This is a genomic window from Vibrio owensii (assembly GCF_002021755.1).
GTDB lineage: Bacteria > Pseudomonadota > Gammaproteobacteria > Enterobacterales > Vibrionaceae > Vibrio > Vibrio owensii.
The window spans coordinates 2191517-2249187 of sequence record NZ_CP019960.1; the positions used below are offsets into that span (position 1 = coordinate 2191517).

The 57671-nt window shown below is 45.9% G+C and carries 58 protein-coding genes (2 of these 58 running past the window's edge); 35 read left to right on the top strand and 23 right to left on the bottom strand.

Going from position 1 to position 57671, the window contains the following annotated elements; genetic code table 11:
* From rodA to A9237_RS26285, 3 genes are all read right to left on the bottom strand, one after another.
* On the bottom strand, window positions 1-85 hold the 5' end (the start) of the coding sequence (rodA, locus tag A9237_RS26270; RefSeq protein ID WP_009706701.1) for a rod shape-determining protein RodA. The gene continues 998 nt to the left of window position 1, outside the view; only the first 85 of its 1083 coding nucleotides appear in the window; its start codon is at window positions 83-85; its stop codon lies beyond the left edge, outside the window.
* A gap of 316 nt (window positions 86-401) precedes the next feature.
* A complete protein-coding gene (locus A9237_RS26280; RefSeq protein ID WP_078610158.1) occupies window positions 402-1412 on the bottom strand; it encodes a DUF2955 domain-containing protein in 1011 nt (336 codons plus the stop codon).
* 10 nt (window positions 1413-1422) lie between these two features.
* The gene (locus tag A9237_RS26285) at window positions 1423-2472 is read right to left on the bottom strand and encodes an HlyD family secretion protein (RefSeq protein ID WP_078610159.1); all 1050 of its coding nucleotides are present in this window, start codon (window positions 2470-2472) and stop codon (window positions 1423-1425) included.
* A gap of 119 nt (window positions 2473-2591) precedes the next feature.
* Between A9237_RS26285 and A9237_RS26290 the strand changes: the two genes are divergently transcribed.
* From A9237_RS26290 to A9237_RS26330, 9 genes are all read left to right on the top strand, one after another.
* Window positions 2592-3512, top strand: a complete 921-nt coding sequence (locus tag A9237_RS26290; RefSeq protein WP_038895037.1) for a LysR family transcriptional regulator — start codon at window positions 2592-2594, stop codon at window positions 3510-3512.
* Between the two features lie 84 nt (window positions 3513-3596).
* On the top strand, window positions 3597-4265 hold the full coding sequence (locus A9237_RS26295; RefSeq protein ID WP_078610160.1) for a hypothetical protein: 669 nt from the start codon (window positions 3597-3599) through the stop codon (window positions 4263-4265).
* 9 nt (window positions 4266-4274) lie between these two features.
* Window positions 4275-4973 carry an ABC transporter ATP-binding protein gene (locus A9237_RS26300; protein WP_078610161.1) on the top strand — a complete coding sequence of 233 codons (699 nt, stop codon included), beginning with the start codon at window positions 4275-4277 and terminating at the stop codon, window positions 4971-4973.
* Window positions 4961-6229: an ABC transporter permease gene (locus tag A9237_RS26305; RefSeq protein ID WP_009696539.1), complete on the top strand. Its 1269-nt coding sequence runs from the start codon at window positions 4961-4963 to the stop codon at window positions 6227-6229. Before A9237_RS26300 ends, A9237_RS26305 begins: the two co-directional genes overlap by 13 nt.
* The gene (locus A9237_RS26310) at window positions 6222-7007 is read left to right on the top strand and encodes an outer membrane lipoprotein-sorting protein (protein WP_078610162.1); all 786 of its coding nucleotides are present in this window, start codon (window positions 6222-6224) and stop codon (window positions 7005-7007) included. Before A9237_RS26305 ends, A9237_RS26310 begins: the two co-directional genes overlap by 8 nt.
* A gap of 45 nt (window positions 7008-7052) precedes the next feature.
* On the top strand, window positions 7053-8381 hold the full coding sequence (locus A9237_RS26315; RefSeq protein ID WP_078610163.1) for a hypothetical protein: 1329 nt from the start codon (window positions 7053-7055) through the stop codon (window positions 8379-8381).
* The gene (locus A9237_RS26320; RefSeq protein WP_078610164.1) at window positions 8382-9404 is read left to right on the top strand and encodes a sensor histidine kinase; all 1023 of its coding nucleotides are present in this window, start codon (window positions 8382-8384) and stop codon (window positions 9402-9404) included. It begins immediately after the preceding gene.
* A gap of 15 nt (window positions 9405-9419) precedes the next feature.
* Window positions 9420-10211 carry a LytR/AlgR family response regulator transcription factor gene (locus tag A9237_RS26325; RefSeq protein WP_041059366.1) on the top strand — a complete coding sequence of 264 codons (792 nt, stop codon included), beginning with the start codon at window positions 9420-9422 and terminating at the stop codon, window positions 10209-10211.
* 68 nt (window positions 10212-10279) lie between these two features.
* Window positions 10280-10915 carry a DUF2268 domain-containing putative Zn-dependent protease gene (locus A9237_RS26330; RefSeq protein ID WP_078610165.1) on the top strand — a complete coding sequence of 212 codons (636 nt, stop codon included), beginning with the start codon at window positions 10280-10282 and terminating at the stop codon, window positions 10913-10915.
* A 117-nt stretch (window positions 10916-11032) separates the two neighbouring features.
* Here the strand turns inward: A9237_RS26330 and A9237_RS26335 are convergent, their stop codons facing one another.
* The 4 genes from A9237_RS26335 to A9237_RS26350 form a co-directional block, all read right to left on the bottom strand.
* Entirely contained in the window at window positions 11033-11527 is a 495-nt protein-coding gene (locus tag A9237_RS26335) for a peptidylprolyl isomerase (RefSeq protein WP_078610166.1), read from the bottom strand.
* 122 nt (window positions 11528-11649) lie between these two features.
* Window positions 11650-13311, bottom strand: coding sequence for a methyl-accepting chemotaxis protein (locus tag A9237_RS26340; RefSeq protein WP_078610167.1), 1662 nt, complete (start codon window positions 13309-13311; stop codon window positions 11650-11652).
* 175 nt (window positions 13312-13486) lie between these two features.
* Complete coding sequence (locus A9237_RS26345; protein WP_078610168.1) at window positions 13487-13873, bottom strand: thiol-disulfide oxidoreductase DCC family protein; 387 nt, start codon at window positions 13871-13873, stop codon at window positions 13487-13489.
* Between the two features lie 41 nt (window positions 13874-13914).
* Window positions 13915-14688: a DUF4344 domain-containing metallopeptidase gene (locus tag A9237_RS26350; RefSeq protein ID WP_153303289.1), complete on the bottom strand. Its 774-nt coding sequence runs from the start codon at window positions 14686-14688 to the stop codon at window positions 13915-13917.
* 198 nt (window positions 14689-14886) lie between these two features.
* Here A9237_RS26350 and A9237_RS26355 point away from each other — a divergent pair, with 198 nt between their 5' ends.
* Complete coding sequence (locus tag A9237_RS26355; RefSeq protein WP_020195061.1) at window positions 14887-15519, top strand: CatB-related O-acetyltransferase; 633 nt, start codon at window positions 14887-14889, stop codon at window positions 15517-15519.
* Between the two features lie 561 nt (window positions 15520-16080).
* Window positions 16081-17316 carry a sodium/glutamate symporter gene (gltS, locus tag A9237_RS26360; protein WP_005443440.1) on the top strand — a complete coding sequence of 412 codons (1236 nt, stop codon included), beginning with the start codon at window positions 16081-16083 and terminating at the stop codon, window positions 17314-17316.
* 90 nt (window positions 17317-17406) lie between these two features.
* On the opposite strand, the gene A9237_RS26365 is transcribed toward gltS (A9237_RS26360), so the two are convergent.
* The 4 genes from A9237_RS26365 to A9237_RS26380 form a co-directional block, all read right to left on the bottom strand.
* The gene (locus A9237_RS26365; protein ID WP_005448887.1) at window positions 17407-17925 is read right to left on the bottom strand and encodes an RNA methyltransferase; all 519 of its coding nucleotides are present in this window, start codon (window positions 17923-17925) and stop codon (window positions 17407-17409) included.
* Between the two features lie 192 nt (window positions 17926-18117).
* On the bottom strand, window positions 18118-18948 hold the full coding sequence (locus A9237_RS26370) for a hypothetical protein (RefSeq protein WP_078610169.1): 831 nt from the start codon (window positions 18946-18948) through the stop codon (window positions 18118-18120).
* Window positions 18948-19805, bottom strand: coding sequence for an ABC transporter ATP-binding protein (locus tag A9237_RS26375; protein ID WP_078610170.1), 858 nt, complete (start codon window positions 19803-19805; stop codon window positions 18948-18950). Before A9237_RS26375 ends, A9237_RS26370 begins: the two co-directional genes overlap by 1 nt.
* Entirely contained in the window at window positions 19802-20173 is a 372-nt protein-coding gene (locus tag A9237_RS26380; protein WP_009706721.1) for a GntR family transcriptional regulator, read from the bottom strand. Before A9237_RS26380 ends, A9237_RS26375 begins: the two co-directional genes overlap by 4 nt.
* A 447-nt stretch (window positions 20174-20620) precedes the next feature.
* Here A9237_RS26380 and gltS (A9237_RS26385) point away from each other — a divergent pair, with 447 nt between their 5' ends.
* The 8 genes from gltS (A9237_RS26385) to A9237_RS26420 all read left to right on the top strand — a co-directional run bounded on the left by gltS (A9237_RS26385) (window position 20621) and on the right by A9237_RS26420 (window position 30610).
* Window positions 20621-21847, top strand: a complete 1227-nt coding sequence (gltS, locus tag A9237_RS26385) for a sodium/glutamate symporter (RefSeq protein WP_020195065.1) — start codon at window positions 20621-20623, stop codon at window positions 21845-21847.
* Between the two features lie 594 nt (window positions 21848-22441).
* Entirely contained in the window at window positions 22442-22999 is a 558-nt protein-coding gene (locus A9237_RS26390; RefSeq protein ID WP_237358447.1) for a fimbrial protein, read from the top strand.
* Between the two features lie 327 nt (window positions 23000-23326).
* Complete coding sequence (locus A9237_RS26395) at window positions 23327-23926, top strand: fimbrial biogenesis chaperone (RefSeq protein WP_237358448.1); 600 nt, start codon at window positions 23327-23329, stop codon at window positions 23924-23926.
* Window positions 23904-26408 carry a fimbria/pilus outer membrane usher protein gene (locus A9237_RS26400; protein WP_167371698.1) on the top strand — a complete coding sequence of 835 codons (2505 nt, stop codon included), beginning with the start codon at window positions 23904-23906 and terminating at the stop codon, window positions 26406-26408. The genes A9237_RS26395 and A9237_RS26400 overlap by 23 nt, the downstream gene beginning before the upstream one ends.
* 40 nt (window positions 26409-26448) lie before the next feature.
* Window positions 26449-27429, top strand: coding sequence for an OmpA family protein (locus A9237_RS26405; protein ID WP_078610173.1), 981 nt, complete (start codon window positions 26449-26451; stop codon window positions 27427-27429).
* The gene (locus A9237_RS26410) at window positions 27416-28411 is read left to right on the top strand and encodes a fimbrial protein (protein ID WP_078610174.1); all 996 of its coding nucleotides are present in this window, start codon (window positions 27416-27418) and stop codon (window positions 28409-28411) included. The genes A9237_RS26405 and A9237_RS26410 overlap by 14 nt, the downstream gene beginning before the upstream one ends.
* Before the next feature lie 220 nt (window positions 28412-28631).
* Window positions 28632-29567 carry a helix-turn-helix domain-containing protein gene (locus A9237_RS26415; RefSeq protein WP_078610175.1) on the top strand — a complete coding sequence of 312 codons (936 nt, stop codon included), beginning with the start codon at window positions 28632-28634 and terminating at the stop codon, window positions 29565-29567.
* 104 nt (window positions 29568-29671) lie between these two features.
* Entirely contained in the window at window positions 29672-30610 is a 939-nt protein-coding gene (locus tag A9237_RS26420) for a helix-turn-helix domain-containing protein (RefSeq protein WP_078610176.1), read from the top strand.
* A 283-nt stretch (window positions 30611-30893) separates the two neighbouring features.
* On the opposite strand, the gene ulaG is transcribed toward A9237_RS26420, so the two are convergent.
* Window positions 30894-31961: an L-ascorbate 6-phosphate lactonase gene (gene ulaG, locus A9237_RS26425; protein WP_005448892.1), complete on the bottom strand. Its 1068-nt coding sequence runs from the start codon at window positions 31959-31961 to the stop codon at window positions 30894-30896.
* 124 nt (window positions 31962-32085) lie between these two features.
* Window positions 32086-32841, bottom strand: a complete 756-nt coding sequence (ulaR, locus tag A9237_RS26430; protein ID WP_005448893.1) for an HTH-type transcriptional regulator UlaR — start codon at window positions 32839-32841, stop codon at window positions 32086-32088.
* Between the two features lie 386 nt (window positions 32842-33227).
* Between ulaR and A9237_RS26435 the strand changes: the two genes are divergently transcribed.
* The 8 genes from A9237_RS26435 (at window position 33228) to A9237_RS26470 (ending at window position 40289) form a co-directional block, all read left to right on the top strand.
* Window positions 33228-34988: a PTS ascorbate-specific subunit IIBC gene (locus A9237_RS26435; RefSeq protein ID WP_005434683.1), complete on the top strand. Its 1761-nt coding sequence runs from the start codon at window positions 33228-33230 to the stop codon at window positions 34986-34988.
* A 123-nt stretch (window positions 34989-35111) separates the two neighbouring features.
* Window positions 35112-35588 (top strand): PTS sugar transporter subunit IIA, encoded by a 477-nt coding sequence (locus tag A9237_RS26440; protein ID WP_009702554.1) that lies wholly within the window; start codon window positions 35112-35114, stop codon window positions 35586-35588.
* 9 nt (window positions 35589-35597) lie between these two features.
* Window positions 35598-36290, top strand: a complete 693-nt coding sequence (locus A9237_RS26445; protein ID WP_054756576.1) for an L-ribulose-5-phosphate 4-epimerase — start codon at window positions 35598-35600, stop codon at window positions 36288-36290.
* A 4-nt stretch (window positions 36291-36294) separates the two neighbouring features.
* Window positions 36295-37116 (top strand): Cof-type HAD-IIB family hydrolase, encoded by an 822-nt coding sequence (locus A9237_RS26450; RefSeq protein WP_005434688.1) that lies wholly within the window; start codon window positions 36295-36297, stop codon window positions 37114-37116.
* A gap of 5 nt (window positions 37117-37121) precedes the next feature.
* A complete protein-coding gene (locus A9237_RS26455; protein WP_005434690.1) occupies window positions 37122-37769 on the top strand; it encodes a 3-keto-L-gulonate-6-phosphate decarboxylase UlaD in 648 nt (215 codons plus the stop codon).
* A gap of 8 nt (window positions 37770-37777) precedes the next feature.
* Window positions 37778-38659 carry an L-ribulose-5-phosphate 3-epimerase gene (locus A9237_RS26460; protein ID WP_005448899.1) on the top strand — a complete coding sequence of 294 codons (882 nt, stop codon included), beginning with the start codon at window positions 37778-37780 and terminating at the stop codon, window positions 38657-38659.
* A 183-nt stretch (window positions 38660-38842) separates the two neighbouring features.
* Window positions 38843-39271 carry a hypothetical protein gene (locus A9237_RS26465; RefSeq protein ID WP_005434695.1) on the top strand — a complete coding sequence of 143 codons (429 nt, stop codon included), beginning with the start codon at window positions 38843-38845 and terminating at the stop codon, window positions 39269-39271.
* A 151-nt stretch (window positions 39272-39422) separates the two neighbouring features.
* On the top strand, window positions 39423-40289 hold the full coding sequence (locus A9237_RS26470; RefSeq protein WP_017818333.1) for a glycerol kinase: 867 nt from the start codon (window positions 39423-39425) through the stop codon (window positions 40287-40289).
* A gap of 126 nt (window positions 40290-40415) precedes the next feature.
* On the opposite strand, the gene nagB is transcribed toward A9237_RS26470, so the two are convergent.
* Window positions 40416-41216 (bottom strand): glucosamine-6-phosphate deaminase, encoded by an 801-nt coding sequence (gene nagB, locus A9237_RS26475; protein WP_005448902.1) that lies wholly within the window; start codon window positions 41214-41216, stop codon window positions 40416-40418.
* A gap of 375 nt (window positions 41217-41591) precedes the next feature.
* Between nagB and A9237_RS26480 the strand changes: the two genes are divergently transcribed.
* Complete coding sequence (locus tag A9237_RS26480; RefSeq protein ID WP_009706732.1) at window positions 41592-41843, top strand: DUF3081 domain-containing protein; 252 nt, start codon at window positions 41592-41594, stop codon at window positions 41841-41843.
* A 146-nt stretch (window positions 41844-41989) separates the two neighbouring features.
* Here A9237_RS26480 and A9237_RS26485 read toward each other — a convergent pair whose 3' ends face one another.
* Complete coding sequence (locus tag A9237_RS26485) at window positions 41990-42343, bottom strand: MaoP family protein (protein ID WP_009696586.1); 354 nt, start codon at window positions 42341-42343, stop codon at window positions 41990-41992.
* Between the two features lie 148 nt (window positions 42344-42491).
* Between A9237_RS26485 and A9237_RS26490 the strand changes: the two genes are divergently transcribed.
* A complete protein-coding gene (locus A9237_RS26490) occupies window positions 42492-43385 on the top strand; it encodes a LysR family transcriptional regulator (RefSeq protein ID WP_009696587.1) in 894 nt (297 codons plus the stop codon).
* A 126-nt stretch (window positions 43386-43511) separates the two neighbouring features.
* On the opposite strand, the gene A9237_RS26495 is transcribed toward A9237_RS26490, so the two are convergent.
* The 3 genes from A9237_RS26495 to A9237_RS26505 form a co-directional block, all read right to left on the bottom strand.
* Window positions 43512-44207: a pirin family protein gene (locus A9237_RS26495; RefSeq protein WP_078610177.1), complete on the bottom strand. Its 696-nt coding sequence runs from the start codon at window positions 44205-44207 to the stop codon at window positions 43512-43514.
* A gap of 24 nt (window positions 44208-44231) precedes the next feature.
* Window positions 44232-44675, bottom strand: a complete 444-nt coding sequence (locus tag A9237_RS26500; RefSeq protein WP_038895002.1) for a DoxX family protein — start codon at window positions 44673-44675, stop codon at window positions 44232-44234.
* Between the two features lie 349 nt (window positions 44676-45024).
* Window positions 45025-45228: a hypothetical protein gene (locus A9237_RS26505; protein WP_020195070.1), complete on the bottom strand. Its 204-nt coding sequence runs from the start codon at window positions 45226-45228 to the stop codon at window positions 45025-45027.
* 202 nt (window positions 45229-45430) lie between these two features.
* Between A9237_RS26505 and A9237_RS26510 the strand changes: the two genes are divergently transcribed.
* The 3 genes from A9237_RS26510 (at window position 45431) to A9237_RS26520 (ending at window position 48207) form a co-directional block, all read left to right on the top strand.
* Entirely contained in the window at window positions 45431-46798 is a 1368-nt protein-coding gene (locus tag A9237_RS26510) for a DNA-3-methyladenine glycosylase 2 family protein (RefSeq protein ID WP_078610178.1), read from the top strand.
* The gene (locus A9237_RS26515) at window positions 46795-47277 is read left to right on the top strand and encodes a methylated-DNA--[protein]-cysteine S-methyltransferase (protein WP_078610179.1); all 483 of its coding nucleotides are present in this window, start codon (window positions 46795-46797) and stop codon (window positions 47275-47277) included. Before A9237_RS26510 ends, A9237_RS26515 begins: the two co-directional genes overlap by 4 nt.
* 108 nt (window positions 47278-47385) lie before the next feature.
* Window positions 47386-48207 carry a hypothetical protein gene (locus A9237_RS26520; protein ID WP_078610180.1) on the top strand — a complete coding sequence of 274 codons (822 nt, stop codon included), beginning with the start codon at window positions 47386-47388 and terminating at the stop codon, window positions 48205-48207.
* Window positions 48208-48289: 82 nt separating this feature from the next.
* Here the strand turns inward: A9237_RS26520 and A9237_RS26525 are convergent, their stop codons facing one another.
* Window positions 48290-48898: a DUF6198 family protein gene (locus tag A9237_RS26525; protein ID WP_039840752.1), complete on the bottom strand. Its 609-nt coding sequence runs from the start codon at window positions 48896-48898 to the stop codon at window positions 48290-48292.
* Between the two features lie 218 nt (window positions 48899-49116).
* Between A9237_RS26525 and A9237_RS26530 the strand changes: the two genes are divergently transcribed.
* On the top strand, window positions 49117-49512 hold the full coding sequence (locus A9237_RS26530; protein WP_020195074.1) for a GFA family protein: 396 nt from the start codon (window positions 49117-49119) through the stop codon (window positions 49510-49512).
* Between the two features lie 26 nt (window positions 49513-49538).
* Here A9237_RS26530 and nhaD read toward each other — a convergent pair whose 3' ends face one another.
* Together nhaD and A9237_RS26540 are read right to left on the bottom strand one after the other, a co-directional pair.
* Window positions 49539-50969 (bottom strand): sodium:proton antiporter NhaD, encoded by a 1431-nt coding sequence (gene nhaD, locus A9237_RS26535; RefSeq protein ID WP_005434712.1) that lies wholly within the window; start codon window positions 50967-50969, stop codon window positions 49539-49541.
* A 420-nt stretch (window positions 50970-51389) separates the two neighbouring features.
* A complete protein-coding gene (locus tag A9237_RS26540; protein ID WP_078610181.1) occupies window positions 51390-52415 on the bottom strand; it encodes an acyltransferase in 1026 nt (341 codons plus the stop codon).
* 255 nt (window positions 52416-52670) lie between these two features.
* On the opposite strand from A9237_RS26540, the gene A9237_RS26545 reads away from it, so the two are divergent.
* Window positions 52671-53261 carry a TetR/AcrR family transcriptional regulator gene (locus A9237_RS26545; RefSeq protein WP_009706743.1) on the top strand — a complete coding sequence of 197 codons (591 nt, stop codon included), beginning with the start codon at window positions 52671-52673 and terminating at the stop codon, window positions 53259-53261.
* 122 nt (window positions 53262-53383) lie between these two features.
* Complete coding sequence (locus A9237_RS26550; RefSeq protein WP_078610182.1) at window positions 53384-54238, top strand: alpha/beta fold hydrolase; 855 nt, start codon at window positions 53384-53386, stop codon at window positions 54236-54238.
* Window positions 54239-54356: 118 nt separating this feature from the next.
* Here A9237_RS26550 and A9237_RS26555 read toward each other — a convergent pair whose 3' ends face one another.
* Window positions 54357-56897: a glycosyl hydrolase family 18 protein gene (locus tag A9237_RS26555; RefSeq protein ID WP_078610183.1), complete on the bottom strand. Its 2541-nt coding sequence runs from the start codon at window positions 56895-56897 to the stop codon at window positions 54357-54359.
* A 404-nt stretch (window positions 56898-57301) separates the two neighbouring features.
* Window positions 57302-57671 carry the 3' portion of a DUF2850 domain-containing protein gene (locus tag A9237_RS26560; RefSeq protein WP_005434722.1) on the bottom strand. The gene runs 134 nt beyond the window's last position, so the window shows 370 of its 504 coding nt (coding positions 135-504); its start codon lies beyond the right edge, outside the window; its stop codon occupies window positions 57302-57304.

Consider the following 57671-nt stretch of genomic DNA (forward strand, 5'->3'; position numbering starts at 1 on the left):
AGAGAGTGAGCGAACTCAATAGCATGATCGGAATGATCGCCATCAAAAGTGGCAAATCAATCCTAGGGAAGAAACGCTTGTTCATCTTCTACAACCTAAAAACGCCCCAACGCGGGGCGAAAACAACCAGAACTCTGCGAGCTCAAACTATTCCGATGCTAAGAATCCAATTTGGAAATAACAGACACCACGCAAAGGTGTGCAAGAGAGGAGTGTGCGACGCCGCCTGTTATGGGTAAGCTGACTTGGAAAGTCGTGGGATGGATAAATACACCAGGCTGAGGTTTTGCGCCACATTTTTTATAAGATTGAAATGGAAATTGGTACAGACTGCGCAATGAAATGAGCAAAATAGGAAAGGGAATCGCCTTAAGTATTGGGTACTTAAGGCGATGGCACGATTAGGCTCGGGCTTTTTCTGGTTTGTGCGTGAAATGGTACAACGCCCACAGCACAAACAAAGTCACGGTAAGCTCCCAAGCTCGGAGGAAGGTGCTTTCCAAGCCTAACTCGTTACTGGTCATGTAGAGTTGAATCGGCAGCATGGTCGCTAATAACGCGTCGGCATGGACGTCTTTGGCCGGGCCTTTCGCTTTTGCCATTGATGCGGTGATCATAAAGGCAAGCAGACCCAATACGATGGTGTAATAACCGAACGTGGATTGATGTCCTGCCATCAGTAAGGTGAACACTACGGCTAATGCACAGCCGCCCACTTGAGTTTGAAAACGGCGGTCAACCACGTCGATAAAGCTTTTGTGTGTGGTTTGCGTTGCTGCGGCAATCACAGGCACCAAACAAAACGTTGCTGAAATGATGTCGACAATCATCAAGAACGCCACACCAAGACCAATCAACGCGAGTGAAATCGCTCGGTTCTCGAACGTAACAGGTTCTTCTTCAAATGCTGGTGGTTTGCCGCCACGTTCAACAGGGAACAGAGGCACCATGGTTTTTGCGACGACCATGGTTATCAGCATTGATAGCAGGATTTCATGAATGCGCATTGGCATGTCCATGGTAGTGTGTTGAGCAAACACCACAATCAGAATCCAGTTGAAGGTTGGCATTAGCATCTGACCTTTCTTCGGCGGCGTGGTCGCTCTACGGCGCATAAAGTCGAAGAAGAACAAGCTAATGGTCCACACCACAAACGGATGCTGTGAAAACACTTCGGTCACTACCAATGCTGCACTTGCTGCTAATAACGTAGGTAGCAAGGTGCGAAGCAGACCAAGCCAAGAATAGTCTTTGTTCTTGGTCATGATGATGGTTGGGTACAGCGCAAGATAAACCGGAGAATCAAGGTTCAGCAGTTTGCCTAGCACCATACAAATTGTCACAGTAAGGGCGACACGCAGTGCTTCATTGCGCTCAGAACGACTTTGAAACAGGCTTTCGAAGGTCCACATGATTCACTCCCTAGTAGATGTAGCGGAACATCGCCACCAAGTGAATCCAAGCCGAGCCAATGACATCCATAACAGGATTGCCGCTTTCAACGATCACACTCGCTCGTGAACCAGAAATCATTGAAGGATCCAACTCGTTAACTGTAATGCGAGTACGCACTTTCTGTTGCTCACGGATCCAACGAGTATCATTGGTCACGCTAGAAAGCTGGCCATTAGCATTGTTGGTATCGTAAATCGCACGCTCTTGGCTGCTGACTTCACCAGTAAATACTTTGCCCGGTAGTGCATCGAAGGACACCAACACTTCGCGGCCATTGGTAAGCTTATCAATGCCTTTTTCGTTGAAGTCAGCACTGATCCACGCATGAGCTTCGTCCACTAGCATCAATGACGCTGTGCCTTGTGTAATATAGCTGCCTGATTGCAGTTGTAAGTTAGTTACCACGCCTTCGGTTTGCGCCACGATTTGGGTATGGCTTAGGTCGAGCTCTGCACTGGCAAGTTTTGCTTCTGCCAATTCAATAGCCGCAGTGCGGTCTTGAGTAGAAAGCTCTGCCTCAATGCGTTTCACTTCCGCGTTCGCCGCTTCCACCGCGCTGCTGGCGACTTGTGTATTGGTGATCGCGTCATCAAGCTCTTGCTCAGTTGCCAACCCTTTATTGCGTAGCTTCTGGTTACGCGCCAGTTTTTGCTTCGCGTTGTGGTATTCGAACTCGCGTTGGCTTTGGGTTTGTTTCGCTGCTGCCAATTGTTGCCATTTCGCGGAATCTGATTCACGTGCTTGGCGCAGTTCGGCTTTCGCTTGTGCCACTTTCAATTGGTAGCTGCTGGCATCGATAGCAAACAGTGGCTGACCTTTTTCAACCAATTCGCCGTTATTCACCATCACATCTGTGATCACGCCAGATACCTCCGGCGCAATGGTTGCGACATTGCGATGCAGTGTCGCTTGGGTGGTGAAAGGGGAAACATTATCTGAGGTGACTAAAAAAGCGGAGAACAAAGCTGCCGCTGAAAAAACAGTGTATATAGCGTATTTATAAAAATTTTGTTTCACGTCTGTACCTAGTATTCATTCGTTATTAAGCGCCGCGTTCACGGCATATTCGGGTCTCTTTTCTACGTGGGCTAGGTTATACTCATCTAAAATTGGAAAAAATAACCAATGGAAGAAGTATGAATTCCATATTTGGAAACGTTGATGATCTGTACCTGTTTTGCTCAGTGGTTGAGCAAGGCTCTCTGCTCGCGGCGGCGAAAAAGCTCGAACTGCCGGTCTCTACTATGTCTCGTCGTTTATCGGCGCTGGAAGCGCGTCTAGGGCTGAGATTACTGGAGAAGAAGGGACGTGAGTTGGTGGCAACCGAGACAGGCTTACAGGCGTTTGATCAGCTCAGCAGTGCGATGGCGCAGATTGAATCCGGCATCTTGCAGCTCAACCAGCAAAGCCAACAAGTCGAAGGACGAATTCGATTGGTCATGCCAAGCCGTTTCTACAATGACTTGGTCGATAAGGTGGTGGAGGACTACATCAAAACCTACCCAAAAGTGACCATTGATCTGCTGCTTAGCCAAGTGAATTCGATTCCAGAAACCGATCGCGATCTGGTGGTGACATTTGAATTGGACGGTTTAGATGACATGATCGCTCGCCCGTTGTTTAAAGCGGAACATGCCTTTTTTGTTAGCCCAGAGTACTTAGCGCAAGCGGGCGGCAGCATTGAAAGCTTAGAGGATTTAGCTAAGCAAGATTGGGTCGCCAGTACGCACACCACACAAGTGCCTATCTACCAACAAGACAAGTTGGTGGACATGCTCAACTGCAAGCCGCGCTTGGTGGTCAATGACATAACAGCAGTGATCAAAGCGGTGGAAAACGGCTTGGGGATCGCCTCGATTCCCATTCGTCATGCGAAACCTGAGCTGAATCTGGTGCAAGTCGCGCAATCCTACAGCCGTGGGGATCGTCAAGCCTATTTGGTTTATCGTCAGCGCAACTACCAGCCTAAGGCTCTCAGCTTAATGATTGAGGCGATATTGCAGGCTGCCGAAACGCAAAACCATTCATCCTCTCTCAATACCATTCACTCCGCATAACTGCCATTGGTCGCATGCAAAAGCAGCGTGCGATCTTCTCCCTTAATCTGAAACCATCAAATCACGTTCAACTAAGGACAGTACATGATGGTTTCTCAATCTCGCTCAATCAAAGCTCTTAAACTGGCAAGTACGCTTATCGCCGCATTTGCGCTCAGCAGCAATCTGGCTCTGGCTAATCCAAGCGAGCGCACACTCAGTCAATTCAACCAAGCAGCGCAAGGTGACTCTGGCTTAGTTGATACCGTTTACGGCGAATTATCCAAACAACTCGAAGAGCAGGGCGCAACGCCAGTGACCTTGGTTTACTTAGGCAGTGCGGAGACGTTGCAAGGTCGTGAGGCGTTTATGCCTTGGAACAAGATGAAGTTCACCGAGCGTGGTCTTGCCACAATCCAAAAAGGCTTGGATTTAATGGCGAATCAGCCAGTACCACTGCAAGAGCAACAACGCTTACAAGGCTTGCCGGAATACCAGCTAGCTACCGCCATGGCAGCTACTACGTTTACCTCTCTGCCAGACATGTTCAATCACTTTGAGCGTGGCTACGAGCTGTACCTTTCTCTGCTCGATGAACCGAGTTTTAGCCAACAACCTTTCGCGGCTACTTCGTGGATTTACCGTTATGCCATTGAAGCGGCACTGCGCGCTGAAGATGTTCAACAAGCCAAAACATGGTTAGCGCAAATGGAGCAATTGGGCGACAGCAATCTAGAAACGCAAACCGCGAAAGCGTTGCTAGCGAAATATTAGGGAGGCGTCATGATTGTTTTTAATCAACTTAGCCGCGATTACGCCCTTGGCAGCCAAACCGTACGTGCATTGCGAGACGTGTCTGGTGAAGTGTTTGCCGGCGAAATGGTGGCATTATGCGGGCCGTCTGGCTCAGGCAAAAGTACCTTACTTAACGTGCTTGGCATGCTGGATACTCAATACCAAGGTCAGGTGACGTTTGCAGGCAGCCCATACCCAACTGGGCAAATGCAGGCGGCGAAAATGCGCCGTGAAAAGCTTGGTTTTGTGTTCCAAAAATTCAATCTTGTCCCCGTGATGACAGCGCTAGAGAACGTGGCTTATCCGCTGCATCTCAACGGCTTTTTAAAAGCAGAACAAACCGAGCTTGCTACACAAATGTTAGAACACGTTGGCTTGGGCGAGTTTATTCATCATATGCCCGATAACCTATCAGGCGGTCAGCAGCAGCGTGTGGCAATTGCTCGTGCGTTAGTACACAAACCAGCATTGGTGATTGCTGATGAGCCAACCGCAAGTCTTGATAGCCAAACTGCCAACAAGGTCATCGACATTATGAAAGGGCTCGGACACGAGCTTGGTACCACTTTTATCGTCGCAACACACGACCCTCGTATGGCATCTCGCTGCGATCGAACCATTGAGTTGGTGGATGGCAAAATCACCCAAACGCACGCGAGTGTGGAGGAGGTTTCATGGGCAAGCTAATTCCTGTTTCGGTTCGCCTTGCTTGGTTGAATCTGCAACGCAATCGCCGCCGCAGTTTATTGTCGATGCTGATCATCGCCATTGCGGTGTTTGCGTTAACCAGTGCGGGCGGTTTTGGTCTGTACACCTACGACAGTTTGAAAGAGTCGACAGCGCGTGACACGGGGCATCTGACGTTAACCACGCCGGGTTATTTCGCCAAAGAAGAAGAGATGCCACTGAGTAACGGTTTAACTCATGCAGACGACATTACCAAGCAATTGATTGGGTTGAATGAAGTGCGAGGCGTGCAGCCACGAGTTGAATTCAGTGGTTTGATTTCCAACGGCAACAAGTCATCGATCTTTATCGGCATTGGCGTGAACGAGCGCGAATTCGATATGAAAGGGCCGTTTTTGGATGTGCGTGAAGGGCAGACGCTGTCAAACATTCATGCATCGCGTTATGACCCTGCAGAGCCAGAAGTGATGCTCGGCGTTGATTTGGCGAACAACCTAAGCGTGCACGTTGGCGATTGGATTACCTTGCTGGCGACCACAACCGACGGTGCATTGAATGCGTATGACTTCAAAGTACGTGGCATCTACTCAACTGGTGTGCCTGAGCTTGATAAACGCCAACTTTACGTACACATCAACAGCGCGCAATCGCTGCTCGGTTCAGACAAAGTCAGCGCGTTATCTGTCTTCCTGTTCGACACCAGTTTAACTAACCAAGTCGAGCAACAAGTGGCTTCGGTTTTGAGTAAGCAAAAGCAGAACTTTGGTGATCAAGATATTGAGATCACGCCTTGGCAAGAACGTGCGTTCTTCTATCTCAAAGTGAAAGATTTGTACGACCGTATCTTCGGCATCATGGGCGCAGTAATGGCACTGGTGGTATTTGTCGCGCTGTTTAACACCATGACCATGTCGGTAACGGAACGCACCCGTGAAATTGGCACCTTGTCAGCACTTGGTAGCTACCCTCGCGAAATTATTGCTGGGTTCTTGCGCGAAGCAGGGTTACTTGCCGTGATTGGCAGCTTAATCGGTGCTTTGTTTACGGCGCTAGTCACCGTCTTACTGATGGTGGTGGATGTGCAAATGCCGCCACCGCCAGGACGCACAGAAGGTTACCCATTAACGATTTACTTCTCTTGGGAGCTGGTGGCCGTCGCAGGATTCGCAGTATTGATGATTTGTTTGGTTGCGGCGTTTTTCTCGGCGCGTAAAGGGGTGAACAAGCCAATTACGGAGGCACTGATTTATGTTTAATTTCAAATCACTATTACCAATTGCATTGCTGACGGCAAGCGGCGTTGTAAGCATGAATGTCAGTGCGAATGAAACAGCGTTAGATGCACAGCAAGTTGCGCAATTGATTGAAAAAGCGGATAGCTACCGCTTGCAAGATGATTCCTCCAAAGTGGTGTCTCTGGTGCGCTTATATCAAGACCAAGAGTTAGATAAAACCCGCCTTTACCACGTGTACACGCGTCCAAATCGTGAATCGCTGGTGGTATTCAAATCGGCGGTTGAAGCAGGGCAAAAGATGTTGATGATGGGCGACAACTATTGGCTACAAATGCCTAAGAGTCGCCGTCCGATTCGCATTACGCCAATGCAAAAGCTGCTTGGTGAAGCGTCTATCGGCGACATCTCAACGCTGACGTGGAGCCAAGATTATCAAGGTGAATGGAAAGCGACAGAAACTGTCTCGGTAAACGGGGAAAGTGTCGCGGCTTATCACCTTGCGTTAACCGCGAAAACCAAAGGGGCGAGCTATCAGAAGATCGACTTGTGGTTGTCTGAGCAAGATGCGTTTCCAATCAAAGCCGATCTCTACTTGCGCTCTGGCAAACTCGCCAAGCAAGCGCAATACGGACGTGCAAGCGACAACGGTGAAGACTACGTCAGTGAGATGACCTTGCTTGATAGCATTCAGCCGAGCAAAAAGACCGTTATCGAGTACCAAGAAATCGTGCCTTGGCAACTGGATAATAAGTTCTACAACCCAAGCTATCTGCCTAAAGCCAATACGACTCAGCTTTAGCCTGAACTCCGTAAATAGAACCATGAAAACGAGCAAGGAAGTTACATGAAACCGCACCAGCCTAACCTTAACAAAAGCACCAGTTTGTTGATTGCTGCCTCATTGTGTGTGGGTGCGTCAGCCCCTGCTTTTGCCAATGACGAACTGAGTTTTGAGTGGGATTGGGCTGTCAGTTACGAAACTGCCAAGCAGCGTGACAGCGCATTTATGCAGGCGCAGGGCAGTTCTCGTGATTCACTTAATGCACTGTTGGATGTGCAAGTGAACTATCAAAACTTCAGTGGCTTGTTCGCTCTGTACAGCCAAGGTTTGTACCTCAATCAACAAGGAGAGAGTGATTGGTGGAGTGAAGCTGATAACCAACTGTTGATTAGAGAGCTGGCTTGGCTAGGGGAGTGGCAAGTCGGTGATACCACTCTTGATGTGAGTTTGGGTAAGTTGCGCGTGGATTGGGGCGTAGGTTATGGCTACCGACCTTTGGATCTGTTTAAGCCTTATCGACAAAACCCTGTTGGCTTAGTCGCAGAAGAGGGGGCGGGTGTGTTTTCACTTTCACACTATGATATGGCAGGCGAGTGGACGGTGATTGCAACGGATTCAAGCTGGGGGCAACAATACCAAAGTGCACTTGATCAAGCCGCAGAGCAACAAGGTGTTGGTATTCGTCGTTATGCGCTGGTGGGTGACACCGAGTATCAACTTATTGGTTATTACGATGATGTGCGCCGAGGTTTGCTTGGCGCCAGTGCCATTGCTGTGTGGGATGAATCCATCGCCATGCACGGTTCCATGCTGTGGCAAAAGCACAGTGTCGGCTATCAGTTTCAGCAGGATGATCTTTACCAACCCGTTTCGGTTGAGGACCAGGGCAGCGCATTCCAAGCCTTAATTGGGTTGAATTGGGCAAACCAAGCCGGACACAACGTGATTGCTGAATATTGGTACGACAGCCGTGCATGGTCTAAAGGCGAATGGCAACAAGCAATAGAGCGTGGCGAATTACTCTCTCAGATCCCCGACCATAATGTATCTCTACTTGCGACAAGCTACGCCCAAGGGTTTCAGCATGCCAATATCGTTCAGCATAACGTAATGCTGCACTGGAGTTGGGATTTGGAAGCGTGGGCTGCATGGAACGGTAAAGCGGATATGGGCTGGCTAAGTGATGTAACCCCTACGTTGGATCTGATGCTGTCGCCACAAGATGGTGGGGTGATTGTCACGCAGTGGCTTAACTACCAATGGATTGATACTGGCGATCAAAGTGTAGAAGTGGAAGTTGCCGCACGCTTTTTAACCGGAGACGACCAGTCTGCTTACGCACAAATCAATGATAAGCATATGATTGTATTTAACATCAAAGGGAAATTCTAAATGTGTTCAGCAAAATCAGTGGTGAAAAGTGGATGGCCGCGTAGCTTATTAGTGACCACGGCATTTTGTCTCTTTATCGCAGCAATGACGCTTTCTGTTTGGGGCGGTCCATTTTACATTCATGTGGCGGTTAGCTTTGGATTTGGCTATTCGGCTATTTTCTTCTCATGGCTTGTCGACCGCCTGTTTCCTACCATTCCTCGTTTGGCGGAAGTGGCTATCTCGCTGACAGCATGCCTATTGTTTGGTGTGGTGAACGCCCAGTTTTGGCTTGGGGAATACTTCGGTATCTCAAGTATGCTGTCGGTTGGTCTAATGGGATTGTTATTCAGTGCCATGTGCTTTTTCTATTTCTACTCACGCGAGCAACATGCAATCGCTCAGCGAGAGTTGGAAGCCATCAAACGCGAGAAAGCAGAGCAAGATCGTGCGCTGTTGCTGAGTCAGCTTAAGCAGATGCAAAGCCAGATTGAACCGCATTTCCTATTCAATACCTTGGCGAATATCAGTGCACTCATGTCGCAAGATGTCGATAAAGCCAAGCTGATGCTAGAACAGTTAACCGCGCTGCTGCGTGCAACGCTCAAAAGCTCACGTGAAGAGCACACCACCATAGACAATGAAACGGCGTTACTTGAGGCTTACTTAGGCATCCAACAAACTCGTTTAGGTGAGCGACTCAGCTACAAGATTGAGGTGGAAGAGGGACTAGGCAGAACCGAGTTACCGCCGATGATGCTCCAACCTTTAATCGAAAACGCCATCATCCATGGTATTGAACCGAAGCGAGAAGGTGGCGAAGTCAGCTTACTCATTAAGAGCGAACAACAGAACTTGAAGATTGAAGTCAGAGACACAGGTGTTGGCTTGAATTACGTTAGTGGGCACATGGGGTCTGGCGTGGGTCTAAGTAATCTCAAGCAGCGAGTTGAAGCTTTGTTCGCAGGTCAAGGAGAGGTTTCTATCAGTGAGTCTGCTCAGGGTGGCGTTTGTGTTCGCCTGAGTTGGCCAATGGAATCGTAACCAAGGAAGAAAGGAATGAATACAGGGTTTACTGCCATTATTGCTGATGATGAACCGCTATTGAGGCGTCATCTTGATAAAAGCCTAGCTGAAGTGTGGCCAGAGCTAGAGGTAATAGCCAAAGTCGCCGATGGTGAACAAGCGTTGCAAGCCATTGAGCAAAGCCAACCTGACATTGCGTTTCTTGATATTCGTATGCCAGTTCTGGATGGCATGACACTAGCGCAAAAACTCAATCAACTCGCCAATCCACCTTTGATTGTTTTTGTCACTGCGTACGATGATTACGCCATCAAAGCCTTTGAACAAAATGCCGCCGATTATTTGCTTAAGCCTATCTCGGATGAGCGCCTCCTGACGACGTGTGAAAGAGTGAAAGCACGCCTTGCTAAGCGAGAGCAAGAAAGCAGTAATGTGCAGATGAGCAGTCTGTTAGAACAGTTGCAGCAATTATCCGCGCCACAAACGCCGCAATATCTTCAGTGGATCAAAGCGACGCAGGGGGAAGATATTCATCTGATCGCCACGTCTGATGTGCTGTATTTCAAAGCGGAAGAAAAATACGTTTCTGTGTATGCCCAACAAGGACAAGGTAAAGTGCAGGAGTATTTGATTCGCACCTCGTTGAAAGAGTTGATAGGGCAGCTTAACCCAGAGCAGTTCTGGCAAGTGCACCGTTCAAGCGTGGTGCAAGTGTGCAAAATTAGCAAAGTAAACAAAGACTTTGCAGGCAGAATGTTTGTTCACGTTGGAGAAACTAAGCTCGCTGTGAGCCGTGCATCTCAAAGTTTGTTCAAAGGGATGTAATCGCTAGAACTGCTCACTCTTTACACTGTAAACTCGCTACTCTTAACCCAAATTATCAAGGAAGATAAATGAGTTATCGCGTAACCCTGTTAAATGCGACGGGAGAGTTGTCTCCAATCTCTGAGTATTTGCATCAGAAACTTGATGATCTGAGCTCACCACTTTCTAGTTACTTTGATTTGAGTAACGTCGACCTGACCGTTAGCCCGTTTGATCGCAATGACGTACCGCAGACGGGGATTGGTGGCTATTGCTTAAGTGCCTATCGTGTAGAGATTCTGCTTGATACTCAACGTACTGATATTAAAAACGTTATTGAGAAAGAACTGGCTGCGGTGTTAGCGCATGAGTTGCATCACCTGTTCCGTATGCGAGCGGGAGAGAATGACGTTGCACTTGGTGATGTGCTGATTATGGAAGGGTTAGCTTGTCATTTCGAACGTAAGATGAATGGCGGCGTCACTCCGAGCTTGTTTGAGCAAATCAAAGATCAAGATTGGCGCCCTTTCTATGCTGAGATGAAAGGCAAGTTGACCAGCTTAGATTACAACTTCGACGCTTGCTTTCTTGGTAGCGATGAAAGCCGCTGGCCGAAATACATGGGGTATTGGGTTGGGTACAACCTTGTTGCTGAATATCTGGCTGATTTTCAAGGCTCTGAACTGGATTTAGTCGGAGCAAAAGCCGAGCTTTTCTATCAATAACTCCGGCACAAGCCAAACTAATCGGCTGAGTCATAAAAACAAAAAGCGCCTAAGTCATCAGACGTTAGGCGCTTTCTTCGTTTTATAGCGACGATTTCTCCGAATAGATGAATGGGTTTATTCGCTGACTGTCACTTTCTCAATAATGATTGGATCGCATGGCACATCATCGTGACCAAGCTTAGAGGTCGTTTTTACTTTCGCGATGCGATTTACGACATCCATACCCGCGGTCACTTTACCAAACACAGCGTAGCCCCAGCCTAGGTTGGTGGTTGCGGTGTGGTCTAGGAAATCATTGTCTTCCAAGTTAATGAAGAACTGTGCCGTTGCAGAGTGCGGTGCATCGGTACGCGCCATTGCGATAGTGCCAACAAGGTTCTTTAGACCACGGTTTGCTTCGTTCGCAATCGGGGCGCGTGTTGGCTTTTCTGCCATGTCTTCTGTATGACCGCCACCTTGGAGCATAAAGCCGTCGATAACGCGGTGGAAAATGGTGCCGTTGTAGAAGCCATCTTCACAGTATTTCTTGAAGTTCTTTGAGCTAACTGGCGCTCGTTCTAGGTTCAGTTCAATCTCGATGTCACCGAAATTGGTGGTCATAATAATCATCTGGTTTTGCCCTTATGGGTGCTAAGTTGGCGGCATTATAGCTAAGTCGTATGAGGATAGCAGAAATAAAAACAGCGACGTTTTGGCGCCGCTGTTTGCATGGTGAATGGGTGAGGAAAGCGTTAAACCGTAAAGCGACCGACCAAGTCGTACAGCTCGTTAGCTTTGTGGTTAAGGTTGCCACTGCCTGCTCGGTTTTGGTTGGCAAGGTGTGCCGATTGGCTGCTTTGTTGAGAGATGACTTCGATGCGTTGTGAAATCTCTTGGCCAACTTGGCTTTGCTCTTCAGTTGCCGTTGCGATAAGCGTGTTCATGTCCATGATGTTAGCAATTGCGGCTTGGATTTCTTGCAGTGCGGCAGAGGCTGCTCGTGCTTCTTCAACCGTTGCTTCACCGCGCGCTTGGCTCGAACCCATGGCTTTCACTGCCGCATCCGAGCCAGACTTCAATTGCTCAATCATTTGGTGAATTTCGCCTGTGCTGTCTTGAGTGCGACTCGCCAGTTTACGAACCTCATCGGCAACGACTGCGAAGCCGCGACCTTGTTCGCCTGCACGGGCTGCTTCAATGGCTGCGTTTAGTGCCAATAGGTTGGTTTGCTCGGCGATGTCTTGAATCACTTCTAGCGAAGAAGAAATGTTTTGTACATCGCTCTCTAAACGAGAAATCACCGTGCTGGCTTCCGACACCTCTAGCGCGAGCGCTTCAACAGAGTTTGCTGCGGAATCAACAATGTGTTTCGCTTGCTGTGAATTTTCGTCGGCGTCCTTGGCGGATTGCGCCGCTTGGTTAGCGTTGCTGGATATCTCGTGCGCTGTTGCTGTCATCTCGGTCATTGCTGCGGCGACTTGTTCGGTTTCTTCACGTTGACCTGAAGCCAATTCATCCACTTGCGATGCTCGCTGTGACATGTCGTTGGTCTCTGAGACCACTTCTTGCCCAACATGGCTAACGCTCTTGATGATGCCTTGCAGGCTTTCAACGAAGATATTGAAGTTACGGCTAAGCTGAGTGAACTCCGGCACGCTTGATTCTTCCATACGCGCGGTTAAGTCTGCATCGCCTTGCGCGAAAGAGTGAATTGAAGCATCAAACTGCTCAATAGGCTTCATGATGCTGCGGTTAACAAACACCGCGAAGACCGCGACGATGGCTGCAATCGAGACACAGAACAGAGCAATTGCCGTCAGTGTGGTGTTGAGGGCCTGATGCGCGGCTTCTTCCATGTTTGCCACAATGGCGTCGATATCGTCAGTGTAGAAGCCCGTACCCAACATCAAATCCCATTCAGGAATAAAGACCGAGTAGCTCAATTTCGGTAGTGCTTCGCTCTGACCGAGTTTCGGGAAGTAATAAGTCGTGAACTCACCTGTTTTGGAATTTTTGATCAAATCCTGAATCAGGTAATTGCCTTTCTTGTCCTGCAAGTTATAGAAGTTCTCTCCGATGCCTTTGGTGTTTTTACCCACCACGACACGCACGCCTTTTGAATCGTAGCCAAAGATGTAGCCGGATTGACCGAACTCCAACTGTTTCAAGATAGGCAATGCTTCTTCAAGTGGGGCATTTTGAGCGAGTAGTGGCTCGACGGCGGAGCGCGCCATTTGGACGTAGTTTTTGAGCTCGGCTTTTTTCATCTCCATCATTTGACTTCGAGTCTGCTCAATCTCGTGTTCGTTGTAGGCTGTGGTTTGTAGATAGGTGAACCACATCATGCCTATTGCCATGGTTAGAATTGGAATTATTGAAAGGATATATAGTCGTTTTCTGATCGTCAGATTCATAGAGACGTCCTTCTCTCGGCGCAGCGTTACAAGTGACAAGCTGAATAAGCTTGCCTGATAAAATTATTAATACTTATTGTTGTAATGCTTAGAGATTAACCGAGTTAATCAATCAGAAGTACTGGAAGTTTATAAATTTAGACTAAGGTCGTAGCATTTTTAAGCAGGATCACAATTAACGTGAACAAGAACCGTTATTGCAGCGAGAAGTGCCCGTTAACCAGTAGGAGACGCGGTAGCGGTTTTTGGCAAATTTGAGGTAAAGCCAATCCGCAACAGGTTTGACAACGCGCCAACGTAGCGGTGCATACAACCAACCGCGACCGACCAGTTGCCATGCTCGATGAGTCACGTCTAACCCAAGCAGAAGTTCTCCCTTATCGTTAAGGGCGTGCAAAATGGTGTTAGCTTGCTCCGGATCGATCTGCGGATAATCGGCGAATGCCTCGCTGTAGATATCGACGGTTTTGATTTGCTGCTTGGCATCGTGTTGTTTTAGCGCCTTCATCTCTTTGGCGCACAAGGGACAAGTGCCATCGTAAAATACAGTCAGTTTGGTCATGATTGAGCTCATTATTGGCGGTTCTTATCCCTTTTACGCGATTATTTTTCTTTTAGTTCATTGTCTTGCAAGTAATGCAGCCAATTATCGCGAATGTTGCCGTAATTGAATTGGCAGAACTCTTTGCGATCGCGTAAGTAATCTTTTTCTACTTCATCGAGTAAGGCTTTGTATTGCTCTGGATCGCTGCCGTAGACCAGACACAGGGTAGAGAAGTAACGCTGTAGATCGAAACTGTGCTCATCAATGTACTCGCCAAAATCGTAGTAGTCCGGTCTGTCGTCGGATTCGAATGCGAACATGTCCGCAGCACTGATCGCCACATCGGCACCGTCATCGACGTAATCAATCAACAAAATGGTCGCGAAGTTGTCGACCGCATCTTCCTCTTTACCCAGTACCGGAATGTTTTGATCGGCAATGTACGCGTGTCCAGCTTCGTGCAATAGCGTGTGCAGCAAAGTATCGAGCGCGCCCGTTTTCGGTGATTTACCGTAACGCTCTTGGTATTTGTTGTTGGTGAAGTAGTTGAATGATTCCAGATAGAAGGTGTAGGGAATATGGACGGTGTGAGTTTCTGGATCGTAAAGCGGACCGTCTTCGCAACCGTAGGTCAGTGTGAGTGGGTTATCAAACGGGAAGTAATCATCAGAAAGCTGGACAAAGATGTCGTTCACTTCACTGCTTTCAATCACTTGCGCAGCAAAGCGATCGTCGGCAGTTTCCGCAGGGCGGTATTCGATTTTAATGTTTTCGCTCGCAGACGCTGTGGCAGCAAACAGCAGCAGAGAGGCAAAGGCAGAGTGACTTTTCATTTTCGGAATCTTGTTATTTGTTTGGTTTGCTTGAAAATTATACATGCTTTTTATAGTGTGCGCGCTGGAGGACACATTCATGAATAATCCATTACTACTGCAACCCCGCATCCAATAGGCGTCGTTGACTGAGAACGCAGCAACAACGCCACGAGAAATCGTTCCGTGGCATACATTTACTCTATTGAGGTCATTGCCATGAAAAAACATTGGTCCAAATTTCAGTACCTGCATCAAGTGGTGCAAAACCAAAACATCCACATCAAAGGCACCCACAGTTATTACAGCGATTGTTGGGATAACGGCTTTGAAGATTCTGTCGTGCGTTATCTGCATGGTGATGAAGTCAGTAAAGCGTGGCAGCCGAGGTGGGAAGTCGATCAGCTCTATATCGGTGATTACGTTTGTATTGCGGCTGAAGCGGTGATTTTGATGGGCGGCAACCACAATCACAGGACGGACTGGTTCTGTCTGTATCCGTTCCTTGATGACATCGAACAATCTTACCAAGGCAAAGGCGATACTGTGATTGGTGATTCGGCTTGGATTGGCATGCGCGCGATGATCATGCCCGGCGTCACCATTGGGGAAGGCGCAGTGATTGCCGCAAACAGCGTCGTGACCAAAGATGTTCCACCTTACACCGTGGTGGCAGGATCTCCGGCAAAGCCCGTTAAGCTTCGCTTCGAGCAAGACATCATTGATAAGCTGCTCGCCCTGCAAATCTACACGTGGGATGAAGCCAAGTTCGAGGCGCTTCGCGCTTTCATCTGCAGTAATGATATTGAACAGTTGATCATTGCAGAAGCAAACTATGAAAGTGGCGAATAGCACTGAAATGAGGAAAATTTTCAGCGATATGTTATAATCTCGCTCCGTTGTAACGAGAACACTTGTTGCAAGCTTGAGAATTTCCCGGGATTCGGCTCGTTCCAAACACCATGAGTCAGAGTTTTTGAACTACGATGGGATACAAGCAAACCCAGATGTTAGAGCGCCACCACGGCGCTCTATTCGTTATAACGGGAAGGAACTTTGCTCGATAGTGATGATCACTTTCTGTTTAAGTAAGGGAGCCCGATAGCGGTTCAGAAAGTGTCACTCGGACAATACTCACAACATTATATCCATCTCCTGCAAGCAGTCATTTCTGGTTGTCTATGAAGAGGATAAGAAGGAGCTTAACAGGCTCCTTTTACATTTTAGGGCTTGCGAATAGCGCGTAAATCAGAACATCGCTTAACGACCGTCCCTTAAACTAGCCTAAGGCGCATTTAACACAACCTTTTGAGTATTTTCGAAAAAATATAGCGAGAAAATTTGCTATTGAGCGAAGGTTAAACTAACACTCAATCATTACGGAGGATGAAGAGAACAATAATAAGAGGCGATATGAATCATTTAATATCTGTAGGTGCACTGGAGTCCTTTTTGGTTGCGATCAGTGTGCTTTTCCTGGGGCATTTTATTAATGCTAAGCTACCGATCTTAAAGAAATTCAACATACCTGAGCCGATTGTGGGAGGCTTAATCGTCGCCTGCATCATTACTGCTCTTCATTTTAACGGTATCGATCTGGAATTCGATTTACCGTTGCAGAACACATTTATGCTGATGTTCTTTGCTACTGTTGGTTTGGCAGCAAACTACACTCAGTTGATGAAAGGGGGCGCGAAGGTATTCATCTTCTTAGCAGTCGCGTCGTTCTACATCATCATACAAAACGGTGTCGGTGTCTCATTAGCGGCGGCATTAGGGTTAGATCCACTGATGGGGCTTATCGCGGGTTCGATTACTCTGTCAGGTGGTCACGGCACGGGGGCGGCGTGGTCACAAACTTTCCAAGACGTTTACGGTTTGAATAACGTATTGGAAATCGCGATGGCGTCAGCAACATTCGGTTTGATCATCGGTGGTATCATCGGTAGTCCGGTTGCTCAGCGATTGATCGAAAAGAACAAGATCGAATCTGAGTATGGTCCTGGTGGCCGAGATGCTAAAACCCACGAAAAATTCCCAGAGTTGGTGACGTACAACGAATACGAAGAAGACAAAGTAACCGCGAAAAAAGTGGTTGAGAAACTGTTCTTCCTATTGATCTGTGTAACAGGTGCTAAGTACGTAGAGCAATGGGTGAGCACTTACGAGATTAAATGGCTGATGATTCCAGACTTCGTTTATGCGTTGTTCATTGGTGTGATCATCACTAACTTCTTGGAAGTGACTAAAGTTCGTAAGCTAGATACAGAAACGGTCGATATGCTAGGTACGGTATCACTGTCTCTATTCTTAGCAATGGCATTGATGAGCCTAAAACTGTGGAACATTTTCGACCTAGCAATCCCATTCTTGGTGATTCTGGGCGTGCAGTCGGTGATTCTGGCTATCTTCACCTATTACGTAACGTTCAAGGTGATGGGTAGCAACTATGACGCTGCGGTTATCTCTGGTGGTCACTGTGGTTTTGGTTTGGGTGCAACCCCAACGGCGGTAATGAACATGGGTTCAATCGTTAACCGCTTTGGTCCGTCACCACAAGCGTTCATGGTTGTGCCGATTGTTGGTGCCTTCTTCATCGACATCGTTAACTTGATCATTCTACAAGGCTACATCTCGTTCCTTGGCTAGATAGATTAAGACGCCAAATAAAACGAAAGGTCACAGTATTGCTGTGACCTTTTTTGTATCTGGCGTTTGCCAACGAATAGCTTCGTCTGTCTAGACGCACGCTTTCATTTTCAAGCGGTTCTTGTTGTCGCGATTAGCAAGGACTTGCTGGTGGTCATCAATCGTCCCCAGTGTTTTCGCCATGCGATCGTAAAGCACAACGTTCACCGTCGCGGCTAGGTTCATACAACCGTGAGTCGGTACGTACACCACGTGATGCGCTTTATCGACCATCTCTTGCGGCAGCGAGCCGTCCTCTGGTCCAAACACATAAATCGCGTTCTCTGGGTGAGTGAAGTGCGGCAGTGCTGTTGCACCGACCACTAACTCTACACAAACAATTTCCACATCGTCGGCAACATTAGCAGTGAGGTCTTCCATCTCCACTAATTGAATACGTTCTTGTGAGTTCTGGGTGTCGGTCTGGAATTTTACTGCGCGGCTGTAGCGTGTGCCGTTGTAACGAACTTGCGCAGCGTCGTAGCAGCCAGCGGCTCGCAATACAGCGCCAACGTTGGTTGGACTCTTTGGGTTGTACAGTCCAATAATGGCTGTTGGCTTGGTGGTCATGGTTGGTGTTCTGCTTTTCAAAAATTCTAGATAACAGCGCTGAGCGCATTAAGCGGGGGATTATGAACTTAACCACGCCGAAGCGCTATTGCTATAGGCTGATTATTTTTGCGTTGACGCAAACAGAGTGAAGATGGATGGTGCTGAAAATGAAAAAAGCGAGGACAGTACCTCGCTTTTGATGTGTGCTTGTTAGTTCACAGTGCGGCTGAACTTGATGCTAGCCGTCCAAGCAAGCACACCGATGAAGGCGTAAATCCCAACGTTCATCCAACCTGCATCTGGAATCGCGCTGAACGGGTTTGGCGCAAGAATCGCGTGCAGTGGTAGATAGAAAATCGCCGAGAAGAACTCATCCAGACCATAGAAGTTGAACATCGCAATCGGCATCCATCGTAGCGCGTAAATACCAATCAAGATCACCAACAGTGGTGAGTTCACTTTCTGTGAGATTGCCATTGCGGTTAGTGCGAGCGGCAATAACAACACGCCTGCCACCACCATTCGAAGCAAGAATTCAATCCAGTTCAGCAGCACAAAACCTAATGAGGCTTGGCGATACAACAACGCCAGCTGGTGGTCAGTTGAAACATTCAACATCCACAGCATAAAGTCGGCAGCGAAAACCAATACCGAACACACCAATGGAATCACCAATAAACCAAACGTCAGCTTCACCAGATGGGTTTTCACGTCACTGACAGGCATACTGCGCCAGAACATGATACTGCCCTCTGAGCGCTCTTTACGCAGCGTTCTTGGGAAGTATTGAGTACCAAGCAGGATAGACAATAAACCAATGCCACCGGTGATCAGCATGTTGACGTCATCGCCTAGCTCTTTGTGGATGTCACTGACATCACCGCCAAAGCTCATTTGGAAGAACATATTGTGTTGCAGTGTCGAGCTACTCATCAAGCTGACAAACAGCAGTACGCCACAGGCAAACATAAATAACGGCACGCGTGTAACCAATGGGTTCTCTAGCCATTCTTTACGCAACATCGCGACAATCGATTTCATTACGCTGCCTCCTTCTGCAATGCTAAGAACAGATCCGCAAGCTTGACGCCATACACATCACCCAGCCCAGCGACTTGCTCTGCGTATTGGGATGACAGCAACCATTTAGTCGTACCTAAGCCCTTTTGCGATGACAGTGGTTTCAGCGCTTCGATTTGTGGGCGATGCTCATCACTGGCATCGAGAATGAAGTAATCTTCGCTGATGCTGTCCATTGAGGTTTGCAGAACAGGTCGGCCGTGTTTAAGGATCAGCACGTCCGTCAGTAGGTGTTCGATTTCCGATACTTCATGGCTCGCAATGATCAGCACACGCTCGCCATCGTGGAACCATTCCAGCAAATGACGGTAGAAGGTATCGCGATAAACCAAATCCAAACCAAGCGTTGGCTCGTCTAGAATAAGAATTTGTGTATTGGTCGCGATGACGACAGCCAAGTGCAATTGCACCTTCATGCCTTTCGATAGGGATTTGATGCGCGCACGCGGCTTGATGTCGGTTTGACGAAGCATGCTATCGGCTTTGCTGCGATTAAAACCTGGGTGTACGCCCTCGGTGTAATCGAGCAGCTGAGCAACCGTCATCCAGTTTGGCAACACGTTCACATCCGAGATGTAAGACAAGCTCTGCATGATTTTGTCGCGTTGCATGATTGGCTCAAAGCCGTTGATGCGAATGGTGCCCTGATATTCGTGTGCACCGAGTAGGGCGTTAATGAGAGTCGATTTACCCGCACCGTTATGACCTAGCAAGCCAAGCACTTGACCCGCTTGTAGATCAAAGCTCACGTCATGCAGCGCTTCACCCTGCTGACGATATTGCTTGGAGACGTGTTTTACACTGACTAATGCGCTCATTGGTCACCTTCAATATGTGTTTGGATTTGTTGGATAAATTCATCAAGTGACATATCCAGACGTTGTAGTGTATCGGCGATCTGCGGAATTTGTTGTTCAAGGAAACGGGCTTTTTCATCAGCAAGAAGCTGTTTTTTTGCACCTTGGGCGACAAACATGCCTTGCCCACGTTTCTTCTCAATCAATCCTTCATCAACCAATAATTGATAGCCCTTCATGACCGTCAGGTGGTTGATCTTCATATCCGCAGAGACACTGCGTACCGAAGGCAAAGCTTCGCCCTCTTGCCAGATGCCTTGCAATATTTGCTGGGTGATCTGGTCAGCCAACTGACGGAAAATCGGTTGGCGATCATGCCAATGCGTCATGATTGGTTTCCTTGGCTGAGTTGGTGTTATATATATGTATAACACCTTGACGATGGGATAGAAAGCGCCAATCTTCTTGCGCTGTTTTCTCAATCACTTTTGTTGACGAAAATTCGACAAAGTTTGCACCAGAGTTTCACGCAAAATTTGCACGCAATCGCATACGTTTTTGCCCCTAAAAACTGGCAAAAAATTGATCACTTCTCATAAGTTGAGAAGGGCAATAAAAACGGGAAAATTGCGCCACAAAATTTGGTGAAAAAGTGTGTTTTTTCATTGAGTGAGAATTGGGTGAATATTCGAGTGATTGCTTTCTTATTTAATGAGAATTTAGTGGGTTTGGACCCTAGAAAACCACACGTTCAGTAGGCACTCTGACCTGCCTAAATACCGCTCAACCTGCGAGTTGTTACTCAAAGGATGAGAAAAAGGAGGCAAAGAGGTTTTATGAATCAGGTCATTTCTGTCGGTCCACAAGAGTCGTTTCTCGTCGCTATTTGTGTGTTGTTCTTGGGACAATTCGTTAACGCTAAATTACCGATCTTAAAGAAATTCAATATTCCCGAGCCAATCGTGGGTGGTTTGATTGTCGCATGTGCGATCACCGCGATGCACTTCAATGGCGTGGATTTAGTTTTCGATTTACCGCTGCAAAACACTTTCATGTTGATGTTCTTCGCTACCGTTGGCTTGGCTGCAAATTACACCCAGTTGATTAAAGGCGGCGCTAAGGTGTTTATCTTCTTAGCCGTGGCATCGGTGTACATTCTTATCCAAAACGCGGTTGGTGTCTCTCTGGCAACGGCGCTTGGCTTAGACCCGCTAATGGGCTTGATTGCAGGTTCGATTACGCTGTCTGGCGGTCACGGCACGGGCGCAGCATGGTCACAAACCTTCCAAGACATGTACGGCTTGCACAACGTTTTAGAAGTGGCAATGGCATCCGCTACCTTTGGTTTGGTCATTGGTGGCATCATTGGCAGCCCAGTAGCACAACGCTTGATCGATAAACGTAACCTTGAATCTGAATATGGACGCACTAACCAAACTCACGAACGTTTCCCTGAATTGGTGACCTACAACGAGCACGAAGAAGACCGCGTAACCGCGAAAAAAGTGGTCGAGAGCTTGTCGATCATCCTGCTGTGTGTCACTGGTGCTGGCTACTTAGAAGGTTGGGTGAGCAGCTTTGGCATCAAATGGTTGATGATTCCAGACTTCGTTTACGCGCTGTTTATCGGTGTGGTGATCACCAACATCATGGAAGTGACTAAAGTTCGCAAAGTGGATGTTGAGACGGTCGATATTCTTGGTACGGTTTCGCTGTCTCTATTTCTAGCGATGGCACTAATGAGCCTAAAACTGTGGAACATCTTCGACTTAGCAATCCCGTTCCTCATCATTTTGGCGGTGCAATCGGTGATTCTGGCGGTCTTCGCTTACTACGTGACATTCCGTGTGATGGGCAGCAACTACGATGCTGCAGTCATCGCAAGTGGTCATTGTGGCTTTGGTCTGGGCGCAACGCCAACAGCAGTGATGAACATGGGCTCTATCGTTAACCGCTTCGGTCCATCACCACAAGCCTTTATGGTGGTGCCTATCGTTGGCGCGTTCTTTATCGACATCGTCAACCTAGTGATTCTGCAAGGCTGTATTTCATTTATTAAGTAATCAGCCTCGCTCCACAAAACAAAAGCCAGTCCCGAGAGACTGGCTTTTGTCTAATTTACAATAACTAAACATTGTAATTTATAGAGGTATGTTCTTTATTTTTTAATCATCAACAATAGTCAATGATAAAAAAGTAACAGTCTGTAATATCAGTAGGCATTCTTTTTTGGTGTTTTTTTTGTATGCTTACATGTGACGCTTTTTTTAGTACCTACACCTCGGTTTGTATCTAATTTTTTTCTATCAATAACAAATGCTAACGAAATTAAAGTGCATCTGGTTTTATACTTTATGGTTTGTTCAGTATTTTTGTTTTGATCATGTCAGAGTTTGATTAGGCATTCGTGAAATTATTTTTTAGAACCAGCTTATTTTTTGTTTAAGCACTAGATTCATAATACCCTTTCTGCTTTACCTGCAATCATTAATAAAAACTATTTTAATTGTATTATGGAGTTATTATCTCCATAGCCAAGTATATTATCTAATATCATAACTTGATTTGGTCGGCAGTTTTTCTATTAATATTGAATATAGGGAAATGCAGGTATTACAATCGTTAACCTTAGAATGGTTTCTTAAAGGAAATAAACTATGAAAAATAAATTTAAAACTATGATGCCTTTGATTACAGCTTTCGGCGTATCTTTAGTAACATTAAATGCTAATGCATCTGATGGTTCTATAAACTTTGTCGGGAAAGTTACCGCTAGTACATGTGATATAAGTATTAATGGTTTGGGCGCTGACCCAGTTATTACATTGCCGACGGTATCAACAAATGTTCTGAGTGCTGTTGGCGATACAGCAGGTCGAACTAACTTTACTATGGAATTAACAAACTGTAGCCCTGCTTCTGGCAATGTATTTACTTATTTTGAAAGTGGTGCTGATGTCGATCCTACTACTGGTCGTTTAACTAATAACCTAACCGCTGATAATTCGACGGGTGTTGATTTGCAGTTGCTTGATAGTGATGCCGCGCCAATTAAAGTCGGCGACTCGTCACAAATGACAGACTCTGAACAGGTAGCAATTGACGCCGGCACGGCTAGTGCGACACTTAATTATGCTGTTGAGTACTATGCAACTGCAGCTGCAACAGCCGGTGATATAGCGAGCACAGTGACATATTCTATTAATTATATGTAATGTGTTATCTATTTACTCTTCATAATTGAAGTTTTAAAACTCCTTCCCTTTATTTTAATTAATTGATTTTTAGTTAATTCTTTTAATTGAATACAACTAAAAAATACATAGCACAGCGGATTAGATATATTCTAGTGCTATAAAGTTATTGTTGTAGGGAAGGTTAATTTAAATTTAATCCACTTGCTAGCTGTTGGGCTTATTATGCTTATTGTTTTTCGTCACTTATTGTTGTTTTTAAGTTGTTTCTATACCTCGTATGCAGCTTCAAGTGTGGTTATTGGTTCTACGAGGGTAATCTATAATGAGGGGAAAAGAGAAGTCCAAGTGCAGTTGAAAAATAACGGTGATAAGCCGTTCTTGATACAAAACTGGATTGATATTGGAAATGCCGATTCTTTACCTACAGGTGTCTCAGTTCCGTTCGTTACATCACCACCGATCTCTCGTATTGAGGCTGGTGAGGGTGCTTTATTGAGAATATTCCTTAATGACACGGAAAAAGTGTTGTCAAGAGATATTGAATCAGTTTTTTGGCTGAATGTCCTCGCTGCTCCGCCAAAAGTCAAGAGTAATGAGGATAACAACCAATTACAAATTGCATTTAGAACAAGAATTAAGCTTTTTTATCGACCTCAAGGTTTGAGTGATGAGCGCCTACTGGACGTACCACAAAAATTAGTGGTTACGAAAAGTGATAGAGGGTTATTAGTAACAAACCCATCAGAATTCCATATATCTATCGCTCATATTTTACTAGAAAACTCTATAAGTAAATTTAGATCAGAAAGCAAAATGATTTCACCGAAAAGTTCAGCATTATTTGAGTTCGAAGAAGATGTTAACTTTGATAATTATAGAAAAGCTGAATTATTCTACATCAATGACTTTGGTGGAATGGCAAATGTCGAGTATATCTTTAAATAAGCTATTTTTCTTAGAATTAAAGTACCATGTTAAGAGTAGCGTGATTACTCTATGGTCTTTGTTAATTTTATTCCCTTACGCTACAGATGCTGAAGAAATGTTTGAGTTTGATTCTTCCTTTCTTCGAGTACGTGATATCGACATAGAACAGTTTTCATATAAAGGGTATGTTCCTCCGGGTGAATATAACCCATCAATGTATCTTAACGATGACTTTATTCAAGAAGTTTCCGTTCGTGTTGATGAGAAACAGAGGCTATGCTTTCTTGAACCAGTAGGAGAAGCTCTTGGGATCGATTTTCTATCACTACCCAAAGAGTTTTTATCATATCTGGATAAGAATAACCGTTGCTTCTATTTAGGTAAAATCTACCTGAAAAGTGGCACCATGGAATATAACTTATCTTCATCAAAACTAAATATCTATATACCACAAATATATCTAAAAAATTTACCTAGAGATTACATTTCCCCGGAACTTTGGGATGAAGGTGTTAATGCGGCTTACTTATCTTACAATGTTTCGGGATTTGATTCTAATAATGGTGAGACGCAAACAGTGAGCTCCTATTTTAATGCTGGAATCAATATCGGTTCTTGGTATTTTAGGCACAAAGGGTCTGCATCTTGGATGTCGACAGGAGAAACCGAATATTCTCACATTAACAGTTTTATAGAAAAACCAATCACGGATATAAAAAGCAAAGCAATTATAGGGTTGTCAAATACGGAAGGTAGACTGTTTGATACTTTGCCTACACTGGGAACTCAATTGAGAAGTGAGTCGCTCATGCTTCCTCGCTCCCAAAGAGGCTATGCACCACAAATATTTGGTGTAGCCAGAACAAATGCCAGAGTAACAGTTAGTCAAAATGATAGTTTGATTTACGAGACTGTTGTGAGTCCAGGTGAGTTCGTTATTGACGATTTGTATCCATCAGGTTTTGGCGGTTTTTTGGAAGTTGTCATCCATGAGGCGGATGGGACAGAACAAAAGTTCTCAGTGCCGTATGAATCATCATCACGTTTGCTGAGGCCTGGCACACATGAGTATTCTCTGGTTGCAGGCCAGTATTATGATGAGTCATTACTAGAGAAACCTTTAATACTTGAAGCTACGTACGAAAGAGGAGTTGCAAATGCGATCACTCTATACGGAGGCTTAAGAGGAAATCAGGATTATCTTGCAACAAAAATGGGCGTTGCAATTGGGACGTCCTTAGGTGCGTTTTCGTTAGATGCTACTCATGCCAATACTCAATTGTTGGGGGAGTATGAAGACAGCCAAGGTCAGAGTTATGAAGCACAATATAGTAAGAGTATTACATCAACAGGCAGTAGTATTTCCATAGGTGCTTACCGATACAACACTGAAGGATACTTTAGCTATCAAGAGGCAATGAAAACAAGAGACAATATCTTAAGAGGACGACCTGTTGATAGTTTGTTTGACTCAAAGAACCGCTTTATTTTTACTGGTAGCCAAGAACTGCTTGATGATTTGGGGCAAGTTCAGGTTTCTGGTTCTTTTGAAAATTATTGGAACGACGAAGATTACCGACGACAATATCAACTTGTTTACTCTAATCAATTCCGAACAGTAAGCTGGGGAGCAAACATCAGTCGTACAGAAGATGAAAATGGCGATTTTCAAACTTCTTTTGGTCTGAATTTTTCGTTGCCTCTAGGTTTTATTGAAGAGCGGTCGCCGCCGAATCTTAGAGCGAACTTTTATTCTGATGATAGTCGTAACAGCCAGCAGATTAGTATCTCAGACGTAGTCGGTGATGATTCTGAGTTTAACTACGGAATGAGCATTACTCGTGACAGTGAATCAGATGGTACATCATTTGATATTAATACTGGTTATGTTGCACCTGTTGCTACAATCTCTGCTAGCTATAGTCGAGGAGAGTCATACAGCAATAAGAGCCTATCTATTTCGGGGGCAATTGTTGGGCATGAAGGTGGAATTACGCTGTCCCCGTTTACCGGTGACAACTTTGGTATAATTGAGGCACAAGGTGCTAAAAATGCAACGATATCTGGTTATCAACAAGTAAAAATTGATGGCAACGGTTACGCGGTTGTGCCAAATTTGCAGCCGTATTCATCAAATAGAATAGGGGTTAGTCTAGAAGACGCACCTCTAAGTATCGAATTATTGCAATCGAGCGAGAGGGTTGTGCCTTATGATAAAGCAATTGTAAAGGTTAAGTTTGATACAAAGTTTGGTTTACCTATCCTCATAAACACCTCCTTCTCGGGAGAAGCAATTCCTTTTGGTGCAAAAGTTGTTGATGAAAATAACAACCTAATTGGTAACGTTGGGCAAGACAGTAAAATATTCGTACGTATCCCGAATCAAAAAGGAAAGTTAGGAGTATCTTGGTCAAGCGGTCATTGCTTTATTCAATATGAACTATCAGATGAACAAGTTAATTCTTACGAATTCATTTCTCTCAATGAGATTTGCCAGTAGCAAGATGAAAAGCAGAATTAATTCTTATTAAAGGAAGATTATGAAGATTATAATGCAGAATTGTTCCGTTATCTCAATGGCTTTTTTATCTTTCCATTCAATGGCTAATGTGGGGGGGAAGGATGAAAGTGTTTTTCCTCACTTGTTTATAGGAGCGCAAGGGGGGCTAACAAGCTCTTCATCTGATAATAATTTCGGTTCGTTTAGAACATCAATCGGCATGCAATTAAATGAAAGTTTTAGTTGGGATTTAGGGTATAAATATATTTCTGAATCATCGCGAGGAAGTATTAATAACTTAGGGGTTTTTGAAGGAAACTTGCGTTATGATATGTATTTTTCTCAGCGATTTAGTACGTATTTTAAAGGCGGTCTAGGTTACTGGATGGTTGATGAAAATGATGGAACATCACTTGAAAATACAAGTGATTATGGCTTTAGTCCTTTGCTTGAGGTCGGCTTTAATTACTTATTAACACCACAGGTACATCTTAATCTTGGCTATAACTATCTGTATAACGTAGGCAGTAACCGTGTCTATAAAGATGATTATCAGTCTTACATGATTGGATTAACGTATCACTTTAAAGGTCATCCTTTCACCCGAGTATCTATTGAGCCTGAGCAAGTAGAAAGCAATGATTTAACGCCCTTACCACAAACTGGAGAGTTTAATATGACACTAGAAAATGTGTACTTTGATCATGACAGTAGTGAGGTAATAAAAAACCGTTTTCTTGATGAACAACTAGATTTACTGGCTGATAATTTAAAACTGTATCCTGAGGTCGAAGTAAAAGTCATTGGGCATACTGATGCTACGGGAAGCGAAAATTACAATAGGGCTTTGTCACAATCACGTGCTGAAAATGTTGCGGAATTAATTACTTTACGAGGCATTGATAAAAGCCGGATTATAGCATTGGGTATGGGGGAAAGTAGACCGATTGCAACAAATAGTACAGCTACTGGTCGGGCGAGTAATCGACGAGTAGAAATTAAGGAAAATGATGATGACTAGAAATTTCTCTATTTTATCATTAATTGCGTTTTTATTTCTTGGATTGAAAAGTGAACCGACTCATGCATTTTCGTGTAGTTTTGGCTCATTTGGCTTGCGCAATGTTGATGTGAATCTATCGAGCTTGAGTAATATCGGTGATTATGAGGTCGTTTCAGATTTTTCAAAACATACATGTACTGGTGGTGGTGCAGCTCACCATCTAGATTATCTGAGGATTGATGCCGCGCGAAATGAAGCCATCTTAAATGGAACTGGGTTGCAGATGATGTATCGGTATGGAGGTGTTGATTATACCGCGGAAGAGGCGTTATATCGATGCATATGGCCTATTACTGGCTCTGTGTGTCCTTTATATGTGTACGAAAGCAATAAAACAAGTCCGGCGCACGGCATGATCATATTTAAGCGTGTTTCAGCACCTACATCAGAAGTGAATATTCCACCATACAGTAATTTGGCTTTTTTTAGCTTTCAGCAACATGGTGCGTATTCATCCACCCCTTCTTGGGGATCAAATCGTATCCAGTTGACGATTAGAAATATAGATGCAGTGGTTACGCCAACATGCTCAATTGGTGTTGAGAGTGTCGATCAAACAGTAATGCTTCCTAATACACAAATAACAAACTTTTCAGGAGTTGGTTCAACGACTGGATCTACGCCTTTTACAGTTGAGTTGAATTGTGATGCGAACGTTACAGTTTATGCTCATGTTACGGACTCAAATGAGCTTGGTAATACAAGCGATATTTTGTCTCTTGATGAAACATCAACTGCTAGTGGCGTTGGAATACAAATGTTATATGGAAACCAGCCGATTAGTTTCGGGGTATCAAATCAGTTTTTTGTGACTGAAGAAACTAATGGTACAGGAGTTGATTTTATTATTCCTTTTGATGCTAGGTATATACAGAGTTCATCAACAATTACACCAGGAACTGTATCCGCCAAAGCAACTATTTCATTTGATTATTTTTAAAACTAGTTGTTGATTAATGATGTTATAGATATTGTCATGAAGTGGTTATTTTTTAGCATTGTGCTCTAGTCAGTTCTTAAATTTCAATATATCGTTTTTCTATTTATTAAACTAATATTGTTAGTTTTCTAACGATTGTTGAAGTTATAAGCATAGTTTTCATTATGGTTATATTGAGTTTGTTAAATTTAACAATTTTAAGGCAGGGAGCTTAAAGAAGATGTTTGGTCAATTGCTGAAAGATATTAGGAAAATATTTAAATATACCCAAAAAGATTTAGCTGCAAAGCTCTCTCTAGAAAGTGAAGAGTTTAGTCAGATAGATTTAGTAACGATAAGTCGCTGGGAAAGAGGCACTACGACGCCTAACAATGCAAAGGCATTGCGAGTAATCCGTTGTTTGACCAATGATGTGAGACCATTTTTAAGCCTTTTAACTCATGATCTTGTTCCATCGAAGTCTCTAGATGAGTTCATTCAACTTCGCTATGGAACAAATGTTATTCAATTGACTTTGGCGGCATTTGGTTTGCAAGTACCAACAGATAAAAATGAAATTTTCCATGATGAAATTATCAAAAAGGTTAATGATCCGGTCTTAATTAAGATATTTGACTATCATAGTTTGTTTGATCAAGACAGACTAGATCTTATTAATATTGATTTATATTTGTATCACGAAGAAAGGAAACTGCATGGCTATCGTTTTTATGAAGCTTCACAACCCGATGTTATCATAGGCAGCACTATTTCATTTATTCTAAGTACAGAATCTATCGAGAATGAGATTAGGCTTAAAGGTTGTGATATAGACTTAAAAAAATCAGTAAAGTATAAGGATAGTGGGCGTTTTTCTTTGTATATGGCAAGCGTAATGATCACAAGCGGAGAGGTCTTTAAATATAACTGGATACAGCAACTTCAATTTTTATCGACCCACAGTAATATTGAAAGCCTCTACGTTAGCGTAGTGACTGAGACAGTCGTTCCCTTTCTATTGAGTATTGGATTTGAAGTTGTTGCGACTAAAAATCCAGTCAAAGTCGGTGGAATAAAAATAGGCAGAAGACGTTATGAACGGTGTTTGATGAAGATAGATACGAGTGTGTTACTGACCAGCAAGGAAGCATTGAGCTTAATTGCTGATTATCTTTAAGTGATTAGGCAGTTAGGCTTAGAGAATAATAAAGGTATCAACTAACAGTAAGATCCAAATTCTTATCTATAATGTAATCAGAGACGGAACATAGGTAGATAAGGATGTTTGGAGAGATTCTCAAAGAGGTTCGTGAAAGGAATAACTTAACGCAAAAGGACTTGGCACTTAAGCTTGCCAATGCGAACGAGGAGTTTCGCCAACTTGACTTGGTGACCATCAGTCGCTGGGAGAGAGGCACAACGGCCCCCAATAATGCCAAAGCGATCAGGGTACTACGTTCTTTGAATGAAGACCTGAGCTTGTTCCTTAAATATTTAGCACAGTCACAATCAGTGTCTTCGCGATCTTTAGATGAATTTGTGTATGAACGTTTTCATTCAAACATCCTTCAGTCAACGCTGGCTGCTTTTAACTTGAATGTACCCCAAGAAGACGAAGTGATAGAGCATGATAAGGTTTTTCTTCAAGTCAATGATGCAATGCTTATCAAGATTCGTGATTACCACAGCCGGTTTAACCAAGACCGATTAGCATTGTTCAGTTTGGATTTATATCTTTATCAAGAAGAAAACAAGCTTCATGGCTATCGGTTTTATTATGCTTCTGAGCCAGAAAATATTTTAGGCTACAGTATGGCTTTTTTCTTTAATCAAGAGGTGTTGGAAAACCAAATCAGAGATAACGGTTGTGATATCGATATGAGGAACTCTACAAGTTACAAGAAAAGTGAACCAATGAGTCTCTTATGGGCAAGTGGTATTGTGACCAGCAGCGCGCTGTTTAGGTACAACTGGACACAACAGATCAAGTTTTTAGCAAGACATAGCAACATTACCCACCTTTATGCCAATGTGATTATAGAATCTATGGTGCCTTTTTTGACGGATATAGGCTTTGAGATAGTTTCAGCGAAGAATCAGGTAGAAAAAGGTGGGATTAAGATAGGCCGTCGACGTTATGAGCGCTGTCTTATGAAAATCGACACGAGTGTGTTACTGACAAGCAAAGAAGCACTCAGTTTGGTGCAAAGATCGTTCTAACTGACCGTGAATTGGTATATTAGCTTCTAAGATTAAAAGTCGTAGATTTTAGACGCCTCTGAAGAACTAGGCATCAACAATTTAGATTACTGGAATGAGCCATGTTCTTTAAATTTATCAATGACTAATATTCGGTTTGTTTAGGACGCTACTGATGCGAAATCGTCGGACATTTATCATCAGTAATTTCCTTTTCTCCTTATAAGACTCTAGCTAATTGCCCGTCGCATCCATCATCGCGACGGGCTTTTTTTATTCCTGCCAAACGGACGTTGCGACGGAATTACAAGAATGCTTTGTATGGCAGTTCTGGTTCGTTTTTGAAGATGTCGCTAAAGCCACGGAAGTGTTGGTAGTGCATGCGACCTTTATCGGTTGGGAAGGTGTATTTGCCCCCAACTTGCCAGAAGAACGGTGCGAACTTGTATTGCAGACGGTCTTTCTTCATGTTCCACAACACTTCGATTTCGCGTGGGTCGTTTTGGAAGTTCGCCCAAATATCGTGGTGGAATGGCATCACGACATCACAATTCAATGATTCTGCTGCGCGTAGGATGTCAGAAGACGTCATCTTGTCAGTTACGCCGCGTGGGTTTTCACCGAATGACAACAGTGCCACGTCGATTTGATATTCGTTGCCGTGAGCGGCGTAGTAGTTCGAGTAGTGTGAATCACCAGAGTGGTAAACCGAGCCGCCTGAAGTTTCAATCAGGTAGTTCACCGCGCGTTTGTCCATGCCGTCGAGGATTTCTTTATCGTAAGATGAAGTGCCTTCGGGCAGCGTGACAAGTGCAGTACGGTCGAATGAATCCAGAACACGGATCTTCATGTCGCCGACCTCAAGTACATCGCCCACTTTCGCGACAACACAACGCTCTTCTGGCACGCCCCAACCCATCCATAAATCGACACACGCTTGTGGACCGATGAACTTCACGTGGTCACCACAGTTTTGCAGTACCGCTGCCGCGACGTTAACGTCGATATGGTCAGCATGGTCATGGGATGCCATCACAGCGTCGATCTCTTTGATAGCAAACGGGTCAAGCGGGAAGATAGCAGTACGTAGGTTTGGTTGCAGTGCTTCGACACCGCCCATACGCATCATTTGGTGCTGGTTCTTCATGAAGGCATTCTTTTGTGTCTTTTTGCCCGTACCACACCAAAAGTCGATAGAGATGTTGGTGTTGCCCTCACTCTTCAACCAGATACCTGTACAACCTAGCCACCACATCGAGAATGTATTTGGTTCTACCACCGTATTTTCGATCTCTTCGTTTAACCAGGTACCCCACTCAGGGAATGTATTTAGGATCCAAGATTCACGAGTGATTTCATTTACTTTACTCATAGCAACACCTTTTTGTTTCACAATTTTTATTAAATTTGGGATGTAGGGAGCCGAGCGCCTTAATTTGTGGTTAAGGCACTGAGCTGAATTATTTTTATTTATTTGAGAAAGAGGCTAGGGCGCGTTAAACCAGAATGACCTGTGTCCCTTTTGCTTCTATCGCTTTGATGACTTCTGGGTTGGCGTTTTTGCCTGTGATCAGAATGTCGATTTTCTCGGTAGGACAGAACAACATGCCTGTTCTGTGGCCCACTTTGGAGCTGTCTACCACGACGACGAGCTTGTCGATTTGCTCAAGCATTTGCTGCTCTGCCACCGCAGTTAACATGTCAGCCTTGTAGAGTCCGGCTTCGGTTAACCCTTTACCCGAAGTGAACATCCAATTGCCTGCGTAACTGCCAAGCGAGTTGGGCGCCGGATTTAAGAACAATTTTTGTGAACGGTTGTATTGACCGCCAATGATGATCACATCGTCATGGTCTTCATTGATCAGGTAGCTTGCCAATGGGAAGTAGTTGGTGACGATCTGCACGTCTTGTCCACATAGCTTCTGCCCAAGTAGGAAAGCGGTTGAACCGCAGTTGATGACCACGCTGTCGCCAGGCTGACAAAGCTCAGCGGCTTGCATCGCAATCAAGGATTTTTCTTCGTAATGCTCAGTGCTGTTGATGTTCAGCGGTGACCATTTTTTCTTTTCTGCTTCGACGCGTTCTGCGCCGTTGCGTACTTTGCGTAGTTTTCCTAGTTCATCCAGCTTAGAGATATCACGGCGAGCCGTCGCTGGAGAGACGTTAAAGCTCTCAATAATGTGTGAGACGTTAATCGTCTGATTTTCTTCTAATAAAGACAGAATGCCATTGTGTCTTTGTACTTCATTCATACCCATCACCCTATTTGATTCAAATTCACCGAAATGTGTATCTAGTGATTATTTGGTGATTACTTGTGATTTGTTTTGATTCTATTAATCACGCTCTTGATTGTCAAATTCAAGACTGATGAAAATCTGAACTTCATCACAAGAATTTATAAGTTATTGTATTTATTGGCAATTCAATTTTTGTGTGTGATCCGCTTACCATTTGTAGGGTTTTTTGGAGGGCAAAATTGATAAATATCAAAATAATCACAAATGAGCATTGCGTGATTACTTTTGATTGTTAGAGTTTATTTCGTGAGCAAAAACTGAGTAGATTCTGCGACATCAGATGGAATCACTCTGACCTACATACGATTACAAATAAAAAACACTCTAGGGGTAAAGATATGGAGTTCTTGTACGACATCTTCTATATTTTTTACAGCCAAGTTATGACCAAAGCCCCACTACTACTGGGTTTGGTAACATGCATTGGCTATTGGTTGCTGAGAAGAGACGCCACCACCATCATTAAAGGTTCCATCAAAACGATCGTGGGTTTCATGCTGGTTCAAGTGGGTGCGGGCACCTTAGTTGCTGGCTTCAAACCTGTGATTTCCAAACTTTCCGAATACCACGGGTTAACCGGCTCGGTCATTGACCCTTACACCTCCATGATGTCTACCATGGAAGCAATGGGCGATAACTACTCCTGGGTGGGTTACGCCGTTCTATTGGCATTAGGTATCAACATCCTCTTGGTACTGTTCCGCCGCTACACAGGTATCCGCACCATCATGCTGACTGGTCACATCATGTTCCAGCAAGCAGGTCTGATTGCCGTGTTCTACTTTGTGCTTGGCGCAAGCATGTGGGAAACCATCATTTACTCTGCGGTGTTAATGGCGCTGTACTGGGGTATCTCCTCCAACATCATGTTCAAGCCAACTGAAGAAGTCACCGGCGGGGCGGGATTCTCTATTGGTCACCAACAACAGGTCGCGTCTTGGATTGCAACAAAAGTAGCACCAAAACTGGGTGATAAGAACGACAGCGTTGACCACCTAGAGCTGCCTAAATGGCTACATATCTTCCACGACAGCATCGCAGCAACGGCGATCGTGATGACGGTGTTCTTCGGCATCATTCTGCTTTCATTCGGTCTTGATAACCTTCAAGAAATGGCGGGCACCACACACTGGACTATCTACATCTTAGAAACGGGTCTGAAATTCGCTGTTGCGATTCAGGTGATTGTTGCCGGTGTACGTATGTTCGTTGCTGAGCTGTCTGAGGCGTTCAAAGGCATCTCTGAGCGCGTGATTCCAAATGCGGTATTGGCGATTGACTGTGCGGCTATCTACGCATTCTCTCCAAACGCAATGGTATTTGGTTTCATGTGGGGTGCGCTGGGTCAATTCGCGGCAGTACTGGCAATGCTGGCATTCGATGCGCCAATCATGATCATCCCTGGCTTCATTCCAATGTTCTTCTCTAACGCGACCATCGGCGTATTTGCTAACCACTTCGGTGGCTGGAAAGCGGTGATGAAGATCTGTTTCGTGATGGGCATCATCGAGGTTCTAGGTTCTGCTTGGGCTATCCACCTATTTAGCCAACACGGTACGGAGTTCAACGGCTGGATGGGCATGGCGGACTGGGCGCTTGTATTCCCACCAATCATGCAAGGTCTGTCTGCATCGAAAATGTTCTTCTTCGTTCTTGTTGGTCTGTCTCTGGTTTACATGTTCTTCGCTTCTCGCAAGCTACGTGCAGAAGAAGACGCGCAAGGCACAGTAGAAATCAGTGAAGAGCCAGAAGTGATTGAAGCGGTAGAGCAAGCAATCAAAGCGAGTGACGGTCTGCGCCCAGTAAGCATCCTCGCGGTATGTGGTAACGGTCAAGGTTCATCGATGATGATGAAAATGAAGATCGGCAAATACTTAGAGAAGAAAGGCATTCCTCACGTGATGGACTCATGCGCAGTGTCGGACTACAAGTCGAAGCTTGCGAGCACGGACATCATCGTATCGTCGAAGCACCTGTCTGCGGAGATGGAACCAGGCGAAGGCAAGTTTGTACTCGGGGTGCAAAACATGCTTAACCCTAACTCCTTCGGGGACGAGCTACTCGACATCATCAATAAAAACTTTGTACCAGCAAAATAAAACAACATGACCAAATACTTCTCTCAATGAAGAGATAAGAAACCAATAACAAACAGCGGATAACAACAGTGGTGCCGGGCTTCGAAAAGCCAAAGTCACGGCACCCAAACTGGAGATAGAACAATGGGATTAAAACAATCACTGATCGACAACAACTCAATCAAACTGCAAGCAAAAGCGTCTAACTGGCGTGAAGCCATCAAGATTGGTACGGACATGTTGATTGCCTCTGGTGCGATTCAGCCTTCTTACCACGACGCCATTATCAGCAGCGTGGAAGAGTTGGGTCCTTACATCTGCATCGCGCCTAACTTGGCACTGCCACACGCAAGACCAGAAAACGGCGTGATTCGAACTGCTTTCGCACTGGTTACGCTAGAAGAGCCAATCTACTTTGAAGGCGAAGACGAGCCAGTTGATGTGCTAATCACGCTAGCAGGTAGCTCTTCAGACGAGCACATGGAAGGTCTGATGGAAGTGACCCAAGTGTTGGATGATGAAGACAGTGAAACGGGCGTGGATTTGGACAAGCTTCGCCGTTGCCGCAGCAAAACCGATGTATTCAACGTGATTGATGAAGCTCTGGCTGTCACCGCCTAAGGAGAAATCATGTACAGCGAACTGAAACAACGTGTGCTCGAAGCCAACCTTAAACTGCCGAAATACGGCTTAGTGACCTTCACTTGGGGCAACGTGTCTGAGATTGACCGCGAGCGCGGCGTGATTGCGATTAAACCATCAGGGGTGGAATACGATGGCATGCGCGCTGAGCACATTGTGGTGGTCGATTTAGACGGCAATGTGGTGGAAGGCAATATGAATCCATCCAGCGATACCGCGACCCACATTGAGATCTACAAAGCGTTCCCACAAGTGGGTGGCGTGGTGCACACCCACTCACGCAGCGCAACGATTTGGGCGCAAGCGGGGATTGATATTCCAGCACTAGGCACGACTCATGCCGATTACTTCTACGGCGACATTCCGTGTACTCGTAAGCTCTCACAACGCGAAATTGCCGAAGAGTACGAGAAGAACACTGGCTTAGTGATAGTGGAAGAGTTTCGTCAACGCCGCATCGACCCAGTGGCAGTGCCAAGCGTGATTGTAGCAGGGCATGCGCCTTTCTCTTGGGGAACCAACGCCGATGATGCTGTGCACAACGCAGTGGTATTGGAAGAGATTTCTGCCATGGCATTAGCAACGCGTTCACTCAACAGCGGCATCAAGATCCAGCCTGAGCTTTCAGACAAACACTACCTGCGTAAGCACGGTGAAAACGCCTACTACGGGCAGAGGTAACGACATGTACAAAGTGCTTGCTTTAGATTTAGACGGAACCGTCCTCACCGATGACCACAGCATTCACCCAGAGGTGAAAAAAGCGATTCAAGAAGCGCAGCAGAAGTGTCACGTGGTGATTGTCACCGGACGCCATCACACTGCGGCACGTCCGTATTACGATGAGTTGGGTCTTACCACGCCTATCATCTGCTGCAACGGCACTTATGTTTATGACTACCACAATGACCGTGTACTCAAGCACAACTCCATCGATAAGGAAGATGCACTGACGTTCATCGCCTTGGCGAAGGAGTTTCAGGTCAAGATGGTGATGTACGTAACTGATGCCATGACGTACTCAAACTACAACCCAATTCACTACATGGAAGCGTTGGAAAAGTGGGCGAAAACCGCGCCAGAGCATCTTCAACCGAAGATCTACAAAATCGACTCGTTCAGCGAAGAAGTGCGCAATACCGAGTTCGTGTGGAAATTCGTAGTGGAAGGTTTACCAAGCTCGGTAGAACGCTTGATTGAAAACCCATGGGTGAAAGAGAAATTCAACGGCGAACGCTCGTGGTCGAATCGCATAGACTTCGCAGCAAAAGGCAACAGCAAAGGCTTAAGACTGGCGGAATACGTTTCTGAGCTGGGTTATCACCCGAATCATGTCATTGCCGTGGGCGATAACCACAATGATATTTCCATGCTCCGTTACGCCGGATTAGGCGTTGCCATGAATAACGCAGACGAGACGGTACGTTCAAGCGCCCGTTTGGTGTGCGAAACCGATAACAATAACGACGGCTTAGCTCGTCTGATACGTGAAAAAATTCAAGGATAAACATCATGACCAAACCAATGATTCAAATCGCTCTAGACCAAACTAACCTAACTGACGCCGTGGCGGTTGCAAGCAATGTACACAGCTACGTCGATGTGATTGAAGTGGGCACCATTCTCGCTTTCGCAGAGGGGATGAATGCTGTCTCCACGCTACGTAAGAACCACCCAGACCATATTCTAGTGTGCGATATGAAAACCACTGACGGCGGCGCGATTTTGTCTCGCATGGCGTTTGAAGCTGGCGCTGATTGGATTACGGTTTCAGCTGCAGCGCACATTGCGACCATCGAAGCGTGTAAGAAAGTGGCGGATGAGTTTAGCGGCGAAATCCAAATCGAAATCTACGGCAACTGGACGATGGAAGATGCGCAAGCGTGGGTGGATCTTGGTATCACTCAAGCGATTTATCACCGTTCTCGCGATGCAGAGTTGGCAGGGATTGGTTGGACAGACGCTGACATCAGCAAGATGCGTCAACTCTCTGAGTTAGGTATCGAGCTCTCTATCACGGGCGGCATCGTGCCAGAAGATATCTACCTGTTTGAAGGTATCAAAGCGAAAACCTTTATCGCAGGTCGCGCATTGGCTGGCGACAAAGGGCAAGAAACTGCAGAAGCATTGAAAGCGCAAATCGACCGTTACTGGAACTAGGGGGCGACATGTATCAGAACTTACAACGTCATCGTGTTGGCTTGTATGAGAAAGCGTTGCCGAACGAGTTGAGTTGGGAAGAAAAGCTCAGTGTGACCAAAGAATTAGGCTTCGACTTTCTAGAGATCTCGGTTGACGAATCAGACGAGCGCCGTAGCCGCTTAGATTGGGACGACGAGACGATCTACGCCCTGCGTCACCAGTGCGAACGCTACGGGATGCCACTGCAGTCGATGTGTTTGAGCGCGCACCGCAAGTTCCCGTTTGGCTCGGCGGATCCTAAGATCCGAGAGCAAGCTGTGCTGCACATGGAAAAGGCGATCGCATTGGCGTACAAACTTGGCGTCCGTACTATTCAATTGGCTGGCTACGATGTGTATTACGAGCCAGCAAACCGTGCCACGCATTTGCGCTTTATTGAAGGTATGAAGGAAGCGGCGAAACTGGCAGAGCGCGCAGGTGTGATGCTTGCTGTTGAAATCATGGACACCGATTACCTCAACTCATTGAGCAAGTTTGAGGTGCTTAATCGCGAAGTGAATTCGCCGTATTTCACTGCTTATCCAGACGTAGGCAATATCTCTGGTTGGAACTATGACGTGTGCACCGAACTGAAATTGAGTAAGCCACACATTACCCAAATCCACCTTAAAGACACGTATCGTGTGACGCCGGAATACAAAGGTCAGTTCCGCGATCTCGTGATTGGCGATGGTGAAGTGAACTTCGATGCCATCTTCCGCACACTCAAAGAGACAGACTGCGTCGTGCCACTGGTGATTGAGATGTGGGCGCACGATGAACATTGGCGTGCGCACATTCAAACCGCCCAACAGCGCTTAAATCAAGCGTGTGATCATGCGGAATTACCAAGGTTGTTTGCCGCATAATTCTCTCTTAACTGCAAAAACACTTACATGCTCCGGTGCTCGTTATTGGGCACCGTTTTCCCATCGTGGGAACGTGCAGTTTTTAACCCTCGTGAAAACTGCACTCTTTCGTTTCATTGGTTGACTTACCATCAGGGTTGGCGCAAAGTTGCGCTTTGTCGTTATGAAACCCCGTTAATCTGAATGAAATTACTCCATCTGCAACTTTTCTGGTACGAAAAACATCACACCCTATTGGAGATGGAAGACCTGCCAATTCTCACCCCAGCGCAAGAGCAAGAGCTGCGCGAGTGGGCGAAAACACGCCGCAAAATCCTCAGCTACGAAGTGCATCAACAGCCTTGGGTAAAAGTGAACGTCGACGGTTTCTCATCGATTTTAGAGCTCAAACCAAATGGTACGCTGGTGGAAAAAGACTTGTTCAGTGAGCGCGGCTTACAGGGTTTATGGAAGGTCAGCGACGGCTTCTTATTCATCAAAGTCATCAGCGGCGAATTCATCGTCGAATACCAAATCGTTGGTCACACCGAAAACAATGTGCACAGTGGTATCGAGTACATAAACGGCAAAATCAGCACCTACAGCAAGTTTGCCAAACTCGCGAATAATTAAGCCGATTCAATTTGATGTAGAGAAAGGAGCCTAAGTGCTCCTTTTTTGTTGTGGATAGAAAATCCCAACTATTCTTACTTCAAGCAATGAAATCAATGCGTTAATATCCAAGTCATCACCTTATTTGAAACAGTAGCAGGAGGCATGAATCGTGTCTGAAAAAATATCGACGTCGGCGCTGGCAAAAATGCGTCAGATAGAAGCCAAGCTGCTGTTTGCTGATCTGAAGCGTGCTGGCTACATCGTTCGCCAAGACGAGAAATGGATTTTGACCGAAGAGGGCGCCAAGTTTGGTGGTGAGTATGTTGATCACCCTAAATTTGGACAGTTCATTGTTTGGCCGACCAACTTGCACATCGAGCTTGCTGCGACGTCTGGCAAAACCTACAGCGCAACCCAGTTAGGTGAGAAGCTTAAGCTCAACGCCAAGCGCATGAACCAGCTGTTAAGTGAATTAGGCTGGATCAGCAAATCCGAAGAGGGTTGGAGCTTAACTGAAGCTGGAATCCGCGCTGGTGGGCAGCAGAGAACCGATAAAGAGTCGCAGAATACCTTTGTGGTGTGGCACGACGTAGTGCTGCGTAACAAGCGACTCAAGCAGTCTGTGATTGAGTTTTTAGGACAAGATGCCGAGTCCCACTCCACAGATAAGTCGTTTTCTAGTTTTCGCCAGAAGTTTGAAGCTAAGCACCGCACTTTAGACGGGCATTATGTTCGTTCTAAAGGAGAACTGCTTATCGATAACTGGCTGTATTTGGCTGGTGTGGTGCATGCTTACGAGCGCCAACTGCCGATCGACCAAGACGTGACAAGCGATTTCTACCTACCAGGTGGCAAGGTCTATTTGCAGTTTTGGGGCAGTGATACTGGCGAGATGTTAGAAGTGGAGCGAGAGAAGATTCGTGCGGTGTACGAGCAGCATAACTTCAACCTCATTGAGGTCGAACCGAGTGAGTTAGATAAGCTCGATGAGGTATTGCCAAAACGTCTGCGTCAGTTTGGTATTCAAGCTTATTAAACGCCTCGCTAGCGGTTGTTTAGATTCCTACACCTTCAAACCTGCCAGTCTCTAAAAACGAAAAAACCCGTGATGACTCACGGGTTTTGTGTATTCAGCGTTTATCTTTGGTTGTTACCCGAAGGATTAGAAACCTTTGATGTTTTCCGCTTCTAGCTCAGAGAAGTACTTAACAGTCTTCACTTTAAGCTCTTGTTGTGAAGGCTCATCACAAACGATCACTGCTTTAGGGTGTAGTTGAAGTGCAGAAACCGTCCATAGGTGGTTTACGCTGCCTTCTACTGCTGCTTGTAGAGCAAGTGCTTTGTTGTGACCAGTTACTAGGATCATCACTTCTTCAGCGTCTAGTAGCGTGCCAACACCGATAGTTAGTGCGTACTTAGGAACTTGGTTGATGTCGCCATCGAAGAAACGAGAGTTCGCGATACGAGTGTCTTCAGTTAGTGTCTTGATGCGAGTGCGAGAAGACAGAGAAGATGCTGGCTCGTTAAATGCGATGTGACCGTCGTTACCTACGCCGCCCATGAATAGGTTGATCTTGCCGTAAGACTTGATTTTGTCTTCGTAGCGTTGGCATTCCGCTTCGTGATCTTCCGCGTTACCGTTAAGAAGGTTGATGTTCGCTTCTTGAATGTTTACGTGGTTGAAGAAGTTGTTGTACATGAATGAACGGTATGATTCTGGGTGATCCGCAGGGATACCGATGTACTCGTCCATGTTGAAAGTCACAACGTGTTCGAAGCTCACTTCACCAGCTTGGTAAAGTTCGATCAATGCTTTGTAAGTTGCTAGAGGAGTGCCACCAGTAGGTAGACCCAGAACGAACGGACGCTCAGCAGTTGGTTTGAAGTCGTTGATGCGCTTAGCGATGTGTGCTGCTGCCCACTTGCCTACTTGTGCTGCTTGAGCTAACGGGATAAGTCTCATTTTGTGCCCCTAGTTATTGGAATTTAAGATGTCCTGAAACATTAATTCGCATTATAAAATAAGTAATGACGATCTGCTATTGTTTTAGGTCAAAATTTTGCTTTTTCTTTAACCAATGTTGCTTTTCTCAACAGTTTTCACGTTTGCTTGTTGCGATTACCCTCTTATATAGAGTGCGTTAGACTAGTTGATTAGCGTTTAAAATTTATGACTGAAAAAAAGTTTTTTGGCTGAATGAGCGAGCCAAATTGAACCGAGTTGCGTAGGAGAAGGGGAAGAAAAATACCGAAGTTATGATCTCACGCAATCTATGGTGTGGCACGGCGTTTCTTCCTTAACCATACTTAAAGTGTGTTTATTGCTGAGGGAATCGCAATGAAAAACGACTTAGACGCAACCAAAGTGCTGCAAGCATACGAATGTGTGATGAACAACGGCACGCCTACCGAGTTTGGCAAGATGTATGAAGGGGTAGAAGCCTTTTCTGATTACGACGGCTATAACGTGTTTCTGAGAGGCAATGGCGTGGAGCTCAAAGTGGGTTTCCACAACACCTATCAGTTGGAGTATGACCAAGAGCATCTTAAAGACAGCTTCTTGAAGAAGGTCGCCATGTTGGCGAAGTGAGTGCTCGCCGGATAAATAGGTTTACTAAAAAATGAAAAAGCCCTTTGGTGAAACACCTCTGGGCTTTTGGAAAAGAAAAATTTTTGCAACTCCACAGAATGAAACACTCTGGGGATTAACCAAGCATTAAGGCTTGGCAGAGTCGGTTAATCGTCTTCTGCTAGGCTCTCTTCTGCGTAGTCATCTGTCGCCTCTGGTTTGTTACGACCATTTAGCGTGTGGAAGCGTTTGCGACCACGAGCTAATTGTGTGTATTTTAACCAAGTGCGCTCGATCTTAGTTTTCGCTTTGCCTGGGTTTTCCAGAACTTTCACGAAGTGTTTCTCTTCGCTGTTCTCAGGTGTCAACTCGCCTGACTCTAGGCCAAGCATAGTATCCCCATAAATTGTTAGGATTTCCTCTTCCGAAAGAGTAAAATCGCCAGACTTTGCAAAGCCGCGTGGGAATTTTACGTTGTCGTAAAAACGTTTTTTGCCATGACGAAATTCAGTGTCAGACATATCAACAGCCTCTGTAACCGTTATTGATGAATGTGATGAATTACGGCGAAAATTAGGCGCAAAGCTAACAAAAGAAAAACAAAACTTTTTTGTCGTCAAAATTTTAATTAGTTGTTAATCTGGTTTTATATTGACCAGGAGATGGTTTATGGATGTAAAGGTCTTTCGAACATTTTTAGAGCTGGCAAAGGTTCGTCACTTCGGACGAGCTGCTGAGAACTTGTACATTACTCAAGCCGCAGTGAGCGCACGCATCAAACAACTCGAAAGTTATTTCGATACGCAGTTGTTTATTCGTGATCGAAATAACATAAAGTTGACCTCCGCAGGTGAGCGTTTAATAGGCTATGCCGAGGTGATGGTCACCACTTTGCAGCAAGCCAAACTCGAATTATCCCTCGAAGATGGCAAAGCGTTGCAGCTCACCATGGGTGGTACGCCGAACATTTGGGATGCTTACCTGCAAAACTGCTTGAGTGTCGTAACGGACTCGTTTGGTGGTTACGGTTTTATGGCGGAAGTCATGGGACGTGAGATGCTAAGCCGCAGCCTGTTGGAACGTACACTCGATATGGCTTTCGCCTTCGATCAAATCAAAGCGGATGAGCTTAACTGCAAAAAAGTTGCTGACGTGGTGTTGGTGCTGGTGTCTACCGAACAAGATTCTCTTGATACGGTGTTTAACAAGAAATACGTTTACGTTGATTGGGGTACGCGCTTCGCTTCAGAACATGCGGAACGTCACCCGAAAATCCCAGCGCCTTACCTTCGCACTTCAACCGCTCGTATCGCGTTAGACTTCGTTTTAGAGAAAGGTGGCAGCGCATACCTACCAGCGTCTCTGGTAGAGCCGTTTATTGCAAGTGGGCAGCTCCACAAGGTGTCTGGCGTAGAAGATTGGTACCGTCCTATCTATTTGAGCTATCGCAAAGCCAGCACGTCTGTAGAAGCGATTAAGCAGGTTGAAGAAATCGTAAAAGAGATTGACCCGTTAACGGCGTACAGCTTGCAACAAATTGCGGACATTCCTGCAGACGAGTAATTTCTGCTTTTGCGATCCAGAGCAAACTTAAACGAAAACCCCTTGGTGTGATGCCAAGGGGTTTTTTATATGAGATTGCAAAAATCTTTAAGCATTTATAAAGCCAGGCAATGGCTGAACCGAGAGTTATGGCAGATCGAACACCAATGCGGTTGTTGGTTTGTCCGAATCATTGCGGAACACTATGGTGCTCTGCTGTTCTACTTTCGCTCCATCACCACCGGTCAATGTGGTGTTGTCGACCTTAAGCTCACCTTCCACTTGATGAACATACACGTTGCGACCTGATTCGATCGCAAAGCTTAACTCGGAGTTAGCATCGAGAATCAACTGATGCAGTGTGGCATCTTGCTTAATGTGCAGCGTGCCATTCTCACCAGTTGGTGTTGCAATGGTGGTTAAGCCTTTTTCCTGACCAAAGTCTTTTTGTTGGTAACCTGGTTTATTGCCAAACGTGTTTGGTTGAATCCAGATTTGCAGAAAGCGCAATGTTTCACTGTCTGAGGCATTGTATTCACTGTGGTAAATCCCTTTGCCAGTCGACATCAGTTGGAATTCACCAGCAGGCAAGGTTTTTACGTTGCCTTCACTGTCTTTGTGAGCGATAACGCCTTGCAAAACATAACTGATGATCTCCATGTCGCGGTGACCATGTGTATCAAACCCTGCATTAGGTTCGACAATGTCATCGTTAATCACGCGTAGCTCTGAAAAGCCCATGTGTTGCGGATCGTAGTAGCTGCCGAAAGAGAAACTGTGCTTACTGTCGAGCCAACCAAAATTCGCGCGACCACGGTCATTTGCATGTCTTACGGTAATCATAATCATCTCCTCCTAGTGATCGTCTTACGCCAGTTTCTGACGAAGTGCTTCATCCAATGCGGCTTTGCCTGCGCCAGAGAAAGCGAGAGAAACGCTTGCTGCCAGTAGTGCTAAACCAAACTCGTAACCGTTGTTCGACATAAATAAACCGTTTTCAAAGTGGACCGAGAAAATGGCGATCACCATGGTGAATGCTAACGCCACGGCTGCCGGGCGGGTAAGCAGACCAAGTAAGATGAACAAGCCGCCAAAAAACTCTGCACTGCCAGCTAAAAATGCCATCAACATGCCAGGGCCTAAACCAATCGATGCCATCCATTGACCTGTACCTTCAAGGCCATAACCGCCAAACCAGCCAAAAAGTTTTTGTGCGCCGTGCGCCATAAAGATGATGCCGACTGGAATGCGAAGTGCGAGTGCGCTGTAACCTGCGTTTGAAGTGGTGATTTTCTGTAGTAGTGCTTTCATGACTTTATCCTTTCTCGAATTTTTCTGATGCGGAGTGGTGACTCCCTTGCCGTTGAAATCAGTGTAGGTAGGAGGAGAGAAAGAAAAAATTGGGGCAATTTGATGTTCTCGTTCGATAAATTCGATGGAACGTGTTTAACTGAATAAATACAGATTGTTAGGTTGCTGTTAGGCGTTGTTTATTGGTTGTTGCTGTAGTGGTTTTGATTATGGAAATCGCAAAATTTCGAATAACTTTTCGAGCGTGTTTTGTATTTTGAAACAAGAATTCCGTAAATGCAGAGCAAAAAAAAGAGCACTGTAACCAGTGCTCTTTTGCTTTTACGATTAACAAGGGAGAAAGGAGTTTTTATAGATTCATTAAGCTTTCAAGCGAGTCTTCCACACTACGGTAGTGATAAGTGCGAATATTCACACCATCAGTCGCATTGATTTGAATTTCTGAAATCTCGTTATCAGAGTCGCGTTCGATAATCCCTATCGAGTGCTCGACTGATTTACTGGTAATAACCTTGTGATTTCTAAGTACAATCACGCACGTATGTAAGTCCATGCCAATTCCCTTTAGCCGACGTTGTTGTGTTGTTCTGATCTAACTTTAGTGCACAAATTTACTAATGCCAAAATTTCTCAATATTGAGTTCCGAAAATGGCTAATCTACAGTAACTCCTCGTTCTACAATGAAGTTATACCGATCGAGTGGTGAGCAAGTAACCCACTCGTAAACACCCACTGTGTACGCAAGGACAGCACTATGCTCATCCACCCACACACATCGTTGACCTTCGAACAATGTCAAAAAGCACGTATGGCACGTGACAGCCGTTTTGATGGGCGCTTTTACATTGCGGTGAAAACCACAGGGATCTTCTGCCGCCCGATCTGCCCAGCTAATTTGCCCAAAGAGGAAAACGTCGAGTACTTCACTGACAAGACGCAAGCCTTGAAGGCGGGTTATCGTCCGTGTTTGCGTTGTCGCCCGGATAGTGCACCAGGATCGTGGGCTTGGAAAGGGGTTGAAACCACATTTCAACGTGCGATCAACATGATCGATCAAGGTGCATTGCATCATCAGTCTCTTGCGGATCTCTCTGAGCGTCTCGGGATCTCGGATCGTTACTTGCGCATGCTGTTCGAACAATATTTGGGGATGTCACCTAAGCAGTATGCGCAGTATCAGCAATTGATGTTTGCCAAGCAGCTTCTGCATTCGAGTTCGATGTCAGTCACTGAAGTCGGCTTTGCAGCAGGTTTTAACAGCACTCGACGTTTCAATGATGCGTTTCAAAAGATCCTTCAGCTAACGCCTTCTCAAGTGCGCAGAAAGGAGTTTGATGGCGTGGGGACGAATCGAATCGTGCTCCCTTATCGCGGAGCTTTGAACTGGCAACACATGCTCGACTTTTATCGTCTGCGTGCGATTGAGGGAATGGAAGAAGTTACACAAGACGCATACCTGCGCAATGTTCTACTCGATGATTGCCATGCACGATTTAAGGTCACTCAAGGGGAGGGTTACCTTGAGATGGAGTTCGACATTGAAGACGTCACGAAATTGCAGAATTTGGTGTCTGGTGTGCGTCGTATGTTCGACCTTGATGCGGATATTTGCACGGTGGAGCAACACCTTGAATACATTGCGCCGGGATTGGTGAAAACCCACGGGATTCGTATTCCGGGCGTCTGGAGTGCGTGGGAGGCCGGTGTACGTGCTGTGCTAGGGCAGCAAGTGTCGGTCAAAGCGGCTATCGGGCAACTTAACTTGTTGGTAGCAACGCTCAGTAGCGATCAGCAAGCGCGTCACTTTCCGACACCAGAAGCCATTGCGAATGCTGATGTTAGCTTCTTGCGTATGCCGCAAAGCCGTAAAGACACGCTTGTGCGATTTGCTCAGTACATGCAGCAAAACCCAGAAGCCGATCCGCAGCAATGGCTGGAATTAAAAGGCATTGGTCCGTGGACGGTGAGCTATGCGCAATTGCGTGGCCAATCTCAGCCCGATTGTTTTTTAGATAAAGACTTGGTGGTGAAGAAAGCCATGCCAAATTATCCGTCATTGAATGCTCATACTGCGTCGCCTTGGGGCAGTTACGCGACTTTTCACTTATGGAATCAATCATGAAATCACTTTATACGGTAATGCCAAGTCCGTTAGGCGCTGTGACCATTCAAGCGAACGATCAAGGTTTGCTGGGAATTTGGTTTGAAACGTGTACCACCAAACCAGACGATTTGGGTGAGCGTGATGATCAACATGCGGTGCTCAGCCAAACCGTTACTCAATTGGAAGAATACTTTGCTGGGCTGCGTAACGAATTCGATTTGCCCCTTGCAGCGACAGGTACGGATTTCCAAACTCAAGTGTGGCATGCACTAACGACCATTCCTTATGGTGAAACATGGAGTTACCAAGATCTGGCGAACGCCATAGGCAATCCGAAAGCGGTACGCGCGGTGGGGCTAGCGAATGGTAAAAACCCAATCTCGATTGTAGTGCCTTGCCATCGTGTCATCGGCAAAAGTGGCAAGCTTACAGGCTATGCGGGCGGGGTAGAGCGCAAACAGCGATTATTGGCATTGGAAAACGGCACACCACTTTAAGCGAGGCCATTCTCAGAATCAGGCAAGGTTTACCTTATTTGCTTCGATTTTGTGTAGGGTTGTTGAGCTAATAAGCAATCTAGAGCAATGAAAAAGGATAATAAGGATATGTCTTTCAAAACGGATTTTGATGCATTCATAAACCAAAGCTGGCAGCAGCATGAAGCGCAGCCACAACAAACATACACTCAATTAGAACAAGCGCTTAGCGAGGTGGAAGACACTAACCATGCTGAGCGCATCTTACCCTTAATGCTGCACACTTCCATCGGTCATCTGCACGACCCGAAGCTGTTTCTCACCAGTTTAGATAAGCTCGAAAATGTCTTTGCGAATCAGTGTTTGGCACGCCTGAGAGCCAAAGCCGTCGCGCAGTACTTTGTTGACCAAAACACAAACCATATCGCTGATTTGGAGGATGTCGATCAGCGTCGCGTGTTTGCTCAAATTGCTAATGAGCTGTCAGCAATGAATGAGCTAGAGCAAGCCAGCACGTGGTTGGCAAAAGCAGCCAACGATATAGATTCAGACCAAGCTGCCGAGCCTTTAGCGCGCTCAATTGCCATTACGGGTAACAACCTTGCCTGCCAATATGAAGAGCTTGAAACACGCTCTGAAGTGCAAGTAAAACACATGCTAGAGGCCGCCACGTTGGCGCTTGAATACTGGAAAGTTGCTGGTGGTTGGATGCAAGAAGAGCGCGCAGAATATCGCTTAGCCATGAGCCTGCTTAAAGCTGGTGACCCACTCAAAGCCAAAGTGCACGCTGAACGCTGTGAGGCTATCTGTCGACAAAATGGTGAAGACGCTTTCGAGCTTTTCTACGCGCATGATTTGCTGATGCTGGTGCACTATCACTTAAGCCAAGCGAACAAGCAAAAACTGACGGCAGATGATCAGAAATACTGTGAGAGTTCGCCATTGGTGTAATGTTTTCATTAGCGAATTAGAACAAACAAAAAGCCCCGAGTTAATGGCTCGGGGCTTTGTTTTTTCATCGTGACTTGTGCTATTACACAGCTTGTGGCTTGGGCTGATAACGCCCAGGTTTGTGGTTCATGGCCAAGATTAAGTTGGTCGCCACAGCGCCCAGTACAGAAAGTGCAATCAAGTAAACATCGACGATAAATAGCGACATCACAACGATGGTGCAGTCGAGCGCCATTTGTACTTTACCTGCGCGAATGCCAAAGCGTTCCTGAAGGTAAAGCGCCAAGATGTTAAAGCCACCTAAACTCATCTTGTGGCGGAAAATCACCAGCATTCCCATACCAATCAAACCTCCACCGAGCAGTGCGGCGTAAACGGGTTCAATACGAGAAATTTCAATCACATGGTGCAGGTGGTCTACCGCAAAGGAAACGATCGAAACCGCAATAAAAGTGTTGATGGTAAAACGCCAACCCATGCGCATCACAGACAAAATGTAGAAAGGTAGGTTAAGTACGAAGAACACCTGACCAAAACTGAAGTCACTGATCTTAGTGAGGAAGATTGCTAAACCCGCTGTTCCGCCAGTGAGCAATCCCACTTTGTTGAAGAAGATAACCCCAAGTGACACCAACGCACTACCGAGCGTCAGAGCCAAGAGGTTCTCTCTAAGGCTATGATCTTTATCCATAAAAGTATTTTCCTTGGTTTTAAAACCGTTTTAACTGCGAGCACGCAACCAAAACGGACGCGGTTAGCAAAACGCCAACCAAATAGTGATAAATCGCTGAATAAAATGTCGTGAAAAGTGATTGATGTCGAGTTTTTGACCTAGATTGCGCGGATGTTAACTGTTTAACAGACTTTACACATTAAGCTAGGCAAACACGGAAGGAGCGAGGAAATGTCATGATTAAACAAGTAGGTAGTACGATAATTCAGCCTTTGCATAAGCTTTCTTGTCACTGCGGAAAAGTGCAAATTGAACTGTCATTACCAAATGGAATCGAGAAGCCTAGACGTTGTGATTGTTCTATGTGCCGACGTCGTGGCGCGATTGTGGCATCGGTGCCTTTGAATGGGATTCGCATAATCCAAGGTGAGGATGTACTCAAGCTGTACCAGTTTAATACCAACACGGCTAAGCATTTCTTCTGTAGTGAATGTGGCATCTATACCCACCATCAGCGTCGTTCTAACCCGAGTGAATATGGTTATAACGTTGGCTGCTTAGAAGGCGTAAATCCGTATGAATTGGGAGAGATAGAGGTGATGGATGGCGTAAACCACCCATCAGACCGATAAAGATACATAGCATGGATTGAGGCAGTTTAAGTAAACAAGCTGCCATTCATCCAAAGGTGCGCGGCAATACTCGCAGCGTAACCAAGAGCAATCACCGGTGCCCATTTGAGGTGTCCAAAGAAGGTGTATTGTCCCCTCGCAGCCCCCATGAGAGCCACTCCCGCGGCAGAACCAATCGATAGTAAGCTACCACCCACACCGGCAGTTAGTGTCACCAATAACCAGTTACCCATCGACATGCTTGGATCCATGGTGAGCACAGCAAACATAACCGGAATGTTATCGACGATAGCGGAAAGTATCCCGACCATGACGTTCGCCCAAATTGGGTTCCACTCGGTGTACATCACGTTAGAAACCAGTTCTAGGTAGCCAAGTAAACTCAAGCCGCCAACACACATAACCACGCCGTAGAAGAACAGTAAGGTGTCCCACTCGGCGCGAGACACTCGGTGGAAAACATCAAATGGCACGACAGAGCCTAAGCGTTTTAATGCGTAGTCGTCGCCATTGGCAATCGCGCGCGCGGCTTTTTTGGCGAGGGAGTGTCGAAGGGTTCTGCGCAAGAAATAGCCGAAAAATTGCAGATAAGCGAGACCCATCATCATGCCAATTACAGGTGGGAAGTGCAGCAAGGCGTGGAAAGACACCGCAGTGGCAATAGTCAGGATAAACAAACCCACGATGCGTCTTGCGCCACGCTTAAGTTCGATGTGCTCATGAACCGTATCTGGCTTGGTGTTTGGCACAAACAACGACATGATGAACGCGGGAATAATGTAGTTGATCAGTGAAGGCACAAACAGCGGCATAAACTCAGCAAAACTGACGTGTCCTGCCTGCCAAACCATCAGAGTCGTAATATCGCCAAACGGACTGAATGCACCGCCCGCGTTGGCCGCTATGACGATGTTGATACAAGCTAGGTTTACAAACCTTGGATTATCGCCCGAGACTTTCATCACCACAGCACACATCAACAACGCCGTGGTTAAGTTGTCGGCGATTGGCGAAATTACGAAGGCTAAGCCACCTGTGAGCCAAAATAGCTTTTTGAAATCAAAGCCTTTACCGACCATCCATGCCTGCAAAGCATCAAACAATCTGCGCTCTTCCATCGCATTGATGTAAGTCATCGCCACCAGTAGGAACAATAAAAGTTCGGCGTATTCCAGAAGGTTGTGTTCCAGTGCGGCTTTCGCGACGTCAGCTTGGTTGTGTTGGGTAAACGTGTAACCAATCAAAATCCAGATTAATCCCGCGGCAAGCAGCACTGGCTTGGATTTTCGCATGTGCAGGTATTCTTCCAACATCACCAGAATGTAGGCAATGGTGAAGAAGATCAGCGCGGCGTAACCGACGGTGGAATTGATGAGATTAAGTTCACTGGTCGCAGCTGCAAGTGCGGAGCTAGAAAATATCAAACAGCAAAACGCGACAATTGGATAGATTGGCATAGACATTTCTCCTTGTCTGACTGGAGAAATTTTAGCCACATATTAATAGGTTAAGTGTGAGTAAGCTCGAATTAACGGTAGGAGTTTTGAATTGATGTAGCTTGCGCCACTACTTTCTGAGTGACGCAATGCTCGCTGCGCCAAATAGGATTACTGCAGCGTATAAACCATAAGTTAGCCAATGGCTAATTTCTAAAAAAGGAACGAGTCCTTGACCTGCCCACATACCGCCTCCGTTTAATGAGCATTTTGTTGATGTCGAATGAATCTAATGGAAATGAACAATGTTTTTTGTGAGAGAAAGCAAATTACGTGGTATTAGGAATGATAATTTTGATGAGTGAGAGTGAGCTCTCATTTTTGAGAGGCTTGCTGTAACCCCAAAGTGTTAGAGCAAGCCATACATAGTGCTGAATGGATTTAGCGCAGCAATAGTTTTTTCAGCGGAGTGGCTTCAATACCCTTCACAAGCAGCAGGGTAACCACAATGGTTGCTGGGTAAATGAAAGCGTCTTTCGCCAAGTTTTCTAACCCCAACATGCCTGCGACGTTCATCATCATGATGATCACCAATAGGTGGCTGACGTAGATACCTAAAATGCTCGGAGACCACTTAAACACCCACGGCATATTGCCGAAGTTTGGATGGGCAAGAAGCCACATGAATACACCTAAAGACCAGATCACAGTGCCGAACAAGAAGTCGTGCGAATTAAAGGCGATCTCGTAGTTCATCAAGTAATAGGCTTCGGCAAAGTGCAGCGCCATACCGATCAAAATCAAGCGAATAGTGTTGTTGCGAGACCATTGCCACTGGTGTTGCCGCGCTAAGTAACCAAGCACCACTAACAAGGTACTGAAGAACGGACCATTACGAGTGAAGAAGGGGGCTGGTAGCTCTGTAAGCGTGATGTAGCTGCCTGCGAACACTCCGTAGACGTATAGCAATACGGCCGTTGGTAGCAGCAACTGAGCCATACCAATACGAACCAGAAACGCAATGATGGCCACAGCAATGATCAGGGCTGGGATAAACCACAAGTGCACCAAACCACCTTCCAACAGTGAGTTGATTGGGTTGGACATTAGGTAGCCCCAATAACCTTGTCGTTCGGTGAGATAACCCGCCTCTGCAACCACTGGCCAACGGAAAGGTACCAAGAGACAAATCGCGCTCCAAACCAACCATATTTTAAGCAAAGGCTTGGTGTAGTTTTTGAGTGTCTCCACGGGATTCGTGCTGAGCTTTGGTTGGATGAGATAGCCGGAGATGAGGAAAAATAGTGGCACGGCAAAACGAGCCAACTGGTTGAGCATGTATCCGACCCAAGGCACTCCGTCCCATTGCCAATAGGTGAGAGCCATCTGACAGTGAAGCCCTACGATCGCAAACATCGCGATGATGCGGGCAAATTCTAAACTGGCAATTTTCTTTGTGGTTGCCATAAGTGCTTACCTAAAAAAGTGAAAAAATCGCTGCGAAATTAGCAGGTAACGGCTCAGTTCTCGCGGTAAAAAATCAACTCATGCGCAATTGACGGCGACCAGTTTTCGAAATTCAGACCCATCTCAAATTTCGAAAATTCATATTCATAAGATTACTCAATGTATTGCGATCGAGAGTGTGCAGATGGCTATAGGATGGTTTGACCAGTAAATTGGTGATTTGCAAAAAAGTACGACCGTGCTAAAACTGTATTTATGAAAAAAGGAAAAGTAACCAAAGAGCTGATACTGCAGCGTGCGTTCCAACTCGCGAGTGAAAACGGGTTGGAGAGCCTCACTATTGGTGAGCTTGCAAAGCAGTGTGGTATGTCGAAAAGCGGCCTATTTGCTCACTTCAATTCCAAGCTGAACTTACAGCTGTCGGTATTGGAGTTTGCCAACCAAGTGTTTGCTGAGCGCGTAATTGCGCCCGCGCGTGAGTTGGGTGATAGCAACATCGAGCGTAAAGTGCGTGGGTTGTTGGATGCTTGGATGACTTGGAACCACTCTTTTCAAGGCAGTTGCATGTTCCTCGATGCTTGGAACGACACCGCAGAAGAAGGTTGTGCGTTGCAAGCAGCATTGCGTAAATCAATTGATACTTGGTTGAATTACCTAGAAATTCAGATCAAGAAAGGCAAAGAAAACCAAGAGTTTGTGGCGGACTTAGATACGCGACAAGCGACCTTTGATCTATACGGGCAGTACTTAAGTGCACACGTATTTTACTCGATCAAAGGGGAAGAAGAGAGCCAGAGACTGTTCTGGCAAGGCATCGATAACTTGTTTATTCGATGGAAGCGCTAGCCCCGCGGTAACGGGCATAGTAAGAGATTCATAACAAAGGGCGACGGAGAGCGCTCTTTCTTATCAGTTTAAAAAGCACGACCGTTCTATTTTGTGCAAAGCTGATAGCTAAGGAAACGATCATGAGTGAGAAAATCTACTTCAATACTTCGCAGAAATTCAGTGTAAAGCGCAGTTTAATCAACATCAGCACGCGTTTGCACCACACGCTAGCACCGTCACACGCAAAAAAGACTGCGCGTAAATTGCTGCTTACCCCTGCGCGTACTCAGCCAAAAAATGCCGAGCCACAAGGGCTTATCAAAAGTGAAATCCAAGGTCATGCTGGGGCAATTAAAACCTATCAGCTTGGCCGTGGTCCGGTATGGGTGTTGACTCACGGTTGGTCGGGGACCGCAAGCCAGTTCTATCCGTTGATGGAGCACATTGCCGCATCGGGTTACACCGCACTCGCATACGACCATCCTGCGCATGGTGAGAGTGATGGTCAGTATGGGCACATCCCTGCGTTTGTTCGAGGTCTAGAGGATGTATTGGATTCGGTGGAAGACGTGGCCGGTTTGGTTGGACACAGTATGGGAACGGCGTCGGCATTAGAGTGCCGTCACAGCAAATTAGAAAACAAGCCTTTGTTATTGATTGCGCCAGTATTGAACTACGTTGAAAACCTGTTTGGCAGCATTGCACGTTCGGGTTATTCAATGAAGCTATTCAAAGCGGTGGTTTCGGAAGTGGAAGATCAGTTTAACTACCCATTACAGTCGATTGACCCAGAGAGACGCTTAGCCGAACGTGAAGCGAAAACCATCATTGTTCACGATGAGCAAGACAAGTTCACTAAGCACAGCGTATCCGCGCAAGCGGCAAGTGAGATTGAGCGAGTGGAGTTGGTCACGACCCAAGGGCAAGGCCATGGACGCGTGATGAAGTGTGATGAGGTATTCGAGAGCTTCGATCGTTTAATTGAAGCAAGCTGATTATTGAAAAGCATTCCCTAGATTCTGATGAGACAACAAAGGACAGCCGAAGCTGTCCTTTTCTTTTATAACTCTATTGAAAGCGAGTGATGTTGAATCACAATGCTTTTAGCAGTGCTTAGTTACAGTTAGCTGGACCAACTTCTTTCCAAACACCCCATTCGCCAGATTGGCTAGGATCTTGGCCTTGAGTCCACCATTTCGCTTCCCAAGTCTTACCAGCATGTGTCACTTGGTCACCGCCAGTGTAAACCGCTGCTGCATCCCAAGCGTTAGTACATGTACCGCCGCCTGTGGTGTGTTTTGCAACAACAACGGTTGCTGTCGCTGTAGATGCCGCTTGACCGTCGCTTACGCTTACAGTGAAGCTTAGGCTAGTGTCTTGTGGGTATTCTGCTGCTGTGAACGTGACTTTTGCACCGTTAACCGTTGCGTTTAGACCTTGAGGTAGCGTCCAATCGAACGTTAGCGTGTCGTTGTCTACATCGCTAGAAGCCGAAGCGTCAATCACAACCACGTCACCTGCGTTTGCTGTTGCTGGTGCAGAAACCTGTGCAACTGGCGCAGTGTTTGGTGGATCAATCACGCCTGCTGGCTTAACCGTTACTACAACAAGATCAGAAGCGGTTGCACCTTCGTTATCAGTAACAGTTAGCTTGAACGTTAGCTGCTCTTCAACGGTCACTTCTGCTACATCGAAGCTTGCTGCCGCAGCGTTCGCGCCAGATAGAGTGACTGCAGTACCAGATACTTGTTCCCAAGCGTAGCTTTCGATTGTGCCATCAGAGTCTGTTGAGTTGCTGCCATCAAGTACAACACTTGCAGGACCTGTTACTGCTTGGTCTGCACCTGCTGCTGCCGTTGGTTTACGGTTTGGCTGAGGTACTACGCTGCCTGCCATACCTTCGTGCATTGCATTCAGGATGTCGCCGTTATCTGCGTCAATTTCCCAAGAGAATAGACCTGCTAGACCTAGAGATTTCGCGTAGCTGCCTTTTGCCAATACAGAGCGGTGGTCATCAAATGTAATCAGCTCACCAGTCGAACGGTTCCACACCCAAGGTGCTTCTGCTTGAGCATCGTAGCCATATTCAAAGCCGTTGATACCCGTATTGTTCGCACCTAGCATAAATGACTTAATGCCTTTGTAGTCAATGACGCCATCTTCCCAAACACCTTGAGCTGTGCTGCCTTTCAGTTTACCTGTAGCAGTACCTGTCATTGGGTCATTTGGATCGGTTAGCGTATCCGGTGTTACGCCTTCCCAACCACGGCCGTACATTGCTGTACCTAGAACCAGTTTGTTCGCAGGAACGCCTTGCGCTAGTAGTAGTTGGATGCCGTTGTCAGCCGTGTAAGCTGGACCTTTGTACGGTTCGCCATTTTCATCAACGCCGCTGCCGTCACACTGACCAGGGCGCATAAACGAACCACAGTAAAGTGCTGTTTGGTGACCAGGAACGTTGTTCCAACCGCCGTAGAAGTCGTATGTCATCGCGAAGATGTAGTCCATGTACTGAACTGCGTCTGCGTAATCAACGTCTTCAATTTTGTCGTAACCCACACCGATTGCTGAAGTTAGCTCGTAAGTACGGCCAGTTTCTGCTTCTAGCTCATCTAACATTGCACGCAGTTCACGCATTAATGCGATGTATGCTGGGCCATCGTTTACTGGGTCGCCCTTATCAGCTGCAGCGCCGCCACCACCAGGGAATTCCCAGTCGATGTCCACACCGTCGTAGAACTTCCACGTTTTCAGGAATTTCTTAACTGACGCGACAAACGTGTCACGGTTGGCTTTATCAACGAAATCGAAGAATGGGTCAGACAGTGTCCAACCACCGATAGATGGGATGATTTTTAGATCAGGGTTACGTTGTTTCAACGCCATTAGCATTGCGTAGTTACCCTTGATCGGCGTGCTGTACTCATGGCCTGCTTGCGCGAAGCTCTTTTGGTACGCTGCCCATGGGTCATGGATAACCACTTCGTAGTCGTTCACGCCGCGACACGCTGTTTGCAGTGCGTTGAAGCTGTTACCACCAACCGATTTCACAGATTCGTTTGGACCACAAATTGGAATGAAGCCGTAAAGGATGTGCGTCAGGTTGTCGACTGGCATGTTGTCGACAGTGTAATCACGGCCGTAGATGCCCCATTCAACAAAGTACGTACCCATCACGACGCTTGGGTCTGTGTTGTAGGTTTTGTTGTTCGGGTCAACATTCATGGTTAGAGGTGGTAAGTGAGAACCATCGGTATCTGCGATAGTAATCTCTGCAGGAGCGCTCTTAGCACAGCCTGTTGCATCACACGCTTCGATTTCCATTTGATACAAACCACCTTGGCCGTACTCAAACGACGCTGTGGTTTGGCTACCAGTGATAGTGCCAGTTGCAACCTGAACACCATCAAAATAGATGTTGTAAGTGTCGCCAGATGTGCCGCTCCACTGGTTGAATTTCACGTTGATCTTGGCTAGTTCATGGTACTTAACCATGTCGTTGTAGCCAGATGTGGTTTCCATTGCCAACTCAATTTTAGAAAATTGCAGGTTGTTGGAACCGTACATATCGATACTTGGTGCGGTAGGAGCCGCGTTTGCAGCGCCAGATAATGCTAGGGCAACCCCAGCTGCACATAGGTTAAATCGAATCATAACTTCTCTCTCAATCCTTGAATTCATGTTCATTGACGAACATAAGCTGCTCCTGCGACAGAAAAGACAACCAATTCACACACTGTGCAAAAGCATCCCTTTGAGCATTTCAGAGGCTTATTTTTTTTCAAAAAAAATAAATCAAGTTTCGACCGTGTTACCTAAATCTCACTACAAGAAACATACTTTTGCAGTGAAAATTCAATATCGAGCCAAGATTTTATAAATATTTTGCATGTATTTAATTAATCGCTTACTCAGTTCGCATGCGTTATTTTGCGAGTGAAATTAAATTTTTGTTATGCAATAGAGCAAGTTACGAGCAAAAGTGCTTGTTTCGTATACAGAAGATGTTTTGTTGGGAAAAGCGATTTGTAGACGAAGGCTAATTGATAGACTAAAAGCTATTTGCGGCTGAAATGTTCACTCAGAGCGGCGCGACGTTTCGACGCTGCTCCTGTTTCTGAACCTTGAACAGTGTGTTCATAGCCTTTGAGAATAAAACGTTGATCGGGCAAGCGTGGTTCAATGCGGCGAATTTGTGGAGAGAGGTGGGAGCCGGACAGCTGGTACTCTGTCATTCCCAATCCTGTGTTGAGGGTGACCACTTTGCCGTCGAACTCGAATTGTGTTGCGATGAGGCGATGGTTACGAAAGACACCGTCGGGTGTAAAAGAAAGCTGCTCGGTTTGATATGGTGGCGCACCAATCTCAATCCATTCCCCATAGACTTTATCCGGATCAATGTAATCCAAATAAGAAGCATAAAGCTGA

Coding starts and splice junctions, on each gene's coding strand:
- A9237_RS26490 (WP_009696587.1), top strand. CDS start 42,492: ATGGATGTAAAGGTCTTTCGAACATTTTTAGAGCTGGCAAAGGTTCGT.
- A9237_RS26305 (WP_009696539.1), top strand. CDS start 4,961: ATGGGCAAGCTAATTCCTGTTTCGGTTCGCCTTGCTTGGTTGAATCTG.
- nagB (WP_005448902.1), bottom strand. CDS start 41,216: ATGAGACTTATCCCGTTAGCTCAAGCAGCACAAGTAGGCAAGTGGGCA.
- A9237_RS26280 (WP_078610158.1), bottom strand. CDS start 1,412: ATGTGGACCTTCGAAAGCCTGTTTCAAAGTCGTTCTGAGCGCAATGAA.
- A9237_RS26530 (WP_020195074.1), top strand. CDS start 49,117: ATGATTAAACAAGTAGGTAGTACGATAATTCAGCCTTTGCATAAGCTT.
- A9237_RS26545 (WP_009706743.1), top strand. CDS start 52,671: ATGAAAAAAGGAAAAGTAACCAAAGAGCTGATACTGCAGCGTGCGTTC.
- A9237_RS26350 (WP_153303289.1), bottom strand. CDS start 14,688: ATGAAAAGTCACTCTGCCTTTGCCTCTCTGCTGCTGTTTGCTGCCACA.
- A9237_RS26335 (WP_078610166.1), bottom strand. CDS start 11,527: ATGATTATTATGACCACCAATTTCGGTGACATCGAGATTGAACTGAAC.
- A9237_RS26445 (WP_054756576.1), top strand. CDS start 35,598: ATGTACAGCGAACTGAAACAACGTGTGCTCGAAGCCAACCTTAAACTG.
- A9237_RS26330 (WP_078610165.1), top strand. CDS start 10,280: ATGAGTTATCGCGTAACCCTGTTAAATGCGACGGGAGAGTTGTCTCCA.
- A9237_RS26455 (WP_005434690.1), top strand. CDS start 37,122: ATGACCAAACCAATGATTCAAATCGCTCTAGACCAAACTAACCTAACT.
- A9237_RS26555 (WP_078610183.1), bottom strand. CDS start 56,897: ATGATTCGATTTAACCTATGTGCAGCTGGGGTTGCCCTAGCATTATCT.
- A9237_RS26500 (WP_038895002.1), bottom strand. CDS start 44,675: ATGAAAGCACTACTACAGAAAATCACCACTTCAAACGCAGGTTACAGC.
- A9237_RS26390 (WP_237358447.1), top strand. CDS start 22,442: ATGAAAAATAAATTTAAAACTATGATGCCTTTGATTACAGCTTTCGGC.
- A9237_RS26325 (WP_041059366.1), top strand. CDS start 9,420: ATGAATACAGGGTTTACTGCCATTATTGCTGATGATGAACCGCTATTG.
- gltS (WP_020195065.1), top strand. CDS start 20,621: ATGAATCAGGTCATTTCTGTCGGTCCACAAGAGTCGTTTCTCGTCGCT.
- A9237_RS26320 (WP_078610164.1), top strand. CDS start 8,382: ATGTGTTCAGCAAAATCAGTGGTGAAAAGTGGATGGCCGCGTAGCTTA.
- A9237_RS26505 (WP_020195070.1), bottom strand. CDS start 45,228: ATGGACTTACATACGTGCGTGATTGTACTTAGAAATCACAAGGTTATT.
- A9237_RS26345 (WP_078610168.1), bottom strand. CDS start 13,873: ATGACCAAACTGACTGTATTTTACGATGGCACTTGTCCCTTGTGCGCC.
- A9237_RS26400 (WP_167371698.1), top strand. CDS start 23,904: ATGTCGAGTATATCTTTAAATAAGCTATTTTTCTTAGAATTAAAGTAC.
- A9237_RS26495 (WP_078610177.1), bottom strand. CDS start 44,207: ATGATTACCGTAAGACATGCAAATGACCGTGGTCGCGCGAATTTTGGT.
- A9237_RS26485 (WP_009696586.1), bottom strand. CDS start 42,343: ATGTCTGACACTGAATTTCGTCATGGCAAAAAACGTTTTTACGACAAC.
- A9237_RS26520 (WP_078610180.1), top strand. CDS start 47,386: ATGTCTTTCAAAACGGATTTTGATGCATTCATAAACCAAAGCTGGCAG.
- A9237_RS26300 (WP_078610161.1), top strand. CDS start 4,275: ATGATTGTTTTTAATCAACTTAGCCGCGATTACGCCCTTGGCAGCCAA.
- A9237_RS26375 (WP_078610170.1), bottom strand. CDS start 19,805: ATGAGCGCATTAGTCAGTGTAAAACACGTCTCCAAGCAATATCGTCAG.
- A9237_RS26415 (WP_078610175.1), top strand. CDS start 28,632: ATGTTTGGTCAATTGCTGAAAGATATTAGGAAAATATTTAAATATACC.
- A9237_RS26540 (WP_078610181.1), bottom strand. CDS start 52,415: ATGGCAACCACAAAGAAAATTGCCAGTTTAGAATTTGCCCGCATCATC.
- A9237_RS26290 (WP_038895037.1), top strand. CDS start 2,592: ATGAATTCCATATTTGGAAACGTTGATGATCTGTACCTGTTTTGCTCA.
- A9237_RS26465 (WP_005434695.1), top strand. CDS start 38,843: ATGAAATTACTCCATCTGCAACTTTTCTGGTACGAAAAACATCACACC.
- A9237_RS26380 (WP_009706721.1), bottom strand. CDS start 20,173: ATGACGCATTGGCATGATCGCCAACCGATTTTCCGTCAGTTGGCTGAC.
- ulaR (WP_005448893.1), bottom strand. CDS start 32,841: ATGAATGAAGTACAAAGACACAATGGCATTCTGTCTTTATTAGAAGAA.
- A9237_RS26295 (WP_078610160.1), top strand. CDS start 3,597: ATGATGGTTTCTCAATCTCGCTCAATCAAAGCTCTTAAACTGGCAAGT.
- A9237_RS26310 (WP_078610162.1), top strand. CDS start 6,222: ATGTTTAATTTCAAATCACTATTACCAATTGCATTGCTGACGGCAAGC.
- nhaD (WP_005434712.1), bottom strand. CDS start 50,969: ATGCCAATCTATCCAATTGTCGCGTTTTGCTGTTTGATATTTTCTAGC.
- A9237_RS26440 (WP_009702554.1), top strand. CDS start 35,112: ATGGGATTAAAACAATCACTGATCGACAACAACTCAATCAAACTGCAA.
- A9237_RS26510 (WP_078610178.1), top strand. CDS start 45,431: ATGCTCATCCACCCACACACATCGTTGACCTTCGAACAATGTCAAAAA.
- A9237_RS26340 (WP_078610167.1), bottom strand. CDS start 13,311: ATGAATCTGACGATCAGAAAACGACTATATATCCTTTCAATAATTCCA.
- A9237_RS26410 (WP_078610174.1), top strand. CDS start 27,416: ATGATGATGACTAGAAATTTCTCTATTTTATCATTAATTGCGTTTTTA.
- A9237_RS26450 (WP_005434688.1), top strand. CDS start 36,295: ATGTACAAAGTGCTTGCTTTAGATTTAGACGGAACCGTCCTCACCGAT.
- A9237_RS26550 (WP_078610182.1), top strand. CDS start 53,384: ATGAGTGAGAAAATCTACTTCAATACTTCGCAGAAATTCAGTGTAAAG.
- A9237_RS26355 (WP_020195061.1), top strand. CDS start 14,887: ATGAAAAAACATTGGTCCAAATTTCAGTACCTGCATCAAGTGGTGCAA.
- A9237_RS26480 (WP_009706732.1), top strand. CDS start 41,592: ATGAAAAACGACTTAGACGCAACCAAAGTGCTGCAAGCATACGAATGT.
- A9237_RS26460 (WP_005448899.1), top strand. CDS start 37,778: ATGTATCAGAACTTACAACGTCATCGTGTTGGCTTGTATGAGAAAGCG.
- gltS (WP_005443440.1), top strand. CDS start 16,081: ATGAATCATTTAATATCTGTAGGTGCACTGGAGTCCTTTTTGGTTGCG.
- A9237_RS26420 (WP_078610176.1), top strand. CDS start 29,672: ATGTTTGGAGAGATTCTCAAAGAGGTTCGTGAAAGGAATAACTTAACG.
- A9237_RS26435 (WP_005434683.1), top strand. CDS start 33,228: ATGGAGTTCTTGTACGACATCTTCTATATTTTTTACAGCCAAGTTATG.
- A9237_RS26370 (WP_078610169.1), bottom strand. CDS start 18,948: ATGAAATCGATTGTCGCGATGTTGCGTAAAGAATGGCTAGAGAACCCA.
- A9237_RS26525 (WP_039840752.1), bottom strand. CDS start 48,898: ATGGATAAAGATCATAGCCTTAGAGAGAACCTCTTGGCTCTGACGCTC.
- ulaG (WP_005448892.1), bottom strand. CDS start 31,961: ATGAGTAAAGTAAATGAAATCACTCGTGAATCTTGGATCCTAAATACA.
- A9237_RS26315 (WP_078610163.1), top strand. CDS start 7,053: ATGAAACCGCACCAGCCTAACCTTAACAAAAGCACCAGTTTGTTGATT.
- A9237_RS26515 (WP_078610179.1), top strand. CDS start 46,795: ATGAAATCACTTTATACGGTAATGCCAAGTCCGTTAGGCGCTGTGACC.
- A9237_RS26365 (WP_005448887.1), bottom strand. CDS start 17,925: ATGACCACCAAGCCAACAGCCATTATTGGACTGTACAACCCAAAGAGT.
- A9237_RS26405 (WP_078610173.1), top strand. CDS start 26,449: ATGAAGATTATAATGCAGAATTGTTCCGTTATCTCAATGGCTTTTTTA.